A 57,671-nucleotide genomic window follows, 5' to 3' on the forward strand; every position below is an offset into this window, starting at 1 on the left:
GGAGGTTCATCAGGCGCGGAACTCATCAAGGCGCGGGAATAAAATCCCATTCAGACGCCGGATAGATTCAAGCAAGCCAACTTGTCGTCAAAATCGGTGTTGCAAAAACGGGAGTGACCATAGATTCCGTTTATATCGTTGTGCGTTAGTAAATGTAGCTTATGAATCAGTGACAAGGATTGGCGATTGCGGGGGATTGCCGTAGAATGTCCGCCCTCATTACGAGTCACCAAGGTGGTTACACACAAACCCCGCTTCAGTCTGCTGCCTGAGGCGTCTATATGGGACAGCGCAAAAATTGAATACACAATCCCGTTCACGTTCACCGCTGGTGCAACTGGAACGAATTCGTAAAAGTTTTGATGGCAAAGACGTCATTTCCGACCTCACTCTCACCATCAATGACGGTGAGTTTCTGACGCTGCTTGGCCCCTCCGGCTGTGGCAAAACCACCGTACTGCGCCTTATCGCCGGGCTGGAGAGCGTCGATAACGGCCATATCCATCTTGAAAACCAGGACATCACCCAGGTTCCCGCTGAAGACCGCCACGTCAACACTGTCTTTCAGAGCTATGCCCTCTTCCCGCACATGACCGTGTTTGAAAACGTGGCGTTTGGCCTGCGGATGCAAAAAACCCCGGCGAGTGAGATCGAACCGCGCGTCACCGAAGCCCTGCGCATGGTACAGCTCGAGACGTTTGCCCAGCGAAAACCGCATCAGCTTTCCGGCGGCCAGCAGCAGCGCGTGGCCATCGCCCGCGCCGTGGTCAACAAGCCGCGTCTGCTCCTGCTGGATGAATCCCTCTCCGCGCTGGATTACAAGCTGCGCAAGCAGATGCAGAACGAGCTTAAAGCCCTGCAGCGCAAGCTCGGCATTACCTTTGTCTTCGTCACCCACGACCAGGAAGAAGCCCTGACCATGTCCGACCGCATCGTGGTGATGCGCGACGGCAAAATTGAGCAGGACGGCACGCCGCGTGAAATCTACGAAGAGCCGAAAAATCTGTTTGTCGCCAGCTTCATTGGTGAGATCAATATCTTCGACGCCACGGTGATCGAGCGTCTGGACGACCAGCGCGTTCGCGCGTGCGTCGAAGGACGCGAGTGCGCCATCACGGTGAATTTCCCCGTCGAAAAGGGACAAAAGCTCAACGTTCTGCTGCGCCCGGAAGATCTGCGCGTCGATGAAATTCACGGCAATACCGAGGCCGAAGGGTTAATCGGCTATATCCGCGAGCGCAACTACAAAGGGATGACGCTGGAGTCTGTCGTCGAGCTGGAGAACGGCAAAACGGTGATGGTCAGCGAGTTCTTTAACGAGGACGACCCGGACTTCGACCACTCTCTCGACCAGAAAATGGTTATCAACTGGGTAGAAAGCTGGGAGGTTGTACTGGCTGATGAAGAACACAAGTAAGTTCCAGAATGTGGTGATTGCCACGATCGTCGGTTGGCTTGTGTTGTTTGTCTTTTTACCCAACCTGATGATCATCGCCACCAGCTTCCTGACCCGTGACGACGCAAACTTCGTTTCGCTGGTTTTTACGCTGGACAACTACGCGCGCCTGCTCGATCCGCTCTATTTTGACGTGCTGCTGCATTCGCTCAATATGGCGCTGATTGCCACCATTGCCTGCCTGGTGCTGGGTTATCCGTTCGCATGGTTCCTCGCGGGTCTGCCGCAAAAGGTGCGTCCGCTGCTGTTGTTTCTGCTGATTGTGCCGTTCTGGACCAACTCGCTGATTCGCATCTACGGGCTGAAAATCTTCCTCAGCACCAAAGGCTACCTCAATGAATTTCTGCTGTGGCTGGGGGTGATTGATACGCCGATCCGCATCATGTTTACCCCGAGCGCGGTAATTGTGGGTCTGGTCTATATCCTGCTGCCGTTTATGGTGATGCCGCTCTACTCCAGCATTGAGAAGCTGGATAAACCGCTGCTGGAAGCGGCAAAAGATCTGGGTGCCAACAGGTTCCAGACCTTTATCCGCATTATCATTCCGCTGACCATGCACGGCATTATCGCGGGCTGTCTGCTGGTCATGCTTCCGGCCATGGGTCTGTTCTACGTTTCGGACCTGATGGGTGGCGCGAAAAACCTGCTGATCGGGAATGTGATCAAGAGTCAGTTCCTCAACATTCGCGACTGGCCGTTCGGCTCCGCCACCAGCATTACGTTGACGGTGGTGATGGGTCTGATGCTGCTGGTTTACTGGCGCGCCTCACGGCTGCTGAACAAGAAGGTGGAACTCGAATGATCGGTCGACTGCTTCGCGGCGGTTTTATGACCGCCATTTACGCTTACCTGTATATCCCGATCATTATTTTGATCGTGAACTCGTTTAACAGCTCGCGCTTTGGGATTAACTGGCAGGGCTTTACCACCGACTGGTACAGCCTGCTGATGAACAATGACAGCCTGCTGCAGGCCGCGCAACACTCGCTGACGATGGCGATCTTCTCCGCCACCTTCGCCACGCTGATTGGATCCCTGACCGCCGTGGCGCTCTACCGCTATCGCTTTCGCGGTAAGCCGTTCGTCAGCGGCATGCTGTTTGTGGTGATGATGTCGCCGGACATCGTGATGGCGATTTCGCTACTGGTGCTGTTTATGCTGCTGGGCGTACAGCTTGGCTTCTGGTCGCTGCTGTTTTCCCATATCACCTTCTGCCTGCCGTTTGTGGTGGTGACCGTCTTTGCGCGCCTGAAAGGGTTCGACGTGCGCATGCTGGAGGCGGCGAAAGATCTGGGCGCCAGCGAAATGACCATCCTGCGCAAAATCATCCTGCCGCTGGCGATGCCCGCCGTGGCGGCCGGATGGCTGCTGAGCTTTACCCTGTCGATGGATGACGTGGTGGTCTCCTCCTTCGTGACCGGGCCGAGCTATGAAATTCTGCCGTTGAAAATTTATTCGATGGTGAAAGTCGGCGTTTCACCTGAGGTGAACGCGCTGGCGACCATTCTGCTGCTGTTTTCGCTGGTTCTGGTGATCGCCAGCCAGGTTATTGCTCGTGATAAAACAAAATCTCAGGGGACAATGAAATGAAAAAAATGCTCGCCGCTGCGGCGCTGGTGCTTGGTATGGGTGCCGCACACGCTGATGACAGCAAAACGCTCTACTTCTACAACTGGACCGAGTACGTGCCGCCGGGCCTGCTGGAGCAGTTCACCAAGGAGACGGGCATCAAGGTGATCTACTCGACCTACGAGTCGAATGAAACCATGTACGCCAAGCTCAAAACCTACAAAGATGGCGCGTACGATCTGGTGGTTCCTTCCACCTACTTTGTCGACAAAATGCGCAAAGAAGGCATGATCCAGAAGATCGACAAAACGAAGCTAACCCATTTTTCAAACCTCGATCCTGAGATGCTCAACAAGCCGTTTGACCCAAATAACGACTACTCCATTCCGTATATCTGGGGGGCAACCGCGATTGGCGTTAACAGCGAGGCCGTCGATCCGAAGTCGGTGACCAGCTGGGCCGATCTGTGGAAACCGCAATACAAAGGCAGCCTGCTGTTGACCGACGACGCGCGCGAAGTCTTCCAGGTGGCGCTGCGCAAGCTTGGCTACTCTGGCAACACGACGGATCCTAAAGAGATTGAAGCGGCATATGCCGAGCTGAAAAAGCTGATGCCTAACGTGGCGGCATTCAACTCTGATAACCCGGCAAACCCGTATATGGAAGGCGAAGTAAACCTGGGGATGGTGTGGAACGGCTCCGCGTATGTGGCCCGCCAGGCCGGTACGCCGCTTGAGGTAGTCTGGCCAAAAGAAGGCGGGATCTTCTGGATGGACAGCCTCTCCATTCCGGCTAACGCGAAAAATGTGGATGGGGCGCTGAAGCTGATTAACTTCCTGCTGCGCCCGGACGTGGCGAAACAGGTTGCCGAGACCATTGGCTACCCGACGCCAAACCTGGCCGCACGCAAGCTGCTGAAGCCTGAAGTGGCTAACGATAAGTCGCTCTACCCGGATGCGGAAACCATCAGCAAAGGTGAGTGGCAGAACGATGTCGGCGACGCCAGCCGGCTCTACGAAGAGTATTACCAGAAGTTAAAAGCGGGCCGCTAACCGGTATCGCGTTCTTCCTCACGCCGCCTGCGCGGCGTGAGGAAGGATTAACTGACCGTATTCTCTCCAGCCCAGAGCGTCGCTTTTCGCATCGCCTCAACCACCTCTTCATCTGACAGGCCCAGCGCCTGTCGAATCCGGGTCGCCTCGTCCCACCGCTGCTGTTCATAGTAACGGCAGAGGTTAATCATGTCGGCTAACCGTCCCTCCTGATGGCACAGCGCGTTGCTCACGCTCTGCGGCACCGCAATTTGCTTCATCAGCTCTGCCATCGGAAGCTCCAGGAGGGTATCGAGCAGAGAAAACAGGCCGCACATGAACGCATTTTCAGCCAGAGTAGGTTCGTTCATCGTCTCAGCCAGCAGTTCGCAGAATTTGCCGCGCATCATGCTCAGCGGGTAAAGCTCGCTGACGGTGTCATTGCCCGCACTGGCGAGGACCACGACGGCAACAAACCGTCGGAGCTGGTTTTCGCCAAGATACCTGAGCACCTCGCTCAGGGTTAACTTGCTGAAATTACAGGCGCCGACATGCTTAAACGCCGTATGCTTCATATAGCGCATGATTTTATAAGAGAGCGTGAGATCGGTTTTTATCAACGACTCGATGATTCGAAAATCAGGTTTATTGCGTCCGACCTCCATTTGCAGCCGAAAAATCGCCAGCTGATTTTGCGACAGCCGTTTATATTTAATGACCTCTGGACGGCAGAAAAAATAGCCCTGAAAAAGGGAAAATCCCTCGTCTCTGTATTGGTTGAATTCCTCTTTAGTCTCAATTTTTTCAGCAAGATATTTAATATGACCGGTCAGATGTTTACGTACTTTCAGATACGCTTTAATTTGCGCTAAGGTATAATTTCTGACGTCAAATTTCAGGATTGAAATATAGGGTAAAAAAACATCCCATTCTGGCGCAAGGGTGAAATCATCAAGCGCAAACTGATAGCCGTGCGCATTCATCTCCCTGACGGCCTGCAGCAGTTCGGCCCCCGGCACAGCATCTTCAAGGATTTCAATCACCACGCTCTCTTTATCAAGCGCTTCTCCACTGCGGTCAATAACCATCCTTGAAGGGAAATTAATAAACGACGTATGTGCCCCGGCAATGCGCTGGGACGGCACACATAAGAACTGATCTGATATCATCCTGGACGTGGCATATTCTGCCGACACATCCGGAAAACGATTTGTCATCCCGTCTCTGAAAAGCAGCTCATAGGCTACGGTATTCATTTCAGGGTTAAAAATGGGTTGTCGCGCGATAAATCCGTACATATCCCATCCTCCTCTACCACTTTATATTTATTAGCATCCTCTTTCTACACGACGATAACGAGTTTTATCGAGCACTATTTTGATTGAATGCACAAAATAAAAGCATCCACACTAATGAACGGGAATTAACCGTCTGGATTTAAATTAAATATATCCTTCGCTCTACAGAAAGGAGATGAAATATCCGATAAGTACTTTGTGCCTGCCCGACATGCACGACATTACGGGAGATGAGAATGAAAGACGCCATGGTCCGAAGACAAAAAATAAGAGTCAAGACGTTGATGCTATTGTCCATTTTCCTCACCGTGACGGTGGGCTTTACGGCAACGATCGGGTTTATGATGTGGCAATGGATGGCGCAGCAAGAGGTGCTGGCCAAAAACCATATTCGCCAGATAGCCGAGGTACACGCTTTACAGGTCAGCAAACAGCTGGATTCTGCCCTGACTGCCGCCCGGGATATGGGCAGCAGCGCCCTCGCGCTGCGCGAAGCGGGCATTTCCGACCGCCAGAGCCTGAACCAGCTGCTCGTCCACTTCCTCTCGGCTCACCCGTCGTTTCTCTCCATGTCGATGGCCTTTGAGCCCAATGCGTTTGACGATAAAGATGCCGTCTTTGCCGGTCAGAGCGGCGAAGATCCTGCCGGGCGCTACGCCCGCTACGTCGACCGCGATGCCACCGGCAAACCGGCGTTGCACCTGCTGACGGACATCGAAACGCCCGGCAGCGGCGATTACTATCTGTTGCCGAAACAGCGGCATAAAGATGTGATCATCGAACCCTATATTTACCCCTACAACGGCGTGGACGTGATGCTCACCTCAATTGCCGCCCCCATCATGCGTGACGGTCAGTTTCTGGGCTCAGTCACCTCTGACTTCTCGCTCGCCACGCTGCAGTCCATGATTGGCGCCATTAAACCGTGGAACGGCACAGGCTACGCCCTGCTCCTGTCTGCGGGCAATAACGTGGTGTCCAGCCCGGAAAAAGGTGCGGCAGGCAAGCCTTACGCGGGTCACATTGCAGGACATGACGTCACTCGGGTAAACGATCCGCTGCTGAAAGAAGAGGTGTTTATCACCTGGCAGGCGATCGCCGTCGGTAATAGCCAGACGCCGTGGAAACTCGCCATCATCACCCCGGTCAGCGAAGTGATGGCCGAAGCGCGCGCATTTTTACTGAAGGCCATCGTCATGATGGTGTTAAGCATCGTTGCGGTTAGCCTGGTGATGGCCCAGATTTTTACCCGCAAGGTTGATCGTCCGGTGGGGGGAGAACCTTCCGAGGCCGCCGGGATCGCCCTGGCCGTCGCCCGCGGGGATCTGAACAACACCATCCCGGTGCGATCCGGGGATACCCACAGCATTTTTTATGCCCTGCACACCATGCAGACGCAGCTCAAGCGCATCGTCGACAACATCAGCGAAGCCAGCCACTCCGTGCACGGCGGGACCAGCGAAATTTCGGCGGGCAACCTTGACCTCGCCTCGCGTACCGAGGAACAGGCGGCGGCGATTGTTGAAACCGCTGCCAGCATGGAAGAGATTTCGGTTACGGTGAAGAACAATGCCGATAACGCCCACAAGGCGACCACCCTGACCGATCGCGCCGCGAGCCTTGCCGGGCATGGCGAAACGCTGGTGAACGATGTGGTCGTGGTGATCGGCGAGATTGATGAGAGCGCGCGCAAGATCGGTGAGATTAACAGTATCGTCGACGGCATCGCCTTCCAGACCAATATCCTGGCGCTGAATGCGGCCGTTGAAGCGGCGCGCGCGGGCGAACAGGGACGCGGTTTCGCGGTAGTCGCAGGTGAAGTACGCAACCTTGCGCAGCGAAGCGCTAACGCGGCCAAAGAGATCTCTCAGCTGATTGCCGAGTCCTCAGGCCGCGTCAGCAAAGGCGTCGAGCTGGTCAATGAGACCGGCGTAATGATGAAACAGGTGATTGAGGCGGTGTCGCACGTGCATCTGGTCATCAACGACATTGTTCAGGCGCTGGACGAGCAGAATCGGGGGATTAGCCAGGTCAGTACCGCCGTCAACCAGATGGACAGCACCACCCAGCAGAATGCCTCTCTGGTTCAGCAGATCTCTGCGGCGGCGCTCTCGCTGGACGAGCAGGCTAAATCGCTGGAGAAGACGCTGGCCTTCTTTCATTCTTAAATAAAAAGGCACCCGTCCAGCGGGTGCCTTTTCACGCCATGAGCGTTACAGACCTTTCAGCAGCTTGTCGACAAACTCCGGAACAACCGTGCTTGCCAGACCGTAGTGTTTCTCTTCAAACTCGCTGCCCACCTGGCTTGGCTCAAGATTGAGTTCAACGGTATGCGCGCCGTGCAGTCGCGCTTCGTGGACAAACCCCGCCGCCGGGTAAACGTGGCCGGATGTGCCGATGGCGATAAACACGTCGGCCATCGCCAGCGCGCTGTAGATCTCATCCATTCCCAGCGGCATTTCGCCGAACCAGACCACGTGCGGACGCAGGCGAGACGGGAACTGGCAGCAGTGGCACTTATCCTCCGGCAGCACGTCCTCTTTCCAGTCCAGCACCTGACCGCTCCAGGCGCAGCGAACCTTGAGCAGCTCGCCGTGCATATGGATGATGTTCCTGTTACCGGCCCGCTCGTGAAGGTTGTCGATATTCTGCGTCACCAGCAGAAAACGATCGCCCAGCGCCTCTTCCAGCTTCGCCAGCGCCAGATGCGCGGCATTCGGCGCGACGTCAGGCTGCTGAAGCTGACGACGGCGGGCGTTGTAAAACGCCTGCACGAGATCCGGGTCGCGGGCAAAGCCTTCCGGCGTGGCGACATCCTCTACGCGGTGCTCTTCCCACAGCCCGTCCGCCGCGCGGAAGGTTCGAATCCCTGACTCGGCGGAGATCCCCGCCCCGGTCAGCACCACCACTCTGGGTTTATCCATCGCTTCTGGCATCATTCTGTCTCTGAAAAAGATCCGCTGGCGCAAGCGCTCACGCAAGCGGCGTTTATTTTTGCGAAAACGGCTGAGTCGACCCTGGCGACGCGACAGCATAGAAACCTCGTAAACTAATCGGTGAGATGAAGGAATGCGGCTCCGCGCATGCCTCCTGCGTCCCCGTGTCGCGCGCGTTCAATACGCGGCACGCGGGCAACCGGCAATAAATGTCGGGGCAAACGCCCGGACAACCGTTCCGTAATCGCGGTAAAGTTTGAGAGCCCTCCCCCAATCACCAGCAGATCCGGGTCGACGATGGTGAGAATATTGCCCAGACACACCGCCAGCAGATCCAGATAGCGCTCGACGTGCTCACGCGCCTGCGCATCCCCTTGCTCCCACAGGGTAATGATTTGAGGGGCCTCAAGTTTCTGATGATAGAAGTGTTCGTAAAGCCATGCAAACCCGCGGCCTGACAGGTAGTTCTCAATACAGCCGTGCTGCCCGCAGCCGCAGCGGGTCAGCGGGAAATCACGGCCGAAGACCTCCAGCGCATCCACCGGCAGGCGGATATGACCAAACTCGCCGGTGATGTAGCTGCGGCCGGTGATGGGCTTACCGTTGATGACGATTCCTCCGCCGACGCCGGTACCGAGGATCAGCCCCATCACCAGCGGATATTGACGGAACTCATCATCCCAGGCTTCGGAGAGCGCAAAGCAGTTGGCGTCGTTATCTAAACGCACGTCGCGTTCAAGGAGCGCGGAGAGATCGGCGCGCAGCGGTTTACCGCTGGCGGCAGGCACGTTGGCCGCGTAAAGCGTACCATTGTCGGTTTCCGGCATGCCCGGAATACCAATGCCGACGCTGCCTTTCACGCCAAAGCGTTCATCGGCCTGCGCCACCAGCGCGGCAATGGCGGTTAAAAATTCGTCGTAGCTGTCGCGCGGCGTGGGAACGCGGGTTTCCCACTGCAGTTTGAGGTCTTTATCAAACACGCCGAGCGCAATCTTGGTGCCGCCAATATCAAATCCATAATACATAACGCATTCCTCTTTCGATCTGGCGACACGAAAGCCGCTAGATCGTGACGTAATTACTGGCCACTTAATACCCTCGCCGGATCAATTCGGCTTGCGCGACGCGCCGGATACCAGCTTGCCAGCAGACTCAGTAAAAGTGCTGTAAGCAGCACATAAAAAACATCCAGCCAGTGCAGTTCTGACGGCAGGAAGTCAATAAAATAGATATCACCCGACAGGAACTGGTGACCAATAAGCTTTTCAATGCCGTTGATAATCGGCGTTAGCTGCAGGGAAACCACCACGCCAATCACCACGCCGCACAGGCTGCCGAACAGCCCCGCCAGCAAACCGTACCAGACGAAGATGGCGCGAATAAGACCGTCTTTTGCCCCAAGGGTACGCAGCACGGCGATGTCGCCGCTCTTGTCTTTGACCGCCATCACCAGCGTCGAGACGATATTAAAGCACGCGACACCGATCACCAGCACCATCGCCAGATACATAATGGCGCGGATCATCTGGATATCACGGTACATATAGCCGTAAGTGCCGATCCAGCTTTTGATGTAGACATAGTTATTGGTCACGCTGCCCGCGTCGCGCACCAGTTTGTTAGCGTTAAAGACGTCGTTCACCTTAACGGCAATGCCCGTCACGCTGTCGCCCATGTCGAGATACTGGCGTGCATCCTCCATCGGCACCATCGCAAAGCTGTGGTCAAGCTGACCGCTCAGCTGAAGAATACCGGTAACGTGCAGGCGCACGCGCTTTGGCTGCTGCAGTTTGTGATCGGCGCTGGCATTCGGGATCATGATTGACACCCAGTCGCCCTGCTTCACCTTCAGGGCATCAGCAACGCCTTTACCCATGATGATCTGCTGCTCGCCCGCCCTGAAGTTGGCCCACGCGCCGTTCTGCACGTAGTTCGGCAGCGCGCTGAGGCGCGCTTCCTGCGTCGGATTCACCCCTTTCACCTGGATAGCGCGCAGGTTTACCCCGCTCTCCACCAGCCCGGTAAAGTTAATGTAGGGCGCAGCCGCGGCGATGCCGGGCACTTTTTCCACTTTGTTCAGGGCGTCGCTCCAGTTCGTCCACGGCTGGTTAACCGGTTCGATCTCCCCGTGCGGCACGACCGCCAGAATACGGTTATTCAGCTCGCGCTCGAAGCCGTTCATGGCGCTTAAGCCGACGATCAGCACCGCCACACCCAGCGCAATACCGATGGTCGAGATAACGGAGATCAGCGACACCATGCCGCCGCGACGGCGGCCGCGGCTAAAACGTAAACCGATGAGTAACGATAACGGTGACGCCATTACTCTGCTCCCATCAGGGTCAGTTCCGCGTTCAGATGGCCGTCGCGCATCTCAAGCTGGCGCCCCATGCGTTTTGCCAGCTGCAGATCGTGGGTCACCACCAGAAACGCGGTGCCCTGCAAGGCGTTCAGCTCGCCCAGAAGCTGGAAAATACTGTCCGCGTTGCGCGCGTCCAGGTTACCGGTAGGCTCATCCGCCAGCACCAGACGCGGGTTGTTGACCAGCGCACGGGCAATCGCCACGCGCTGACGCTCGCCGCCGGACAGCTCCGACGGACGGTGGTTTCCGCGATGGCCCAGCCCTACCGCTTTCAGCATGTCGCTGGCGCGGGCGTTAATCTCAGCCGGTTTCTTTTTGCCAATCAGCAGCGGCATCGCCACGTTTTCCAGCGCCGTGAAATCCGGCAGCAGGTGGTGGAACTGGTAGATAAAGCCGAGCTCGCGGTTACGCAGCTCGGCCTTCGCCGCGGAGGACATTTTGCTCATCGGCTGGCCGGAGAAAATCACGTCGCCGTTGGTTGGGGTATCCAGCCCGCCCAGCAGATGCAGCAGTGTACTTTTGCCCGAGCCGGAGCTGCCGACAATCGCCATCATCTCGCCTTCGCCCACGCTAAAGCTCACATTGTGCAGCACGTCGGTTTGCACAGTGCCTTCCTGATAGCGTTTGGACAGGTTGTCGCATTGCAACAGGATCTTATTCATAACGTAAAGCCTCAGCGGGTTGAGTGGCGGCAGCGCGCCAGGAAGGATAAAGCGTAGAAAGCAGCGCAATGGCCATCGCGGCCAGCGCGATACCGACCACCTGCAGCGGCTCGATGGCCACCGGCAGCGCCGCGCCGTCAAGCAGCGCGCCGATGATCGGCATTAAATTGTTGAGCTGGCTGGCAAGCAGCGCACCCAGCACCGCCCCGAGCAGCGCGCCGATGATACCGGCGCTGGCCCCCTGCACCATAAACACGGCCATGATCTGCCGCGGCGTCAGCCCCTGGGTTTGCAGGATAGCGACCTCGCCCTGCTTCTCCATCACCATCAGCCCTAGCGAGGTGATGATGTTAAAAGCAGCCACGGCGACGATCAGGCTCAGCAGCAGCCCCATCATGTTTTTCTCCATCCGCACGGCCTGGAACAGCTCGCCTTTACGCTCGCGCCAGTCCTGCCATTTGGTGCCGTCCGGCAGTTTTTGCTGGCTGAGGGTATCGACCTTCAGCGGCGCGTCGAGCCACAGGCGCCAGCCGGTGATATTGCCGGCCGGGTAGCGCATCAGGCGTGACGCGTCCTGAATGTTAACCAGCATCTGGTAGCCATCGACTTCGCTGTTGGCAGCAAAAGTACCAATCACGTTAAACAGGCGCTGGCTTGGCAGGCGCCCCATCGGCGTAAACTGGCTGGCTGAAGGCACCATCACGCGGAGCTGGTCGCCGCGGTTGACGCCAAGCTGACCGGCAAGCTGCTCACCCAGAATCACGTTGTATTTTCCGGCTTCCAGGTCAGTCTGCTTCACGTTTACGAGATACGGCGTCAGCGGGTCTTTTTGCGCCGGGTCAATACCCAGCATCACACCGACCGCCACGCTGCGGGCGCTTTGCAGCACCACGTCACCAGTGGTCAACGGCGCAACGCGCGTGACGCCCTGTAACTTCGCCGCGCTTTCCGGCAGCTGTTGCGGGTTAACCGAACCGTTAGTGGATGAGAGTACGGCCTGCGGCATCAGCCCCAGGATGTTGTTTTGCAGCTCGCGCTCGAAGCCATTCATGACGGAAAGCACCGTCACCAGTGCCATCACGCCAAGCGTAATGCCAATAGTCGAAAGCCAGGAGACAAAGCGACCGAAGCGGTCCGCGGCGCGCCCACGCATGTAGCGTAAGCCTATGAAGAGTGCGACAGGTTGATACATGAAGTCCGTCTGTTTGCTGATAGCAGACCCACGAGTATATAAGCGAATCCGTTAAGCGTAAATGACTGAAACCGTAAGCTTTGATAATCATTTTTCCGAAAAATTCAGATAAATCAGGGTACTAATATCTGAAACCGCACCTCGTAACCTCCACCTTTTCCGAAAAACCTCCTGATACAGACTGTTACCCATTACAGCCCGGTTTCGTTTAACAACAATTGCTCGTTCGTCTATGGCAATAAGGTAGTTGCGAACAATGAAGCAAAAAGCATTATGGATTAACCAGATAAAAGGGCTGTGTATCTGCCTGGTGGTTATCTACCATTCAGTTATCACGTTTTATCCGCACCTGATCGGGCTGCAACACCCGCTCTCTGGCCTTCTCGCCAAATGCTGGATCTATTTTAATCTCTATCTCGCCCCCTTCCGTATGCCGGTCTTTTTCTTTATCTCCGGCTATCTGATCCGTCGTTATATTGACGAGGTGGACTGGCGAACCAGCCTCGACAAGCGAATCTGGAGCATTGTCTGGGTTCTGGCGCTGTGGGGGATTCTGCAATGGCAGGCGCTGACCCACCTGAACGCCTGGCTGGCGCCCGATCGCGAGGTTGCCACCTCGTCGAACGCGGCCTACGCCGATTCGCTCCTGGGATTTGTGCAAGGGATGCTCACCGCCAGCACCAGCCTGTGGTATCTGTATGCCCTGGTGGTCTACTTCACGTTGTGTAAACTGCTGAGCCGCTGGAAGCTGCCGATGCTGGGACTGCTGGCGCTGGCAAGCATCGCGATCAACTTCCTGCCGCTGCCGTGGTGGGGAATGAACAGCGTGGTACGCAACATGATCTACTACAGCCTCGGGGCGTGGTATGGCGCTGAGCTGATGGCATGGATGAAAAATCTAAACCTGCGCCGCACCTGGCTGGCAACGGGCGCTTTCGCCGCCGTCTCCGTGGTGCTGTGGTTTGCTAACGTTCCGCTGCTGCTCTCCTTGCTGTCGATTGTGCTGATCATGAAGCTGTTCTACAGCGTTGAACAGCGCTATGCCGTTCACCCTGACAACCTGCTGAACGTGATTGGCTCCAATACCATTGCGATTTATACCACCCACCGCATCCTCATTGAGGCCTTTAGCCTGTTCCTGATTGGCGAGATGAATGCCGCTTACTGGCCGGTCTGGGCTGAACTCACCTTAATTCTGGTCTACCCGTTTGCCAGCCTGCTTATCTGTACCCTGGCCGGACTCGGGGTGCGTAAGATCTCCACCGCGCTGTTCGGGGACATTTTCTTTTCTCCGCCTTCGACGCTTACGCTCTCGCCGACCACCCGTTAATGCCCTCTCCGCCCCCTTTCGGGGGCGTATAACCCCGCCGTGCGGTTACGATTTGCTTATGTAAAACGATCGAGGATAATAAAGACATTGCGTATCAGTGATATGCCCCAATACTGTTGGTATATCCATAAGAGACTCTGACATAGCCATGCCTGAACACTATCGTTATTCCTTGCCTGTCAAAGCGGGCGACCAGCGCCAGCTGGGTGAACTCACGGGCGCAGCGTGCGCCACGCTGGTGGCGGAAATTGCTGAGCGTCATCCTGGCCCGGTGATCCTGGTTGCCCCGGATATGCAAAACGCCCTGCGCCTGCACGATGAAATTCGCCAGTTCACCGATAATCTGGTGTTCAGCCTGGCCGACTGGGAAACGCTGCCCTATGACAGCTTCTCTCCGCACCAGGAGATCATCTCCTCGCGCCTGTCGACGCTGTATCAACTCCCGACCATGCAGCGCGGCGTGCTGATTGTGCCGGTGAATACCCTGATGCAGCGCGTCTGTCCGCACAGCTACCTGCACGGTCACGCGCTGGTAATGAAAAAAGGCCAGCGCCTGTCCCGTGATGCCCTGCGGGCGCAGCTTGACGGCGCCGGGTATCGCCACGTCGATCAGGTGATGGAGCACGGGGAATATGCGACCCGCGGCGCGCTGCTCGACCTTTACCCGATGGGCAGCGACCAGCCGTATCGTCTGGACTTTTTCGATGATGAAATCGACAGCCTGCGCGTCTTCGACGCCGATACGCAGCGCACGCTGGAGGAGGTCGAGTCCATCAATTTACTGCCCGCACATGAGTTCCCGACGGACAAAACTGCTATCGAACTGTTCCGCAGCCAGTGGCGCGATAAGTTCGAGGTGAAGCGCGACGCGGAACATATTTATCAACAGGTCAGCAAAGGCACGCTGCCTGCCGGGATTGAATACTGGCAGCCGCTGTTCTTCAGCGAGCCGTTGCCTGCCCTGTTCAGCTACTTCCCGGCGAATACGCTGATTGTTAACACCGGGGATATCGACGCCAGCGCCAGCCGCTTTGAAAGCGAAACCCGCGCTCGCTTCGAAAACCGGGGCGTTGACCCGATGCGTCCGCTGCTGCCGCCGGAGGCGCTGTGGCTGCGTACCGACGAGCTCAACGCCGAGCTGAAGCGCTGGCCGCGGATGCAGCTGAAAACCGATTCGCTTGCCGATAAGGCCGCTAACACCAACCTCGCCTTCCGGACGCTGCCGGACCTGGCCGTCCAGGCGCAGCAGAAATCCCCGCTGGATAATCTGCGCAAGTTTCTGGAGTCGTTTACCGGCCCGGTGGTGTTCTCCGTTGAGAGTGAAGGCCGTCGCGAAGCGTTAGGTGAGCTGCTGGGACGCATTAAGGTGGCGCCGAAGCGCATCCTGCGCCTGAGCGAAGCGACCGGAAACGGCCGTTACCTGATGATTGGCGCCGCCGAGCATGGGTTCATCGACACGCTCAACAACCTGGCGCTGATTTGCGAAAGCGACCTGCTGGGCGAGCGCGTCGCGCGCCGTCGTCAGGACAGCCGTCGAACCATCAACCCGGACACGCTGATCCGCAACCTGGCCGAGCTGCATCCGGGCCAGCCGATTGTGCACCTGGAGCATGGCGTTGGGCGCTATCAGGGCATGACCACGCTCGAGGCGGGCGGCATTAAAGGTGAATACCTGATGCTGACCTACGCGAACGACGCCAAACTCTATGTCCCGGTGTCGTCCCTGCATCTGATCAGCCGCTACGCGGGCGGGGCCGAAGAGAACGCGCCTCTGCACAAGCTGGGCGGCGACGCCTGGGCGCGCGCGCGCCAGAAGGCCGCGGAAAAAGTGCGCGACGTGGCCGCCGAGCTGCTGGATATCTACGCCCAGCGCGCGGCCAAAGAGGGCTTCGCCTTTAAGCATGATAAGGAACAGTATCAGCTCTTCTGCGACAGCTTCCCGTTTGAAACCACGCCGGATCAGGCTCAGGCTATTAACGCCGTGCTGAGCGACATGTGCCAGCCGCTGGCGATGGACCGTTTAGTGTGCGGCGACGTCGGCTTCGGCAAAACCGAAGTGGCGATGCGCGCCGCCTTCCTTGCGGTGGAAAACAACAAGCAGGTGGCGGTGCTGGTGCCAACCACCCTGCTCGCTCAGCAGCACTTCGACAACTTCCGCGACCGCTTCGCCAACTGGCCGGTACGCATCGAGATGCTGTCACGTTTTCGCAGCACCAAAGAGCAGACGCAGATCCTGGAGCAGGCAAGCGAAGGCAAAATTGACATTCTGATCGGTACCCACAAGCTCCTGCAAAGCGACGTGAAGTGGAAAGATCTGGGGCTGCTGATCGTCGACGAAGAGCACCGCTTCGGGGTGCGTCATAAGGAACGCATCAAAGCGATGCGCGCCGACGTCGATATCCTGACCCTGACCGCGACGCCAATCCCGCGAACCCTGAACATGGCGATGAGCGGCATGCGCGATCTGTCGATTATTGCCACGCCGCCGGCGCGCCGTCTGGCGGTAAAAACCTTCGTCCGCGAATACGATAATCTGGTGGTGCGTGAGGCCATTCTGCGTGAAGTGCTGCGCGGGGGTCAGGTCTATTACCTGTACAACGACGTGGAAAACATCCAGAAAGCGGCCGACAGGCTGGCGGAGCTGGTGCCGGAAGCGCGCATCGCTATCGGTCACGGGCAGATGCGCGAGCGCGAGCTTGAACGGGTGATGAACGACTTCCACCACCAGCGCTTTAACGTGCTGGTGTGTACCACCATCATCGAAACCGGGATCGACATTCCGACGGCGAACACCATCATCATTGAACGTGCGGATCACTTTGGCCTGGCGCAGCTTCACCAGCTGCGCGGCCGCGTCGGGCGTTCGCACCATCAGGCCTACGCCTGGCTGCTGACGCCGCATCCGAAAGCGATGACCACCGATGCGCAGAAGCGTCTGGAAGCCATCGCCTCGCTGGAAGACCTCGGCGCAGGCTTCGCGCTGGCCACGCACGATCTCGAGATCCGCGGTGCCGGTGAACTGCTGGGTGAGGACCAGAGCGGCTCGATGGAGACCATCGGCTTCTCGCTCTATATGGAACTGCTGGAAAACGCGGTTGATGCCCTGAAGGCCGGGCGCGAGCCGTCGCTGGAAGATCTCACCAGCCAGCAGACCGAGGTCGAGCTGCGTATGCCTTCCCTGCTGCCGGATGATTTCATTCCAGATGTAAATACCCGACTGTCGTTCTACAAGCGCATCGCCAGCGCGAAGACGGAAAGCGAGCTGGAAGAGATTAAGGTTGAGCTGATCGACCGCTTTGGCCTGCTGCCCGATGCGGCGCGAAATCTGCTGGATATCGCTCGCCTGCGCCAGCAGGCGCAGAAGCTGGGCATTCGCAAGCTTGAAGGCAACGAAAAAGGCGGCGTGATTGAGTTCGCCGAGAAGAACCACGTCAACCCGATGTGGCTCATCGGTCTGCTGCAAAAACAGCCGCAGCATTTCCGTCTGGATGGCCCAACGCGTCTGAAATTTACCCAGGAGCTGACGGAGCGCAAAACCCGCATGGACTGGGTGCGTAACTTTATGCGCCAGCTGGAAGAGAACGCGATCGCCTGACCCTCCTTCCCCCGTTAGCCCAGCGCTAACGGGGGACAATTTACAAACTCTTTGCACTTCACCCGATCTTCCCGACACACCCATTCGCCATAATTATCGTTAACGCCTTATAAAACAATAACCTTATCATTTGCATGGATTATGGTGATGATGACCTCTTCGCGTATGACTCGCTGGTTAACCCTGTTTGCGCTGGCAGCCACCGTTGCGGTTGCGCTTCCCGCTCGCGCAAATACCTGGCCCCTTCCTCCGCCCGGCAGCAAGGTGGTGGGGGAAAACCGCTTTCATGTGGTTGAAAATAATGGCGGTTCGCTGGAAGCCATTGCCAAAAAATATAACGTTGGTTTTCTGGCCCTGCTGCAGGCGAACCCTGGCGTCGACCCCTACGTCCCGCGCGCGGGCAGCGTATTGACTATCCCGTTACAGACTATCCTGCCGGAAGCTCCGCGTGAGGGGATCGTCATAAATCTGGCGGAGCTGCGTCTGTACTATTACCCGCCGGGTAAAAATGAGGTGACCGTCTACCCGATTGGTATTGGTCAGCTGGGCGGCGACACCCTGACGCCGACGATGGTCACGACCGTCTCGGATAAACGCGCGAATCCAACCTGGACACCAACGGCCAATATTCGTGCACGGTATAAAGCTCAGGGCATCGATCTTCCAGCCGTGGTGCCAGCAGGCCCGGATAACCCGATGGGTCACCACGCGATCCGTCTGGCGGCCTACGGCGGCGTTTACCTGCTGCACGGCACGAATGCGGACTTTGGCATCGGCATGCGCGTCAGCTCCGGCTGCATTCGTCTGCGCGATGACGATATCAAAACGCTGTTTAACGTCGTTACGCCGGGTACCAAAGTCAATATCATCAATACGCCGATCAAGGTTTCTGAGGAGCCGGACGGCGTGCGGCTGGTTGAAATTCATCAGCCGCTATCGAAAAACATTGGCGATGACCCGCAGACGCTGCCCATTAACCTGAATGCCGCGATGGTAAGCTTTAAAACGAATGCGAATACCAACAGCGAGGTGATGGAGCGCGCAATGGAGGCCCGCTCAGGCATGCCGACCGACGTCACCCGGCATCACGATGTCATCCAGCAACCGATGTAAATCATAAATAAAAAAACGCCCTGCTAAGCAGGGCGTTTTTTATTGCAGTGGCATAAATGAGGGTTTATGCCCGGCTTATTTGTAGATGACGGCGGTGCCGTGCAGGGTGTTAGGACCGGTCACAGAGGTGATGCGGTAAGATTTTGCACCCATCTCTTGCGCTTTTTGCGCCAGCTGATCTTCCAGTGAACCCAGGTTAGTCCCGGCAGAGGCAGAGATCGTCCCGACTTTATGCTGATCGACCGGGGTGGACTGTACCTGTACAGCCGCAAAGCTTGCGAAAGAGAGTGAACTCAGGACAGCAGCAGCGATGAGGGTTTTTACGTTTTTCATGATGTTTACCTTTAGCAGATGAATTTGGAGGTCGTTAGCTATTTAGTTAACGATCGATAGGTAAATAATAAATGTGATCCATCTCACACGTCAACATAATTTTATAATGGTCATTAACTTAATTTTAAAGTCGTTATTTTTCATACTCATATGATTAATTTATTTTTAAGCATTCAGCGCTGGTGGTGACTTGCGTTTATTTTTATAATGGTCATTCAACAAACCAACAGAGGACCAACGGCACATGACAACCGACGTCACGAGTTGTGCAAAGAAAAGCCGTGGCCGACCAAAAGTGTTTGACAGGGATGCAGCGCTTGATAAGGCCATGACTCTCTTCTGGCAACATGGGTATGAAGCAACCTCGCTTTCCGATCTGGTAGAAGCCACCGGCGCCAAAGCGCCGACGCTCTATGCCGAATTTACCAATAAAGAGGGGCTGTTCAGGGCGGTGCTGGACAGATACATTTCGCGCTTTGCGGCGAAACACGAAGCCCAGCTGTTTTGTGAAGAGAAAAGCGTCGAAAAGGCGCTTCGGGATTACTTCACCGCCGTCGCGACCTGCTTCACCAGTAAGGACACGCCTGCGGGCTGCTTTATGATTAACACCTCTGCCACCCTGGCGGCGTCCTCGAAAGAGATTGCCAATACGGTGAAATCGCGTCATGCCATGCAGGAGGAGACGCTGAGCGCCTTTCTGGCTCAGCGGCAGCAGCGCGGTGAAATCCCTGCACAGTGCAACCCTCAGCTGCTGGCGCAATACCTGAGCTGTATTTTGCAGGGGATGTCGATCAGCGCCCGTGAAGGGGCAACGCTGGAAAAACTGCAGAATATTAGCGACACCACGCTGCGGCTGTGGCCTGAGCTACTCAAAATCTGAAGCAAAAAAAAGCTCCTCAGCCTGAGCGCATGAGGAGCTAAATTCAGAGAACATCTTTTTTACACTTTGTTATTCAGAACCAGCTGGCCATTTCCATCGAGCGGAATTTGCGTGCCCGGGTCTTTATCCATGCGGATTTTGCCCTGCTGATCGCCAATTTTGTACGTCACGTCATAACCCAGCATTTTTTCCGACTTGTCATAGACGGTTTTGCAGCGTTGCTGAGTCGTGGTGTAGGTATCGTTATCCTGCATCGCGCCCTGCACCTGGTTACCGGCATAGCCGCCACCCAGCGCGCCGACCACGGTCGCTACATCTTTACCCCGGCCGCCGCCAAACTGGTGACCAATCACGCCACCCGCTACCGCACCCAGAACAGAACCGGCGATACGGTTTTCATCCTGCACCGGACGACGATGCGTCACGGAGACGTTACGGCACTCCTGACGAGGCGTTTTTACCGTTTCTTTAATCGGTGTAGCAGAAACCACCTGCGCATACTGCGGACCGCGGTCTAATACGTTGAGACTGGCAACGGCAGCCACACCTAACGCAGCCGCGACGCCAATCCCTATACCCGCCAACATTGATTTATTCACGGGACTTCCTCCTTTGTTGCTATTGGTAACAATTTTGCAATGGAGGCACGGCTTCGCCAATCAGATAAAGGATCAAAAAAGGGGCATAGCGAGGAGATATATTCTATTTAGGAGAACTCTTAAGCAGTCAAACTGTGATCTACAGCATGAAATGCTAAAAACTCCCTCCGGAGAGCCCGGAGGGAGTGAAAGATTAGTGCAGCTTCAGACGCGGACGGATCACGCGGTTGATTCTGCCCACCAGCATCATCAGCCCGGTTTTGAAGTAGCCGTGCAGCGCAATCTGGTGCATACGGTACAGGGAGATGTACACGAAGCGGGCAATGCGCCCTTCTACCATCATCGAGCCGCGCATCAGGTTGCCCATCAGGCTGCCGACGGTTGAGAAGTTTGACAGAGACACCAGAGAACCGTGGTCTTTGTAAACATAGGCCTTCATTGGCTTGCCTTTGTACTGCGCCAGAATGTTGTGCAGGACCAGGCTTGCCATCTGGTGTGCAGCCTGGGCGCGCGGCGGCACGAATCCACCTTCAGGACGGGCGCAGGAGGCGCAGTCACCGATAGCAAAGATTTCAGGGTCACGCGTGGTTTGCAGCGTTGGCTCCGTGACCAGCTGATTAATGCGGTTGGTTTCCAGGCCGCCGATATCTTTCATAAAGTCAGGCGCTTTGATACCTGCCGCCCAGACCATCAGATCCGCTTTGATATACTCGCCGTCTTTGGTGTGCAGGCCGCCTTCGTCGGCGCTGGTCACCATGGTCTGCGTCAGCACCCGCACGCCCAGCTTGGTGAGTTCATTGTGCGCCGCACCGGAAATACGCGGAGGCAGCGCAGGCAGAATGCGTTCACCGGCTTCGACCAGCGTGACGTTCAGCGCTTCGTTCGTTAACCCTTTGTAACCGTAGCTGTGCAGCTGCTTCACCGCATTGTGCAGCTCAGCGGACAGCTCAACACCCGTCGCACCGCCGCCGACAATGGCGATATTGACCTTACCGTTCGCACCCATATTGCTGGTGTACTTCAGGAACAGGTTCAGCATTTCCTGATGGAAACGACGCGCCTGGTGCGGGTTATCGAGGAAGATACAGTGCTCTTTCACGCCCGGCGTGTTGAAGTCGTTGGAGGTACTGCCCAGCGCCATGACCAGGGTGTCGTACGGCAGCTTGCGCTCAGGAACCAACAGCTCCCCTTTTTCATCACGCAGTTCTGCCAGAGTGATGGTTTTGCTTTCACGGTTGATGTCCACCACCGAGCCCAGCTGGAACTGGAAATGATGGTTGCGCGCGTGTGCCAGATAGCTGAGCGCGTCCACGCCCTCATCCAGAGAGCCGGTCGCCACTTCGTGCAGCAGCGGTTTCCACAGGTGGCTGTGGTTACGATCCACCAGCGTGATTTTGGCTTTTTTACCGCGCCCCAGCTTCTTACCCAACTGTGTCGCCAGCTCCAGCCCGCCAGCACCACCGCCTACAATCACTATCTTTTTCAATGGCGTAGTCAACGTGACCCCCTCAAATTATTAACCAATTGTTAATTAAAAGTTATAAAAATAACCCTTAATTAACAACAGGTTACAGCACTGAAACCATTCAGGTGCATTGAGAATACCACGTCAGGCGCATTGGTCATACCAAAATTGATATGCATCAAGTTTTGATGGCTTAAAAGTAGACAATTCTGGACAAAAAGAAACCCGGTGCGCGTTCGCGACCGGGTTTCTGAAGTGGCAGGCTGTGGTTTAGCCCAGCGTTTTAAAGGCTTTGATGCGCTGCAGATGCGGGGAGATATTCTTAAACTTGTGGGTCTGTTCTTCGTCCCAGACAATTTCATAGTAATGATGCAGCAGTTCTGCCGCCCGGTGGCTGTTGAGCGCCTCATCGTTACGCGACAGGATCACCAGGCAGCGGTCACGGTTTTTCTCCCGAAAATTGCTGACGCACTTGGTCGCAATATCGACATACTCTTCCGGGCGGTCAATCTTGCCTTCCATATTCTCGTTCGGGAAAAGGTTGGGATTGAATACGACCTGGCGGATGTCGCACAGGAAGCCAATCCGCTCCGCCCAGTAGCCGCCCAGCCCCACGCCGCAAATCAACGGCCGATCGTCGACGTTGAGCTGCAACATCTTATCCACCTCTTTGAGCAGGTGCTGCATATCATGCTTCGGATGGCGCGTGCTGTAGCTGATCAACCGGACATCCGGATCGATAAACTGCAGCTGCAGCACCTTCTCATGATTACCAGGACTGTTTGAGTCAAAACCGTGTAAATAGATGATCATCGTCTTCTCACCACGCTACGCCTTCCGGGAGGGTTTACAGGCTGGCTTTATGTGCCTGCCAGCGCTCATTCAGGTCTTCAAGCCGGGCGTTGACCGTCTTCCAGCGCGCCGAATCCATCAGCTCCTGACGGCTAAATGAACCTTTATGATACAATTGTGTAACACGCTCTGCATTGATCGGCGACAGGTTATCCAGCACGCTAACGGCACCTTTACGATTATTGCAGACCAGGATCATATCGCAACCTGCATCCAGCGACGCCTGACCGCGTTCAGCGTAGCTGCCCATAATCGCCGCCCCTTCCATTGATAGATCGTCAGAGAAAATCACGCCGTTGAAGCCCAGCTCCTGACGCAGAACGGTTTTCAGCCAGTGCGGAGAGCCGCTGGCAGGACGCGGATCAACGTCGCTGTAAATCACGTGCGCAGGCATGATGGCATCCAGCTTGTTGTCGGTGATAAGCGACCTGAACACCGACATATCTTTGGCGCGAATTTCTGCTTCCGGACGCGGATCGCGCGGGGTCTCTTTATGCGAGTCCGCCGTTACCGCCCCGTGGCCAGGGAAGTGTTTCCCGGTGGTTTTCATCCCGGCATCGTGCATGCCGTCAATGAAGCGGGTCGCCATGGCCAGCGCAATGCGCGGATCGTCATGGTACGAGCGCTCGCCAATGGCGGCGCTGATATGCCCCACGTCCAGAACCGGGGCAAAACTGATGTCGATATCCATGGCAATCATTTCACTGGCCATCAGCCAGCCGGCCTCCTGCGCCAGTATCCCGCCCTCTTCCGTGCCCAGCAGCGCGGCAAAAGACTGGGCTGCCGGCAGGCGGGTAAAACCTTCGCGAAAACGCTGCACGCGTCCGCCTTCCTGATCGACGGCGACCACCAGATGGTTGCGCGACGCGGCGCGGATCTGACGCACCAGCTCGCGCAGCTGCGCCGGATCGTGATAGTTGCGGGTAAACAGGATCAGGCCCCCCACCAGCGGATGCGCCAGAATTTCACGCTCCTCCGCATCCAGTTCAAACCCTTCTACATCCAACATGACTGGACCCACATCCACCTCTCTTATCCTTTCGTTTATAACTGACGCCAGGCATCGTCTGCCAGCGCAATAAAATGTTTGTCTCTTGACTGCTGATAGCGCATTTCAAACCAGCCAGCCATTAACATGACGACCCATGGCCGCCAGCGTTTGACCTGACGCCTGAGCGCGTCGGCGTCAATGTGCGCCACCTCGGCGTAGTTCCTGATAAGCGTCTGCCGCGCGTCGTCACTCTCCGTCCAGACTGCTGCCAGCTCCAGCGCCACATCGCCATCTCCGGCGTATTCCCAGTCGATGAGCCTGACGCCCCCCGGCGTATGCACAATATTTCCCGCATGAACGTCCATGTGCAGCGGCGAGAGCCGAATCGGCTGCGGCTCGCCTGCTTTACGCAACCGCTTGAGATGTGCCAGCCACACTGGAGTGCGTCTGTCAGGCGCGGCCTGCTGCCAGTAGCGTTCAAGCAGCGGGTATAGCGTGATTCGCCATCCCAGACGTGGCTGTCGGTGCAGATGATACAGCATTGCCGCGAGCGTCGGCGTGTCCGGCAGCGCGCTTTTCACGTCACCGTCCAGATAGTCGACGGCCATCCAGCCCTCTCTGAAAAAACGGGGGGCAGGCACGAGATCTGACGGAAGGCGCCTCAGGGCGCGAAACTGACGACGGAAATGGGAGGCAGGCGCATAGGGGTCGTGATGTTGCCGCAAGACCAGGCGTCGTTCCCCCTGCGCTATAATGCAACTCGCGCCGCCAAGCCCGGAGTGGGCCTGCGGCGCGATAAGGCGGTACTGGGGAAAATAGCGCGTCAGAATCTCTTCACGCGTGCTGTCATTGTTGCGTAACCGCACCTTTACCTGACCAGATAATTTCGCCTGTCTGAACCAGCATCAGCTGCATCTGCAGGGCCGGTGTATTCACGTTACCGGTGGCGTTAGAGTACAGCACATACTGTGCGCCAACGTTACGGGCAATGCCGATCGCCTTGCTGCGTGTGCCGAGGCTATCCTGCGGCGACAGGCCCAGCTGCTGTTTGGCTACCGCGAGTTGCTGAGCCGAGACCAGCGTAAACTTACCGTTGTTTGCCAGCGCATTGCGCAGCGTTTCTGTCGCTTCACCCGCGTTCAGCGAACCGTTGGTACGGTTGTTTACGCTATCAACCAGCAACACGCTACCTGCCGTCACGCCCTGTGCCTGCAGCATTTTGCCGACCATGGGCTGCATTGCGCCGTTCCAGTCGTAATGGCGCACGCGCGGCGTGGGCTGCGACGTCTGGTCCGGATGCTCAATCGGGCCAGGCTGTGACGGAATAGACGGCACAGACGGCACGGTTGGCTGCGGCTGCGTTGGCTGTGTCGGCTGTTCAGTGCCCGGTTTCGCCTCTTCCACAGGCGCTGGCTGTTCAGTTCGGGTCACACACCCCGCCAGGAACAGCGCGAAAGCTGTCACGAGCGCATAGCGGCTCAAGTTTTTAATCAAGGTTCACCCCTTAGAGATAAAGATAAAGTCTCACCTTATGCGCACCCAGATAGTTGGCGCTGCCATAGAGCGTTACCGACGATCTGGCCGGAATGGTGACGCTGCGCGGCGCCTCCAGCGGATGCATTTCAAGACCTCTTACGTCATACCAGAAAAAACGGTAGTGGACCGTCACGGGTTCATGTCTTTCATTAAAGAGCGTAGAGGAGGCAGAGGAATTGATTTCACTGATGGTCAGCACGGGTTGTTGCGCCGTGATGCCCGCGGCAAGCACGGAGGATTCCATCACCAGCGTCTGTTCATCATTCACGGGGATCGCCGGGCGCGAGCTGCACCCCACAATCATCATCGTCAATACCAGCGCTGCAATACGCCCTTTACGCATATCAAAGACCTTTATGTGCCAGCATCGGCCCCAGAGGACGTCCACCCAGCAGATGCATGTGAATATGATAAACTTCCTGACCACCATGACGGTTGCAGTTCATGATCAGACGGTAACCGTCTTCTGCAATGCCTTCCTGTTCAGCGATTTTCGCGGCCACCGTCAGCATACGACCTAACGCCACTTCATGCTCGGTTTTTACGTCGTTTACGGTCGGAATCAGAATATTGGGAATGATAAGGACGTGCGTCGGGGCCTGAGGGGAAATATCCCGGAAAGCCGTTACCAGTTCATCCTGATAGACGATATCCGACGGGATTTCGCGACGGATAATTTTACTGAAAATCGTTTCTTCAGCCATGACCTTTTCCTTTTTTGTTTAATCTGGCGCGAGCAATTGCTGTTAACACACGCTCTGGTTGAGTGCGTGACACAATTCAAGAGTATGAGCGAGTTTCTCCTGTCCTTTCAACCTCCTCCCTCGATTTCTTTCCTGAATGTTCATCAGCTGAACGAAGAGTGACCGTTAAAGCGTGCTGCTGCATTTTTTTAAGACAGAAATAAAAAAGGCAGCCATTCGGCTGCCTTAGTCTCCCCAGGTCACAGCTTAGTTGTTGCGGATGTATTCATCCATTTCGGTTTTCAGGTTATCGGATTTCGTACCGAAAATTGCCTGTACACCAGAACCTGCAACAACCACGCCCGCTGCGCCCAGTTTTTTCAGACCCGGCTGGTCTACTTTCGCGACGTCGGCAACGCTCACACGCAGACGAGTGATGCACGCGTCCAGGTTAGTGATGTTCTCTTTACCGCCGAAGGCGGCAACCAGTGCCGGAGCCATTTCGCTGGTCGCGCCCGCTTTGCTGTCTTCTGTCGCATCTTCACGGCCTGGGGTTTTCAGGTCCAGTGCTTTAATCAGCACGCGGAAGATGGTGTAGTAAACAACGGCGTAGCACGCACCCACGATTGGGAACAGCCACAGTTTGCTGCTGTTACCGGACAGAACGATGAAGTCGATCAGACCGTGAGAGAAGGACGTACCGTCACGCATACCCAGCAGAATACAGATTGGGAACGCCAGGCCCGCCAGAATCGCGTGGATAACGTACAGGATCGGCGCAACGAACATGAAGGAGAACTCGATCGGCTCGGTGATACCGGTCAGGAACGAGGTCAGCGCTGCGGAGATCATGATACCGCCCACTTTTGCACGGTTCTCTGGCTTAGCAGAGTGCCAGATAGCAATCGCCGCTGCTGGAAGACCGTACATTTTGAACAGGAAGCCACCAGACAGTTTACCTGCAGTTGGGTCACCCGCCATGTAACGTGGGATATCGCCGTGGAATACCTGGCCTGCTGCGTTGGTGAATTCACCAATCTGCATCTGGAATGGAACGTTCCAGATGTGGTGCAGACCGAATGGCACCAGGCAACGCTCGATGAAGCCGTAGATACCAAACGCCACAACCGGGTTCTGGTAAGCAGCCCACTGAGAGAAGGTCTGGATAGCGGAGCCGATTGGTGGCCAGATGAAGGACAGGATCACGCCAGTGAAAATCGCTGCCAGACCAGAGATGATCGGAACGAAACGCTTGCCCGCGAAGAAGCCCAGGTACTCAGGCAGCTTGATGCGATAGAAGCGGTTGAACATGTACGCTGCAATCGCACCGGAAATGATACCGCCCAGAACACCGGTGTCCGCCAGGTGTTTCGCGGCGATCTCTTCTGCCGGTAAATGCAGAACCAGCGGCGCAACCACAGCCATGGTTTTCACCATGATGCCGTAAGCAACCACTGCAGCCAGCGCAGATACGCCGTCGTTATTGGTGAAGCCCAGAGCCACACCGATCGCGAAGATCAGTGGCATGTTAGCAAAGACAGAACCGCCTGCTTCGGCCATCACATGGGACACTACGGCTGGCAGCCAGCTGAAGTTAGCAGAACCGACACCCAGCAGGATACCTGCGATAGGCAGTACGGATACTGGCAGCATCAGCGATTTACCGACCTTTTGCAGGTTAGCAAATGCATTCTTAAACATAATTGAGAGTGCTCCTGAGTATTTGTGCTTTTTTTACGCTTTCACGCATTGGCCCGGGGGGAGTACCGTGCCGTGGACAGGACATCTAAGCGCCCTTTATTTATTACACAGAGTAAAATAATTCCCTCTGAGTTTGTTTGACGGCTATCACGTTTCAGCTTAAGGCGGTCGAAAAACTTTCAGTTATTTACAAAAAGCATGTCCGGATGTGTCTAAAAACACCCTCACCGCCCCAAATGAGGCGGTGAACTTTACTCGTTTTATTTATTAATTACGAGCCTAAAAAAAACAGGTGTATCAGACAGATTGCAGGCGGGCGGGGTCGATATGGAACAGCGTTGAGAAGTTTTCCGTCGTCACGCGGGCCAGCTCTTCGATGCTGACGCCCTTCAGTACGGCCATGTACTCAGCCACGTCTCGCGTCATCGCCGGTTGGTTCTCTTTACCGCGATGCGGTACCGGGGCCAGATACGGAGAGTCTGTCTCCACCAGAATGCGATCGAGCGGAACATAACGCGCGGCATCCCGGAGCTGCTCAGCGTTACGGAACGTCACGATCCCGGAAAACGAAATATAAAACCCTAAATCAAGCAGTTTACCCGCCGTTTCTCTGTCTTCTGTGAAACAGTGTAGTACGCCACCGCAATCCGTCACGTTTTCTTCCCGAAGGATCGCCAGGGTGTCGGCACGCGCATCGCGGGTATGCACAATGACCGGCTTGTTCAGTTCGCGGCCAATGCGGATATGATGGCGGAAGGACTCCTGCTGCCGCGGTTTCGTTTCCGGCGTGTAAAAATAGTCCAGGCCGGTCTCCCCCATCGCCACCACGCCCTCTTCTGCTGCCAGTCGGCGCAGTTCCTCAACGTCATACGCCTCGTCCTGATTCAGCGGATGCACGCCGCAGGAGAACACCACGTTGTCGCGAACGCCCACCAGCTCACGCATGGTGCGATAACCCGGCAGCGTCGTCGCCACCGCAAGGCAGAATTTCACATCGCGGGCAGCGGCTTTTTCCAGCACGTCATCCACGTTTTTATGCAGGGATTGATAATCCAGGCCATCAAGATGGCAGTGTGAGTCGACTAAAAACATAATGTCTCTCTCAGAGATGGGAAACTGGCGGTGTGACGCCGGGTTGCAGGTAATGTTCAATACGCAGTAACTGGTCGGTCAGTAAAAGCTCGCGATTAAGCCCCGTCACGGTTAAAAGCTGTTCGCGGCTCTGGCAAACTTCATGAAGCATCGCGTGAAGAATCGCGCCGGAGAGGCGGTTCGCCAGCGTACTCACCAGTGGCCACGCGTCAGGGTTAGTCAGCAGCGTTGCCCCTTGCTGAATTTTAAGGGCATCCAGCAGCAACGCGGCCAGCCAGTGCAGACGCTCAACGGCACTATCGCTGTTAAGTGTCGGGAGTAAGCTTAGCCAGTCGTTGTTATTCAGCGCCGCTTCAACGGCCCGGCAGAGCGCTTCTCGCTGTGACCAGACGTCAGGTTGCAGCAAGGCCAGCGCCGCCGCGGGCGCGCCGCTACTCAGGCGCAAGGCGGACAGCGCACTTTCTGGTGACGTTGTCACCTCTCGCTCCAGCCAGCTCAGCGCCCATGATTCCTGAGGCACCGCAAGGTGATGAAGACGGCAGCGGCTGCGCAACGTCGCCAGCAATCGTCCCGGATCGCGGCACGAGAGGAAAAACCACGTTTTTTCCGGCGGCTCTTCAAGAGTCTTAAGCAGGGCGTTAGCCGCCGCCTCGGTCAGCAGGGTGGCGTCTTTGAGCAAGACGACCTTAGCGCCACCCAGACGCGCATGTTCGTACAATTTTTCACTGACCTCACGCACGGCATCAATACCCAGCGCGCTCTTGCCCTTCTCAGGCTCAAGGGTGTAGTAGTCAGGATGTGTGCCCGCCTGCATCAGCTGGCAGCCGCGGCACTTACCACAGCTTTTGTGCCCTTCCGGCTGCTGGCACATCAGAAAACGGGTGAGGGCATAAATTAACGCCTCATCCCCCATCCCTGGCAATGCCTGAATCAGTAACGCATGATGCCCCCGCCCCGCCTGATAGCTGCCGATCAGCTGCTCAAAGTGCGGACGCAACCATGGATACCATTTCATGCCTGCTGCTCCTGTACCCACTGCGTAACGGTCTGCTGGATGTTGTGCGTGACGTCATCCAGCGACTGCGTCGCATCGATGGTACGAATAGCGCTATCCTGTGCCGCCAGCTCAAGATAGCGCGCACGGGTGCGGTTAAAGAAATCAAAGGACTCTTGTTCAATGCGGTCCAGCTCGCCGCGCGCGCGGGCGCGTTTGAGGCCCACTTCCGGCGTAACATCCAGATAGAGGGTCAGGTCGGGGCGAAAATCACCCAGTACGGCATCGCGCAGCGTTGCCAGCATCGTCTGGTCAATACCGCGTCCCCCGCCCTGGTAGGCCTGAGTCGACAGATCGTGGCGATCGCCGATCACCCATTTACCCTCGGCCAACGCGGGTTTGATCACCGTCTCAACCAGCTGTACGCGCGCCGCGTAGAACATCAACACTTCGGCTTTGTCAGTGATAACTTCGTCGCCAACGGATTTAATATCCAGCACCAGGCTGCGCAGTTTCTCCGCAAGTTGTGTACCGCCCGGCTCGCGGGTGAAGACCATGTCGGCGACGCCAAGCGATTTCAGCGTATCCACCACTACGTTGCGGGCAGTGGTTTTACCCGCCCCTTCGAGTCCCTCAATGACAATGTATTTACTGCGCATTTTTTTCCTTAAGTGCCTTCAGATAGTCCTGAACAGAGCGATTGTGGCTGGCAAGGTTGGTGTTAAAGGTATGCCCCCCTTTTCCATCAGCCACAAAATAGAGATACGGTGTTTTCGCCGGGTGCGCGGCGGCTTTGAGAGAAGCCTCGCTCGGCGTGGCAATCGGGCCAGGCGGTAAACCGCTAATCACGTAGGTATTATACGCCGTTGGCGTTTCCAGATCTTTTCTGGAAATCTTGCCCGTATAGTTCTCTCCCATGCCGTAGATGACGGTAGGGTCGGTTTGCAGGCGCATACCAATGCGCAGACGATTGATAAATACTGACGCCACCCGATCGCGCTCGGCGGCAACGGCGGTCTCTTTCTCGATAATCGAGGCCATGGTAACAAACTGATTTTGATCTTTATAAGGTAAACCATCCATTCGCCCTTCCCAGGCGGCATCCACGGCGGCGACCATTTTTTTGTGCGCACGCTTCAGAATCGCCACATCGGTCGTGCCTGCGGTATACATCCAGGTATCTGGCCAGAACCAGCCTTCCACCCATTCAGGATGCTCAAACTTGAGCACGTCGGCCACCGTCTGGTAGCTGTCGTCCTTCAGGGTATGTTTGATATACGGCGCATCGCGCAGCTGTTTGAGGTAATCGCTCAGGCGCATCCCTTCGACAAAACGCAGCGGGAACTGGGCTTCTTTACCGCTTTCCAGCAGTTGCAGCATCTCTCTGACTGTCATGCCGGGCGTAAAGCGGTAGGTACCGGCCTTGAAGTGAGATAGGTCAGGCTCAATACGCAATAACCACTGGAACACACGAGGACGGTTAATGATTTTATCCCCGTAAAGCTGCTCGCCCAGCGCCATCCGCCCGGTACCGGCTTTCAGGGTAAAAATCGTCTCGTCTTTAATCAAGATTTTACTGTTCGCCAGCTGGCGGACTTTCCATACTCCCGCTCCGCCAGCAATGCCCAGCGCAATAATAAGGAGAAGGACAAAACGCAACATTTTCTTCATGACTATCTGGTTTGCTCACATATCGGGGCTAAAAACTGGAACAGCTCGCGCGAAGACCAGCGTTGTTGGTCATACGCACGGACGGCGATAACAGGCATCAACGCATTGCAGATCACAACTTCATCGGCGGACAGCAGCGCCTCTTCCTTCGCGTTTACTTCGACAACGCGAAAGCCTGCATGTGCCAGCTGTTGCAAACAAAACTGGCGCATGATGCCGTTAACGCCAGCCTGCGCCAGCGAAGGGGTGAAGACCTCACGGCCCTTCCGCCAGAGTAAATTAGCCGCACAGCATTCCGTAATGAACCCTTCGCTGTCAAGGACTAGCGCCTCATCGGCGTCCGTCTGTTCAAGATGAGTACGAATAAGCACCTGTTCAAGGCGGTTAAGATGTTTTAGTCCGGCAAGCATCGGGTTTCGCCCCAGCCGCACCGGGCTCAGCGTCAACGTCACGCCCTCTTCACGCCAGCGCGCATAGTGAGCAGGATAAGCTGAAACAGAGAGAATACGTGTTGGATGCTGACAGGCGGCACCGCTGTACCCCCGCCCACCGCTGCCTCGGCTAATGATAACTTTTAAGACACCGCTGGTTTTACCTGACGCCAGCTGACGCATCTCATGTTCAAGAATTTCCCACTGCGTAAAAGGGATCAGTAACGTCTGGCAGGCGTCTTGTAAACGGCGGAGGTGTGCATCAAGCAAGCATACGTCGCCTTCCAGAATACGCGCAGTCGTAAAGCAGCCATCGCCAAACTGCGTCGCCCTGTCGCTTGCTGGCAGCGTGTCTTGCTCAAGGCCATTAATTAAAAACATGGTGGCTCCTTATGCGTGGGCGTTTAGTCTGGCAGGATGCCATGCAACCGACAAGAAGATTAGGCTTAATAAAAAAGGCCCGGCAAGCGGACCTTTTTTTATAGCTTTCGGGCCGTCAGGCTCAGACCTTTTTGAAGATCAGAGAACCATTCGTGCCGCCAAAGCCGAAGGAGTTACACAGGGTGTACTCCATACCGCTAACCTGGCGCGCTTCATGAGGAACGAAGTCCAGATCGCAACCTTCATCCGGGTTATCCAGGTTGATGGTTGGCGGAACAGCCTGATCGCGCAGCGCAAGGATAGAGTAGATGGACTCTACTGCACCCGCAGCACCCAGCAGGTGACCGGTCATAGATTTCGTGGAGCTAACCAGTACGCGGCTGGCAGACTCGCCGAAGATAGACTTCACAGCCTGCGCTTCAGCTTTGTCGCCTGCTGGCGTAGAGGTACCGTGAGCGTTAACGTAGCCAATCTGCGCTGGGGTAATACCCGCATCACGGATCGCGTTTTCCATCGCCAGCGCAGCACCCGCACCGTTCTCCGGAGGAGAGGTCATGTGATAAGCATCGCTGCTCATACCAAAGCCAACGACTTCAGCATAAATTTTCGCACCGCGTTTTTTCGCATGTTCGTACTCTTCCAGCACGAGCATACCTGCGCCGTCACCCAACACGAAACCATCGCGGTCTTTATCCCACGGACGGCTCGCCGCCTGAGGATTATCGTTACGGGTAGAAAGCGCACGCGCTGCACCAAAGCCACCAACACCCAATGGGGTACTGGCTTTTTCAGCACCGCCCGCAACCATAGCATCTGCATCGCCGTACGCAATGATACGCGCGGCCTGGCCGATGTTATGCACGCCAGACGTACACGCGGTAGCGATAGAAATGCTTGGCCCACGCAGGCCGAACATAATGGTCAGGTGACCTGCCACCATGTTAACAATCGTGGACGGAACGAAGAACGGGCTGATCTTACGCGGTCCGCCATTCATCAGCGATGTATGGTTTTCCTCGATCAGGCCAAGACCGCCAATCCCGGAGCCGATAGCAGCGCCGATACGGGTTGCGTTCTCTTCCGTAATCTCAAGGCCAGAATCCTGCATGGCCTGAACGCCAGCGACAATTCCATATTGAATGAAGGCATCCATCTTGCGCTGTTCTTTGCGCGAGATGATCTCTTCACAGTTAAAATCCTTTACTAAGCCAGCAAATTTCGTTGCATAGGCGCTAGTATCGAAATGGTCGATTAGGCTGATGCCGCTCTGACCGGCAAGGAGAGCTTTCCAGGTGGACTCTACGGTATTGCCGACAGGAGACAACATGCCAAGTCCGGTCACAACTACACGACGCTTAGACACGTTTGTCCTCCAGGGAGGGATAAAAAAAGAGATTCGTGGGACTAAAAAAGATAAAACTCAGGCGGTCGAATGACCGCCTGGAGATGTTCACTTACGCCTGGTGGCCGTTGATGTAATCAATGGCAGCCTGAACGGTGGTGATTTTCTCAGCTTCTTCGTCCGGAATCTCAGTATCAAACTCTTCTTCCAGAGCCATTACCAGCTCAACGGTGTCAAGAGAATCTGCGCCCAGGTCTTCAACGAAGGAAGCGGAGTTCACAACTTCTTCCTGCTTAACGCCCAGCTGTTCGCCGATAATTTTCTTAACGCGTTCTTCGATAGTGCTCATACTCTTAAATTTCCTATCAAAACTCGCTTTCGCGATGGTTTTCGTAGTGTATAAAATGTTGAAAAATTTGCAACTAAATCCCGGCAGGTCTTACCACGATTTTACGTTATTTTGAGGCCATTTGCCCTAATAACGCAAATATTTTCGATCGTGATTAAACCATGTACATCCCGCCGTTGACGTGGAGGGTCTCACCAGTGATGTAACCCGCTTCGTCAGAGGCTAAAAATGCAACCGCACTGGCGATTTCTTTAGGATCGCCAAGACGACCCGCCGGAACTGCCGCCAGTGTACCCGCACGCTGCTCATCGGTCAGCGCACGCGTCATGTCCGTTTCAATAAAGCCCGGAGCAACAACGTTTACAGTAATCCCGCGGGACGCGACTTCACGCGCCAGCGATTTACTGAAACCGATCAGACCTGCTTTCGCCGCAGCGTAGTTAGCCTGACCAGCATTTCCCATGGTACCAACCACAGAACCAACAGTGATAATACGACCATGACGCTTTTTCATCATAGCGCGCATTACCGCTTTTGACAGACGGAATACAGATGACAGGTTGGTTTCGATAATATCGTTCCACTCGTCATCTTTCATTCGCATCAGCAGGTTGTCGCGAGTGATCCCGGCATTATTGACCAGAATATCCACTTCACCAAACTCTGCGCGAATATTTTCCAGAACAGATTCGATAGATGCTGGTTCGGTCACATTCAGTACCAGACCTTTACCGTTCGCACCCAGATACTCGCTGATGGCCTGCGCGCCATTCTCGCTGGTTGCTGTACCAATCACCTTCGCGCCGCGCGCAACCAGTGTTTCAGCAATTGCACGCCCGATACCGCGGCTTGCGCCAGTCACCAGGGCGATTTTTCCTTCAAAACTCATGGTATTCCTCTTTTATTGCGAGAGTGCCGCTGACATCGCTTCCGGCTCGTTAATCGCCGAGGCTGTCAGGGTGTCAACAATACGTTTCGTCAGACCGGTGAGGACTTTCCCTGGGCCGACTTCATACAGATGCTCAACGCCCTGAGCGGCCATAAACTCAACGGTTTTGGTCCACTGTACCGGGCTGTAGAGCTGGCGAACCAGTGCGTCGCGGATAGCTTCCGGCGCGGTTTCGCATTTCACATCGACGTTGTTCACAACGGCAATCGTCGGTGCGTTAAACGTAATTTTTTCCAGCTCAACCGCCAGTTTCTCGGCGGCTGGCTTCATTAACGCACAGTGGGACGGCACGCTGACCGGCAGCGGCAGCGCGCGTTTCGCGCCAGCAGCTTTACAGGCAGCACCGGCACGCTCAACCGCTTCTTTATGACCAGCGATAACCACCTGGCCCGGCGAGTTGAAGTTAACCGGTGAAACCACCTGCCCTTCAGCAGATTCTTCACACGCTTTTGCAATCGCAGCATCATCCAGACCGATGATAGCAGACATGCCACCTGTGCCTTCTGGCACCGCTTCCTGCATGAATTTACCGCGCAGTTCCACCAGACGTACGGCGTCAGCAAACGCGATCACACCGGCACAGACCAGCGCTGAGTATTCACCCAGACTATGGCCCGCGAGCAGCGCTGGCGCTTTACCGCCCTGCTGCTGCCAGACACGCCACAGCGCAACGGACGCTGTCAGCAGCGCTGGCTGTGTCTGCCAGGTTTTGTTCAGTTCTTCGGCCGGGCCCTGCTGGGTCAGCGCCCATAAATCATAACCCAGTGCATCAGAAGCTTCACGGAAAGTCTCTTCAATGACCGGATAGTGTGCTGCCATTTCAGACAACATCCCAACGGTTTGAGAGCCCTGCCCCGGGAACACAAAAGCAAATTGCGTCATTTTTTATTCCTTATCCTAGAAACGAACCAGCGCGGAACCCCAGGTGAACCCGCCACCGAAGGCTTCAAGCAAGACCAGCTGGCCCCGTTTGATTCGCCCGTCGCGTACCGCTTCATCAAATGCGCACGGTACTGACGCCGCAGAGGTGTTGCCGTGGCGATCCAGCGTCACCACAACGTTATCCATCGACATGCCCAGCTTTTTCGCGGTCGCGCTGATGATACGCAGGTTCGCCTGATGCGGCACCAGCCAGTCGAGCGCGGAGCGCTCAAGGTTATTCGCTTCCAGCGTTTCATCAACAATGTGCGCAAGCTCAGTCACCGCCACCTTGAACACCTCGTTCCCTGCCATGGTCAGGTAAATCGAGTTGTCCGGATTAACGCGATCGGCGTTAGGCAGGGTCAAAAGCTCACCGTAGCTGCCATCAGCATGCAGATGCGTAGAGATGATACCCGGCTCTTCGGACTGCCCCAGCAGCACCGCGCCCGCACCATCACCAAAAATAATGATCGTTCCGCGATCGGTTGGATCGCAGGTACGCGCCAGCACGTCAGCACCGATCACCAGCGCATATTTGACGGCTCCGGACTTCACGTACTGATCGGCAACGCTCAGCGCATAGGTAAAACCTGCGCACGCAGCGGCAACGTCAAACGCCGGGCAACCTTTAATGCCGAGCATATTCTGCACCTGGCATGCCGCGCTTGGGAAAGCATGCGTGGCAGACGTCGTGGCCACCACGATCAAACCGATCTGTTCTTTATCAATGCCCGCCATCTCGATAGCACGCTGTGCGGCTTCGTAACCCATGGTGGACACGGTTTCGTCTGGCGCGGCGATACGACGTTCACGGATACCTGTGCGCGTGACAATCCACTCGTCAGACGTATCTACCATTTTTTCCAGATCGGCGTTGGTACGCACTTGTTTTGGCAGGTAGCTGCCGGTACCTAAAATCTTCGTATACATGTACGCTCAGTCACTTTTAGCTAATACAGATTCCAGGCGAGCGGCAATCCGCTGAGGGACTTGTCGCTGCACCGCCTGCACTGCCTGTTCAATGGCGACAGAAAATGCTCGCTGATTGGCGGCGCCATGACTCTTAATCACGATGCCGCGCAATCCTAACAGACAGGCGCCATTATACTGGTCGGGGTTGAGGTGACTGAATCGCCGCGTCAGGCTCTTTTGTAACCAACGCTTCAATAAAATCAGCCACCAGGCGCTTTTTTTGCCCTCTCCCTGTGATTTCAGCAGAGAAAGAAACATCCGCACGACCCCTTCCATGGTCTTCAACGTTACGTTTCCGGTGAAGCCATCGCAGACCAGAACATCCGTTTTACCCGTCAACAACTCATTGGCTTCGAGATAACCAATATAGTTGATGGAGGGAACCTGTTTGAGCAATTCAGCTGCTTCGCGAATGCTGTCCAGGCCTTTGGTCTCTTCTTCACCAATGTTCAGTAACGCAACACGGGGAGTATTGATCCCGACCACTTCTTCTGCCAGCACCGATCCCATTACGGCAAACTGAGCCAGCATTGTACTATCACAATCGACATTCGCGCCCAAATCGAGCACCACCGTCTTGCCCTTCTGCTGATGCGGCAACACCGTCACCAGCGCCGGGCGCTCAATACCGTCAATCGGTTTGAGCAACAATTTCGCCAGTCCCATCAGCGCGCCGGTATTACCCGCGCTGACGCAAGCCTGGGCTCGTCCTTCTTTCACCAGCTCCAGCGCTATCCGCATCGAGCTGCCGCGGCTATTGCGAATCGCCTGCGAGGGTCGGGCATCACTGGCAATAACTGACTGCGCAGGAATAATCTGCAGACGTGAACGTTGTTCAAAGTCAGCTTTTGCAAGTAATGGCGTGATTGCGTCGGGATTGCCGACTAAAAGAAGAGTGAGTTGCGAATTAGAATTCAGTGCCTGCAATGCTGCAGGCACTGTCACGGAAGGGCCAAAATCTCCCCCCATGACATCTAACGCCAGGGTTAGACGTGTCAAGGTATCGTCGCAGCCTGGTTCGGTAAGTTCCCCGTTTGCACGGGGAGCTCCTCACTAAGCCTAATCACGCTGACGCGTGATTACTTAGTGATAACCTTGCGGCCGCGGTAGAAACCGTCAGCGGTGATGTGGTGACGCAGGTGTTTCTCACCAGAAGTCTTGTCTACAGACAGGCTGGTAACTGCAGTCAGCGCGTCATGGGAACGACGCATGCCACGTTTGGAACGGGTTGGTTTATTCTGTTGTACGGCCATGGACCTTACTCCTCAATTACTTACGCTTTAAGCTGGCTAATACGGCAAATGGGTTTGGTTTTTGCGCTTCATCAGGCAGTTCCCCAAAGACCATGTCCGCCTCGGACACTTCACAGTGTTCAGAATCATGCACCGGAACGACTGGCAAGGTGAGGATGATTTCATCTTCAACCAGAGCCAGAAGATCGATTTCACCGAATTCGTTAACCTCAATCGGCTCATACGCTTCCGGGAGTGCTTCAGCCTGTTCGTCAGAACGAACCGGACTGAAACAATACGTTGTGTGAACATGCTGTACAAACGGTTTCCCGCAACGCTGACACTCGAGCGTTACCGTCACCTTTGCATCACCGGTTAAAACGGCGAGGCGCTGGTTGTCGATAGCGAACGACATGGAGCATTCTACATCACTGTCCACACTGACTACGGATTCGGCAATACGCTCAGCCTGATCGGAAGTATAGATACCTTCGTAATCGAGGCGTTTTTGAGCCGTACGTACCGGATCAAGAGTCAGGGGTAATTTTACCTTTTGCATAGGGCGCGCATATTAACTTTGTAACGTCATAGAGTCAAAGAAAAAGGCAACCAGAGCTGCCTTTTGCCAATTATTCGCACACATTGCGGCCTGTAGTTTAAAATGGCTGGCATCGATACGCTATATCTGGTGATAAAAATATGCCAAATCTCGTCCTTGCTTCCACGTCTCCCTACCGCCGAATGCTGCTGGAAAAGCTTGGGATCCCGTTTGAATGCGCTGCACCAGACGTGGATGAGACGCCACTGCCGGGCGAGTCACCGCGCCATCTGGTGACGCGTCTTGCTAAGGAGAAGGCGCAGTCGCTGGCCGCACGCTATCCTTCGCATTTGATTATAGGCTCGGATCAGGTTTGCGTACTGGACGGCGAAATCACCGGCAAGCCGCATACAGAGGAAAATGCCTGCCAGCAGCTTCTGCGCGCGCGCGGTACTATCGTGACCTTCTATACGGGCCTCGCCCTCTATAACGCCGCGTCAGGCCATCTGCAAACCGAGTGTGAGCCGTTCGACGTACACTTCCGTCATCTCAGCGAGCAGGAGATTATGGATTATGTGCGTCGTGAGCGTCCGCTGAACTGCGCGGGGAGCTTTAAAAGTGAGGGGCTGGGGATTGCGCTGTTCGACAAGCTGGACGGTCGGGATCCGAACACCCTGGTGGGGTTACCGCTGATTGCCTTGTGTCAGATGTTACGGCGAGAAGAGTGTAATCCGCTGACGATGTGACCTTCGCCGGGTGGCGCTGCGCTGACCCGGCCTACAAAACCGTAGGCCCGTGCAAGCGCAGCGCCGCCGGGCAAAATCAGCCGCGCAGAACCTTCAGGCAGCGTTTCAACTGCTCATCCAGCGGCGCTTCAATACGGATGACTTCACCGGTATTTGGGTGGGTAAACTTCAGCGCTGCCGCATGCAGGAACAGACGCGATAGCCCCGTTCCCGCCAGCTGCTTATCAAACTCGCGGTCGCCATAGCGGTCATCAAACGCGATGGGGTGCCCTGCAAACTGCGTATGTACGCGGATCTGGTGGGTACGACCGGTCACCGGACTGCAGCGCACCAGCGTGGCAAACTCATAGCGCTCTTCAACCTTAAAGCGCGTCTCAGACGGTTTCCCTTCCTGGCTGACGCGGACAATACGCTCGCCGCTTTGCAGAATGTTCTTCAGCAGCGGCGCCTGCACCACTTTTACATGGGGCTGCCATTGGCCGCGCACCAGCGCCAGGTAGTCTTTCTGCATCCCTTTTTCACGCAGCTGTTCATGCAGGGAACGCAGCGCAGAACGTTTTTTCGCTACCAGCAGCACGCCAGAGGTGTCACGGTCAAGACGGTGCACCAGCTCAAGGAAACGCGCTTCCGGGCGCAGGGCGCGGAGCCCTTCAATCACACCGAAGCTCAGGCCGCTACCGCCATGGACTGCCGTTCCTGACGGTTTATTCAGCACCAGAATGTGGTCATCTTCGTAAAGGATGACATCGCTCAGGGCCGCCACTTTCTGTAGCTTCGGTGAAACGGTCTCTTCTTCACGCTCTGCCACGCGCACCGGCGGAATACGCACTTCATCCCCCGCCTCGAGTTTGTACTCGGGCTTCACGCGTTTTTTGTTCACCCGCACTTCGCCCTTACGCAGGATGCGGTAAATCATGCTCTTTGGCACCCCTTTCAACTGGGTGCGCAAAAAGTTATCGATACGTTGCCCCGCTTCATCTTCGGCGATGGCAACCATTTTTACGGCTGGAGTCTCTGTTTTCATGGTTGGCGATTCTAAATATCGTCAGCCATTAGCGCCACTCATTTTTCTATGCTTATATTTACTTTTATCCGGCCTGCGCCCCGTTTCACGCAATCGATTTGGTGGTTATTAAACCAATCACCACCTTGAGGTGAAGAAACTGTGAGTAACCGGGTGATAATTGGTAAAAGTCATCTTGCTATAACCCGGCGAGCAGTGGAATAATGAGGTCGTTTTCCGCGTTAAATCCGGGTTTTGTAAGGATGTCGACGGAATGACCAATTTTGTCTGACCGATCATCCACGCAGCAATGGCGTAAGACGTATTGATCTTTCAGGCAGTTAGCGGGCTGCGGGTTGCAGTACTTCCCGGTATAAGGATTGTTCTCTGGAGAGTTCTACCCAGGCAATTCCCCTGATAATTGCGCTGTGTTTCCGTATGAAACACAGGCAACCGACACTCTGCGCCTCTTAAGCGAGCGACAACCGTGAGGTTGGCGACGTGAACAGACACGAGGCCATCGGTTCATACCCCGGAAAGCGTCACCTTGCCCGCAGCTTTGTCGTCAATGTAAGAATAACGAGTAAGTTACGATGAAAAGAATGTTAATCAACGCAACTCAGCAAGAAGAGTTGCGTGTCGCCCTTGTGGATGGGCAGCGCCTGTACGATCTGGATATCGAAAGTCCTGGACACGAACAGAAAAAAGCGAACATTTACAAAGGCAAAATCACCCGCATTGAACCAAGCCTTGAAGCTGCATTTGTCGATTACGGTGCTGAGCGTCATGGTTTCCTCCCTCTGAAAGAAATCGCCCGCGAATATTTCCCTGCAAACTACAACGCCCATGGCCGCCCAAACATCAAAGATGTTCTGCGTGAAGGTCAGGAAGTTATCGTTCAGATTGATAAAGAAGAGCGTGGCAACAAAGGTGCCGCACTGACAACCTTTATCAGCCTGGCGGGGAGCTATCTGGTGCTGATGCCAAACAACCCGCGTGCGGGTGGTATCTCTCGCCGTATCGAAGGTGATGACCGTACCGAGCTGAAAGAAGCGCTGGCAAGCCTTGAACTGCCTGACGGCATGGGGCTTATCGTGCGTACCGCAGGCGTCGGGAAATCCGCCGAAGCGCTGCAGTGGGACCTCAGCTTCCGTCTGAAGCACTGGGAAGCCATCCAGAAAGCAGCGGAAAGCCGCCCTGCTCCGTTCCTGATCCACCAGGAAAGCAACGTGATCGTGCGTGCCTTCCGTGACTACCTGCGTCAGGACATCGGTGAGATTCTGATCGATAACCCGAAAGTGCTTGAGCTGGCGCGCCAGCACATCGCCGCGCTGGGCCGTCCGGATTTCACCAGCAAAATTAAGCTGTATACCGGTGAAATCCCGCTGTTCAGCCACTATCAGATCGAATCCCAGATTGAGTCCGCCTTCCAGCGTGAAGTGCGTCTGCCATCCGGCGGTTCTATCGTTATCGATACCACTGAAGCGCTGACCGCTATCGACATCAACTCCGCGCGTGCAACCCGCGGCGGCGACATCGAAGAGACCGCCTTCAACACCAACCTTGAAGCCGCTGATGAAATCGCCCGCCAGCTCCGCCTGCGCGACCTGGGTGGTCTGATTGTTATCGACTTCATCGACATGACCCCTGTTCGTCACCAGCGTGCGGTAGAAAACCGTCTGCGCGAAGCGGTGCGTCAGGATCGTGCGCGTATTCAGATTAGCCATATCTCACGCTTTGGCCTGCTGGAGATGTCCCGTCAGCGTCTGAGCCCATCGCTGGGTGAGTCCAGCCATCACGTCTGCCCACGCTGCTCCGGCACCGGTACCGTGCGTGATAACGAATCGCTGTCCCTCTCTATCCTGCGTCTGATTGAAGAAGAAGCGCTGAAAGAGAATACCAAAGAGGTTCACGCGATTGTGCCTGTGCCAATTGCGTCCTACCTGTTGAACGAAAAACGTGCTGCGGTCAGTGCCATTGAAGCACGTCAGGGTGGTGTTCGCTGCATCATCGTGCCAAACGATCAGATGGAAACCCCGCACTACCACGTGCTGCGTGTCCGTAAAGGCGAAGAGACGTCAACGCTCAGCTACCTGCTGCCGAAGCTGCACGAAGAAGAGATGGCCCTGCCATCTGATGACGAGCCAGCAGAGCGTAAGCTGCCAGAGCAGCCTGCGTTAGCGACCTTCATCATGCCAGAAGCCCCACCGGAAGCCGCCCTGGAAAAACCAGCGGCCAAACCTGCGGCGCAGAAACCAGAAGCGACGGCAGCGAAAGCACAGCCAGCGCAGCCGGGTCTGCTGAGCCGCTTCTTCGGCGCGCTGAAGAAGATGTTTGCCGGTGAGGAAGTTCAGCCAGAGCAGCCGAAAGAAGAGCCAAAAGCGGCCAAGCCTGAACGTCAGCAGGACCGCCGTAAGCGTCAGAACAACCGCCGCGACCGTAATGACCGTAGCGATCGTAATGAGCGCAACGAGCGTCGTGACAACCGTGACAACCGCTCTGACAATAACGAAGGCCGTGAGCAACGCGAAGACAACCGTCGCAACCGTCGCGAGAAACAGCAGCAGAATGTTGAAGATCGTGAAATTCGCCAGCAGGCGGGCGATGAGTCTGAGAAGAGCAAACAGCGTGACGACCAGCAGCCGCGCCGTGAACGCAACCGTCGCCGTAACGACGAGAAACGTCAGGCACAGCAGGAAGTCAAAAACCTGAACCGCGAAGAGCCTGTTGAACAGCAGGACGGCGAGCAGGAAGAACGTACTCAGGTCATGCCGCGCCGTAAGCAGCGCCAGCTTGCTCAGAAAGTCCGCTTCGCCTCTGAAGCAACCGAAGAGACAGCAAACGTTGCGGTTGAAACTCGCGAGAGCGCAACCGGTACGCAGCTGGCAAAAGTTGACCTGCCAGCGGTCGTTGATAACAACATTGAGCAGGATGAAAACGGTGAAAACCGTGATAACGCCGGTATGCCGCGCCGTTCACGTCGTTCCCCACGTCATCTGCGCGTCAGCGGTCAGCGCCGTCGTCGCTATCGTGACGAGCGGTACCCGACTCAGTCTCCAATGCCGCTGACCGTTGCCTGTGCTTCACCAGAAATGGCTTCCGGCAAAGTCTGGATCCGCTACCCTGTTGCTCGCCCGGAGCAGGTTGTTGAAGAACAGCCGGTAACGGAAGAGGTCATTGCACCTGTAGCAGCGGTAGAAGAGGTCGTGACTGAAACGGCAACCGTGGTTGAACCTCAGGTTGTTGAAACTGAAGCACCTCAGGCCGCGGACGTCGAAACCACGCATCCGGAAGTGATTGCCGCGCCGGTTGATGCCGCACCGCAGCTTATTGCTGAAGAAGATGTCGTGGTGGCTGAGGAAATCGCTGAAGAGGCTGAACCTGTAGCCGCGGTAGAAGAAGCCGCTGAAACCCTCGTCGAAACCACCGCTGAAGAGGTCGTTCAGGATGTTGAGATTCAGGTTGAACCGGTTGTTGAAGAGCCGAAAGAGCCAGAAGTGAAGCCTGAGCCGGTTGTTTCTGCGCCAGCCGCTGCCCACGTGGCAACAGCACCGATGACCCGCGCCCCGGCGCCGGATTACGTGCCTGAAGCGCCGCGTCACAGCGACTGGGTTCGCCCGGCCTTCAGCTTCGAAGGTAAAGGCGCAGCCGGTGGTCACAGTGCAACGCATCAGGCGACTGCACCGGCAACGCGTCCACAGTCTGTCGAATAACGACAAACGACACTGAAGTAAAAAGCCGACCCTTGGGTCGGCTTTTTTATGGCTGCTGAACAGGCTTTCTCATCCCGGTCACCTCCGGCATGACCTGCCGCATCAACTCCAGAAATCGCCGCAAGCGTGCCGGATAATAACGGGACCAGGGATAAACCAGATGTACCGGTAGCGCCGCGGGCTGCCACTCGGGCAGCAAATGCACCAGCCGCCCTTCCCGAATATCGTCCTGTACCGTCCAGCTGGATACCACGGCCACGCCAAGGCCGGTAAGTGCCGTATTGCGTGCGACATACAGGCTGTCGGTGCTGAGCCGTGGCGTAATAGCAATCCGCGCGGTGGCGGACGCGGCATCGTGAAAAAGCTCCACGTGGCGCTGGTAGAAAGAGCTGATGGCTATCCAGGGAAACTGCTGCAAATCCTCCGGCGTATTCACCGCCGGGAAGCGGGCCAGCAGTGCCGGAGAAGCCACCACCGAGCGCGGCACCTCCGCCAGCAGTACGGATACGGTTGCCGGATCGACCTCCACGCCCACCCGAATAGCACAGTCAAGGTTGTCGCCGAGGAAATCCGCCGACCGATCGTTGAGCATCCACTCAATCGAAAGCTGCGGATAGCGTTGCAAAAATTCGGTTACGGGTTTCAGAAGCTGATCCTGACCAAACGCGTGCGGCGCCCGCACCCGCAGCACGCCTACAGGCTCATCTTCCGTCTGCCCCACCTCATCCTCCAGCGCCAGCCAGCTGTCAATCACCCGACGGGCGTGCTGATAGCAGCGCTCGCCGTCATCCGTTAGCCGCGTCGTGTGGGTGGTACGCAACAACAGGCGCACGCCCAGCATGGTTTCAAGCGACTGCAGCCGTCGGCTTACCGTGGCCTGGGTCGTTGCCAGCTGCCGCGCCGCCGCAGAGAGCGAACCCGCCTCAACAATGCGGACAAACGTCCGCATTAGCTCAACCCTGTCTATACGCTCAGCTCTTTTCATCGCATTTTCACTTATACGTTCAACGTATAAGCGTTTTACCACCGGGCCCGCTACCGTCGCAAGGCGTGCTGATAAAAAATAGCCGCACACGATGAATGAGGAACAAATTATGAACACAACAACGACTTCCCATGCTGTAAGCCGCTGGGTGATCTTTATGCTGGCTCTGGGGGCTGGCTTCAGCGTGGCATCAATCTATTACGCGCAGCCCCTGCTGCCGCTGATGGGTGCCGACCTGCATTTGAGTATTGAAGGTATGGGCCTGGTGCCAACATTAACGCAGGCAGGCTACGCGCTTGGCATCCTGTTCCTGCTTCCTCTGGGCGATCGCCACGACCGCAGGACGTTAATTTTGATCAAAAGCGCGGCGCTGGCGCTGTTTCTTCTCGGCTGTAGCCGGACCGGGCAGATCCACTCTCTGCTGCTGGCAAGCCTGCTTATCGGCATGGCCGCCACCATGGCACAGGATATCGTCCCTGCCGCGGCCATTCTTGCGCCGGAAGGCAAACAGGGGAAAACCGTGGGCACGGTAATGACCGGGCTGCTGATGGGTATCTTATTATCAAGAACCGTAAGCGGCGTAGTGGGCGAAGCGTTTGGCTGGCGCGTCATGTACCAGCTGGCAGCGGCGAGCATTGCGTTCATCGGGGTAATGATGTGGTTTGTACTTCCCCGTTTTGCCATTCACTCCACGCTGAGCTACCCCGCGCTGATGCGCTCGATGGAACACCTGTGGCGTCGCTACCCGGCGCTGCGCCGCGCGGCGCTGGCTCAGGGTTTCCTGTCGATTGCCTTTAGCGCCTTCTGGTCAACGCTTGCGGTCATGCTGCTGGAACGCTATCACCTGGGTAGTGCCGTCGCAGGTGGTTTTGGTATTGCCGGTGCCGCGGGTGCGTTAGCTGCCCCACTGGCGGGGGGTCTGGCGGACAAACTGGGGGCAGGAAAAGTCACGCAGCTTGGTGCCGTTCTTGTGACCGTCTCTTTCGCCCTGATGTTCCTGATGCCCGCGCTGGGCGTTCATGGACAGCTGATGCTGATCGCCATCTCTGCCGTCGGGTTCGACCTGGGCCTGCAGTCCAGCCTGGTCGCCCATCAGAACCTGGTGTACAGCCTTGAACCGCAGGCGCGTGGTCGTCTCAACGCCCTGCTCTTTACGGTCGTCTTTATCGGGATGGCGCTGGGGTCCGCGTTAGGCAGCAATATCTACTCGCTGGCTGGCTGGACGGGTGTGGTCGCACTGGCCACCGTCTGTGGCGTCATTGCGCTGGTCATCCGTCTGATAGAAAGCGCGCGTGTCGCCTCAGTAACGGCAGAAGTCGCATAAAAAAAATGCCCAATCCAGACGGATTGGGCAGCAAAACATGCCCAGTTTCAAGACATGTTCTAAGAGGTCAAGATGTTATTTGTTCAGCTGGAACAGAGACATGCCCTGCATATCGCTAAACGCTTTATAAGACGCCTGCAAGGCCGCCTGCTGCATGGTGTAAGAGGAAATCGCTTCGTTCCAGTCGACATCAACCAGGTCGCTCATCTGCTTGGTCTGGCCCAGCGCGCGGTCATTACCCAGCGTATCGAGTTTTTCCAGCTCGTTCATCTTGGTGCCCACATCCGCAACGACTGTCAGAATATTGTTCTCGGTGTTCTGAATACCGATTTGCGCATTTGCAATCACCTGGTTCTGGACTGCAGCTGCAGCCGGATCGTTCTCAATCGGCGTCTTCAGCGCAGCGACGGCAGAATCCAGGATTTTGAACATGTTTGTCTCGCCATAACCACCACCCGGCAATTGCTCCGCATTACTGGTAATGCTTTCGAAAATCTGCTGGCCGGTATGACTAATCGCCATATTTCGCGCCGTATCAACCTGCTGGGTGATGGCTTCAGCGCCGCCCCTGTACTCGCCGGTTACGGAATCAAACGGTGCGCTCTCGGTTTTGTATCCCGCAAAGATAAAGCGACCATTACCGTCCGTCGTGTTGGCCAGGTTCATAAGCTGATCGCGGATCCCCTGAATATCGGTCGCCAGAGCAAGACGATCGTCATCGTTTAGTGTGCCGTTTGACGCGTAGACCAGTTTCTCCCGCACGCTTGAGATCGCGCTATTCACCTGTGCCAATACGTTATCTTCCAGTGAGACCTTTTGCGTGGCAAAGGTTCGCGCCAGAGCAAATTGGCTGTTTTGTGACTGAGATTGTGACAAAACAATAGCCTGCGAAGCCGCGATCGGATCATCGGACGGACGATTGACGCGCTTGCCGGTGGACATTTGTTCACCATAACTCAGCCATCTGCTTTGGGAGTCGGTGATCCCACGCATGTTCTGCTCATACATCATCTGGGTGCTAATACGCATTGTTCACCTCAACCTTAACGGATGTTGATAATTGCATCGAAGAGCGTACTGGCAGTCTGGAGAACCTGGGCGTTTGCCAGGTAATACTGCTGATAACGCTGCAAATTGCCATACTCTTCGTCGAGGTTTACCCCAGAGATGGTCTGCTGCTGTCTGATCAGCTGCGTTTCTACATCGGCTTTCGTCTGGCTGCTTACTTTCAGTGAGGCCGTAGAACTCCCGACAGTACTTACCAGCGAGGCATACGCATCGTTGAAGCTTTTGTTCCCGCCTACCACTTTGCTGTTTTGCAATTCGAGCATTTTCTGGCCATTGCGGTTGTCGCTCTCACCGCCGGTCTGCACGGACGCCATCGCCAGTTTGGACTCGTCGCTGATCGCCAGATCCATGTTCATGATGACGTCGGAAACCGGCTTCACGGTAAAGCTGTCTTTGGTATTTGCCGTGCCGCTCACGTTGACGTTAAGACCATCAAACGACAGGTTGCCGCTGGCATCCGGGCTCATCGTAAAGCTGGTTTTGTCTGATGTACGGGTGATCGTCCAGTCAGTGCCGTTGAACTGCAGCTTATAGTCTGTCGCCTGGACCTGTTTGCTGTCCGCCACAGAGGCCGTAACAACCGCCGACCCGCCGTTCTTGCTGTTGGACAGCACCGCCGGAGAACCAAAGTTGAACAGCTTACCGCCCGCATCACCGTTAGCGTCAAAGCCGGCTTCATGCTGCGTGTTCATCGAATCGGCAAAGGCCAGCGCCATCTGGTTCAGGGTGTTACGAGCTTTATCCAGATCTTCCGTGCGGAAGGTCAGTAAACCACCCAAAGAACCGGTGGTGATCATCTTTTCCGGGATCTCTACGTTCCCGGCCACGTCATCGACATAGGCCACGGTGGTACGGGACGGATCGGCGCTGGACTTCACGGCCGCCAGCTGGTTAGCTTTGCTGCCCTGCACCAGGCTGTAACCGTTGCCGAAAGAGATGTTATACGTGCCGCTATCCTGCACAGACACTTCCACGCCGACGATTTTGTTCAGCTCAGTGACGAGCTGATCGCGCTGGTCAAGCAGATCGTTAGGCGATGCGCCCGCACCGACGCCGGTCAGACGGGAAATCTGATCGTTCAGGTTGGCAATCTGTTTGGCATAGTTGTTGATCTGAGAAACGCTGGTGCTAATCGCGGTGTTCACCTGCGTATCCTGGTCACGAAGATACTGATCGTTGGTTTTGAACTGATTGACCAGACCGCCCGCTTTACCCAGCACCGTCTGACGCGCCGCCGGATCTTCCGCGTTGCTCACCAGCGTTTGCAGGCTTTTGAAAAAGTCCTGCAGCGTGGTGGAGAGCGAGTTGGTGGTATCGGAGAGCACATCGTCGATTTTTGACATCTGCTGATAGCGCGTCGTCAGGCCGCTGCTCTGCGTCTGCGCGGCGCGCAGCTGATTGGTGATGAAGGCGTCATACTCACGCTGGACACCGGAGACATACACCCCGTTACCCACCCAGCCACCGCCGGTCAGCGTGCTGTTAGATGCGCCCAGCACCGTGGTCTGGCGGGTATAGCCTGCCACGTTATAGCTTGAAATATTATTACTGACGGTATTGAGTGCCGACTGCGCGGCACTGAGGCCACTCATGGCGCTGTTAATCAAACTGGACATGGGGGTTCCTTTTATACGTTCAGACACGAGTCCTGATGAAGGTTATCGGCAACCTCCACCGGGACTTGAGAACTTTCAGAACAGATTTTCAATATCTGTGCTATAGGCTTTGCTGACCTTCTCGCCCATGGATTTCAGCTGCTGGATCATGCTGGTGAGCTTACGCGCATAGTTCGGGTCGGTCGCGTAGCCCGCGTTTTGCAGCGCCTGAGCGCCCTGCTCCGCCGTCGCCGCCTGCGTCACGGCGGTATAGCGCGGATTTCGTCTCAGCAGGCCAACATAATCGGACAAGGCTTCCAGATACGAGCTGTAGACGCGGAATTTGGCTTTGACCTTCACCGCCGCACCGTTCTCGTATTCGGTGGTTGTGATCTCCGTGGTTGGCCCCTTCCAGCTGGAGGTGGCTTTCACGCCGAAGATGTTGAAGCTCGGTTCGCCGTTTTCCTTGCGGATCTGGCGCTGACCCCAGCCCGACTCCAGCGCGGCCTGCGCCAGAATCAGGTGATGCGGCACGCCGCTCTGTTCGCTGGCAAGGCGCGCAGGCAGAGAAAGCTGCGCCAGGAAGTCTTTGCTGTCACCGGAGAGCGGCTCATCGCCGCTGCCCGTGGCTTTCGGCATGGCTTTACGCACCATTTGCGTCAGAGCCTGGTTCTGATAGCTGGTCACCGTTTCCAGGTCGAACTTCATCGGTACCTGCTGCGGCTGATCCTGAGGCTGAATGCCCTGCGCGGCTTCGGTCTGCTTGACAATCATGTCAGCCAGACCGAGGCCTTTCCCGGCGGTCATCTGCTGCGCAATCTGCTGGTCATACATGCTGGTGTAGAGACGCGTTGAATCGCTGCTGAACATCCCGTCTTTCGGCAGGGTTTCGCGCATGCTCTTCAGCATCATCTGTACAAACATTCCTTCCACCTGGCGGGCGACCGGGCGGATATTCGCCGCCGGGTCTTTGCCTGCTTTGGTTTTCAGTTCGTTGAGCGACTGGGCGTCCCAGGCTGCACTGGTCAACAGTTTGCTATCGGTCAGCATTAGATGATTTCCAGTTTGGCGCGCAGGCAGCCCGCGCTTTGCATCGATTGCAGAATGGACATCAGATCCATCGGCGTTGCGCCCAGGGCGTTCAGGGCGCGCACCACGCTGTTCAGGTTGGCGCTTGATCGCACGCTCTGTAAAGACCCACCGCTCTGACGTAAATCAATCTGCGTTTGCGGGGTTACCACCGTCTGACCACCGCCAAACGGCGTGTCCGGCTGGCTGACGTTAGCGGAGCGGTTCACCGTCACCGACAGGTTCCCCTGCGCCACGGCACAGCTGTCGAGCGACACTTCCCGGTTCATCACCACCGAGCCGGTACGGGAGTTGATGATCACCTTCGCATCCTGGACCGGAACGTTCACTTCCATATTCTGGATATCGGCCAGCATGCGCACCTGGTTGCTGCTGCCGGTGGAGGTACGGATCTGCACGGTACGCGCATCGAGTGCCGTGGCATTACCGTAGCCGCGGCTGCGGTTGATGGTATCGGCAATCTGCTGCGCCATCGTGAAGTCTTCATTATTGAGCTGCAGGTTAATGGTGTTGCCCGCGCCAAACTGGGTCGGCAGTTCACGCTCAATGATCGCCCCGTTGGTAATCCGTCCGCCGTTGAGCTGGTTCACCTGCACGCTGCTTCCGCCTGCGGATGCACCCGCACCGCCGACCAGAATGTTCCCCTGCGCCAGCGCATAAACCTGGCTGTCGACGCCTTTCAGCGGAGTCATCAGCAGCGTACCGCCGCGCAGGCTTTTGGCGTTACCCATTGAGGAGACTACCACGTCAATGGTCTGTCCCTGACGCGCAAACGCCGGGTAGGACGCGGTGACCATTACTGCCGCCACGTTTTTCAGCTGCATGTTAGTTCCCGCCGGCACGGTAATGCCGAGCTGGGAAAGCATGTTGTTCAGACTTTGGGTGGTAAAGGGGGTCTGGGTCGTCTGGTCACCGGTACCGTCCAGCCCCACCACCAGGCCATAGCCAATCAGCGAGTTTTCACGCACGCCCTGAACGCTGGTGAGATCGCGAATACGGTCAGCATGGGCAAACGTTGCCACCAGCGCGAGCGCCACGGCGAAGATCGATTTAAACATGGGTCACCTCGCTTACATCGGCGATAAGTTAAGGAAGAAGCGCTGCAGCCAACCCATATTTTGCGCTTCATTAATGTAGCCGTTACCGACGTACTCAATGCGCGCATCCGCCACCTGGGTGGACGGAACGGTGTTGGTGCCGCTGATGGTGCGAGGGTTAACCACGCCCGAGAAGCGAATGAATTCAGTGCCCTGGTTGATGGCGATCTGTTTTTCACCCACCACGTGTAAGTTGCCGTTAACCAGTACCTGGTCAACCGTGACCGTCAGCGTGCCGCTGAAGGTGTTGCTGGCGTTCGCGCCACCTTTACCGTTAAAGGTGTTGCCGCCAGAGGCATCGACATCAGCACGCGCGTTGCCGAACAGTCCCTGCAGGTAGCGCGGGACGGTATCGAAGCCAAAATTCGTTTTGCCATCACGGCTGGCGTTCGCCGACGAGCTCTTGCTCGCGCTGACGTTTTCCTGCAGCACAATGGTCAATGTATCGCCGACGTTACGCGGGCGGCGATCTTCAAACAGCGGCTGATAGCCGTAATTAATCGGCTGCGCGGTCTGGAAAATGGAGCCGTTGACTACTGGCGCAGGGCCAGGAACGGGTTGGGCAGTCGTCGCACCCTGGACCAAAGGTTTAGACGGGATCCAGGCACACCCGCTGAGGGTGACGGCCAGAACAGTCAGTATCGGATAACGAAACGCCGCGTTTTTTTGCATTGCCTTCATCTTCGAAAACAGGGAGCCGGCGCGGCGTTTACCGCACCGGGCTACACCTTAGAGTTGCGTCAGTTTCTGCAGCATCTGGTCGGTCGTCGACACTGCTTTACTGTTAATTTCATACGCGCGCTGAACCTGGATCATATTCACCAGCTCTTCCGCCACGTTCACGTTGGAGGTTTCAACATAGCCCTGATACAGCAGGCCCGCGCCGTTCAGGCCCGGGGTGCTCTCATTTGGCGTACCGGAGGATTGCGTCTCGGTGTAGAGGTTCTCACCAATGCTTTCCAGACCGGTATCGTTCATGAAGGTGGTCAGGTTGAGCTGCCCAACCTGAACCGGCGCGGCCTGCCCCTGCTGGGTTACGCTGACCACACCGTCACGTCCGATGGTAATGCTCAGGGCGTTCGCCGGGATGGTAATCGCAGGCTGAACCTGGAAACCGCCCGCCGTCACCAGCTGGCCGTTCTGATCGACCTGGAACGAGCCGTCGCGGGTGTAGGCAGAAGTCCCGTCAGGCAGCTGCACCTGGAAGAAGCCCTGGCCTTTGATCGCCACGTCTTTGCTGTTGTTGGTCTGAGACAGGTTGCCCTGGCTGTGCAGACGCTCGGTCGCCACCGGACGAACACCGGTACCGATCTGCAGGCCCGATGGCAGCGTCGTCTGTTCAGAAGACTGCGCGCCCGGCTGGCGGATGGTTTGATAAAGCAAATCTTCGAAAACGGCGCGTTGACGCTTGAAACCATTGGTGCTCACGTTTGCCAGGTTGTTGGCAATCACGTCCATATTGGTTTGCTGGGCGTCCAGGCCAGTTTTCGCGATCCATAAAGAACTGATCATAAGGAATCCTGTTAACTCATAGCCAGAAGTTGGTTAGCCTTGCCCGCGTTTTCATCGACGCTGCTGATGATCTTCATCTGCATTTCAAAACGACGGGCGCTGGCGATCATGTCGGTCATGGCTTCGACCGGCTTGACGTTACTGCCTTCCAGAACACCAGACATCACGCGGATGCTCGGATCGGCCTGTAAGGTGGCACCCCGCGTCGCCTGCGCCGCCTGGGTCAGACGGAACATGCCGTCGTCGCCACGCTGCACCTCTTTGCCTTCCGCCTTGACCAGCTTCAGACGACCGACGGGCGCAACGGTATTGGCCGGGTCGCCCGGGTTGAGCGCCGAAATGGTGCCGTCCGCAGCGATAGTCAGCTCAGAGCCTTCCGGTACGGTCAGCGGACCCGCTTCCCCCATCACCGGATGCCCCTGAATCGTCAGCTGGCCCGTCGCGCTCACCTGGATGTTCCCGTTACGGGTATAGCCTTCGCTACCGTCCGCCGTTTGCACCGCCAGCCAGCCGTCCTGCTGCAGAGCCACGTCCAGCGGGCGTGAGGTGTAATCCATCTGCCCTGGCGTCATATCGGCACCAGGGGTTGATGCCGTCACCAGCGTACGGGTCGGCAGGGAAAGCCCTTCTACCGGCACCGCGCGCAGCGCATTAAGCTGCGCGCGAAAGCCCGGCGTTGAGGCGTTTGCCAGGTTGCTGGCGGTAACGGCCTGCTGATTGAGCGTCTGACTTGCCGCGCCCATCGCGGTATATATTGCGTGATCCATTGCGCTTTCCTGTTAGCCGCTTAACGCAGGTTAACCAGCGTGTTGAGGATCTGATCCTGGGTTTTGATGGTCTGCGCGTTCGACTGATAGTTACGCTGCGCGACGATCATGTTCACCAGCTCTTTACTCAGATCGACGTTAGAGGCTTCCAGCGCACCGTTGGTCAGCGTGCCGAAGTTACCGCTTCCGGCAGTACCCAGCAGCGCCACGCCGGAGGACTGGGTGGCAGACCAGACGTTGTCGCCTTCCGATTTCAGACCTTCGTTGTTGGCGAAGTTTGCCAGCACGATCTGGCCCAGAACCTGGGTCTGCTCATTGGAATAGTTACCGACCACAGTGCCGTCGTCATTGATTTGGTAGCTCACCAGGTCGCCTGGTTTAAAACCATTCTGGCTGGTCGCGACGATATTGTTCGCACCGGTGTTCTGCTGCATGGAGTTAGCAAAACTCATGGCGAAGGTCGCTGGCGTCGCACCTGGGATGGTCGCGGTAGTGATGTTGATATTTCCACCACCGGTCAGCGTACCGTTATTATCGAAGGTCAGCGTGGTGGCGAGTGCCGCCGTGCTGCCTGCGACGCTACCGTCCTGGGCATACACTTTCCAGGAGTTAGCTGGGGTCGCATCTTTGACATAAAACAGGTTCATGTTGTGCGCATTACCCTGGCTATCAAAGACGGTCACCGTACCTTTTTTGTTGTACGTGTCCGGATTAGCCGGATCAAAGGCGGTGGTCGGCGCGGTATCGGTGGAATTCAGGTTAATCTGCTGGGAAGCCGTGGTGGTGGACTTCGCGGCCATCAGCGTGGTTGGGATATTAATGACCTGCGGGTTCGCACCGGTCTGAACCGTTGATGGCGTCCCGGCAACCGGATAACCGGTTAACTGCATCCCCTGCATGTTCACCAGGTTACGGTTTTCATCCAGCTTGAACTGGCCGTTACGGCTGTAGAACACAGAGCCGTTGGGGTCGACCATACGGAAGAAACCGTTCTGGCTGATGGCAACGTCCAGGCCACGACCGGTGTTGGTGGTGGTGCCGTCGCTAAAGTCCTGCGTGATGCCCGCAACTTTCACGCCCAGGCCGACTTTGGAGCCGGCAAACATGTCTGCAAAGGAAGCAGAACCGGATTTAAAACCATAGGTCGCGGAGTTGGCGATGTTGTTGCCAATGACGTCCAGGTTGGTGGCCGCAGCATTCAGGCCGCTGACCGCTTGAGAAAAGGCCATGACTTACTCCTGATAAGTGTTAAGGCTTAGATAATCTGCCGAACTTCGTCGAGTGTGGTGGAACCAGAGGTTCCCAAATCCAGTTTGTTGCCGTCGCTTCCTTTAATCACGCCCTGGACCAGCGCGAACTGCAGCGGCTGCGCCACCAGCTGGGTCGTCCCGTTGCTGGCGCTGATCGCGACTTTGTAAGCACCGTTTGGTGCTTTCGTGCCGTCGGTCAGGCTGCCGTCCCATGTAAAGGTGTGAACGCCCGCCTTCAGCTCGCCGATGTCGATGGTGCGAACCACGGCGCCGGTTGAGTCGGTGATCGTCGCCGTCACTTTGTCAGCCGCCTGCTGCAATTCAACGCCGAACGGCGTAGTGGTGGTGGTCGATGTACCGTCGGTGGTGCTGGTGCCCGCAAGAATCGTGGTTCCCGGGATCATCACCCCGTGGCCAATCAGGCTTGCCGCCTGCAGAGACTGGGCGCTATTAATCTGTCCAGAGACGGAACCAAGGGTGGTGTTGAGTTTCTCAATGCCGCTAACGGTGCTGATCTGCGCAAGCTGCGTGGTCAGTTCGTTGTTCTGCATCGGGTTAGTGGGATCCTGGTTCTTAAGCTGCGCCACCAGCAGCGTCAGAAAGCTGCCCTGAAGATCGGCGGCGTTACTCCCCGTCAGGGAGTTAGAACCCGTCGTACTCTTTGTGTTGTTAACACCCGAGTTCGTCGGATCATTCACATTTACGGCGATGGACATGCATGTCTCCTTTACTGGCCGAGAGTGAGTGTTTTGAGCATCATGCTCTTCACGGTATTAAGCACTTCGACGTTGGCCTGGTAGCTACGGGAAGCCGACATGGAGTTCACCATCTCACCCACCACATCCACGTTTGGCATCTTCACGTATCCGCTGGCATCCGCCAGTGGGTTACCCGGCTCATATACCAGTCTGTCCGGGGCCTGGCTCTCCACTACATCCGAGACCTTCACGCCGCCCGTCGCCGCGCCTGGCGCAGCATCGACCTGAAAGACAACCTGTTTGGCGCGATAGGGCTGGCCGTCGGGTCCGGTGACGCTGTCGGCGTTCGCCAGGTTACTGGCGGCCACGTTCAGGCGCTTGGACTGTGCGGTTAACGCCGAACCGGCGATATCAAAAATATTCAGCAAGGCCATCTATCAGTTCCCCCCCTGCAGGACGTTCATCATGCCTTTGATTTGTCCGCCAAGTACGGTCAGGCCCGTCTGGTATTTCAGGCTGTTGTCGGCAAACTGGGTACGCTCCCGGTCCATATCCACGGTGTTACCGTCGAGTGAGGGCTGATCGGGAATGCGATAAAGTAAATCGGTCGCTGGCGCGGTCATCGCCTGAGCAGGAATATGGCGAGAGGATGTCATGGCAAGTGCAACACCCGTTCCTTCGGCACGTCCACGCTCCATCACCTTTTTGAGTTCACTGGAAAAATCAATATCGCGCGCCTGATACCCCGGGGTATCGGCGTTAGCGATATTGGCGGCTAAAATCTCCTGCCGCTGGGCGCGTAAGTTGAGCGCTTCCTGCTGAAAACGTAACGCGGCGTCGAGTTTATCGAGCATGTCTCCTCCGCTGATGGCAAAATTTCAGTTCACAGCTTAAATCTCACCCGGTCTCCCCTATCGACGGAATAAGCGCAAAATGCGTCGCTATTTATTCCGTTGATGCAAAACCACTGCAGGTAGAATTCGTTCAACTCTGGAAACGGTGGAACTTGCGATGCAAACGTTAAAACGTGGTCTGGTGGCGACTCTCTTGCTGTTAAGCCCTCTGGCGCAGGCTGAAGGGATACAGGATAGGCTAACGGCTTTTTTTGCTGAAAAACTGGCAGGCTTTAGCGATGACGTGACCGTTACCGTGCGCACGCCACCGAATCTGTACCCGACGTGCGACCAGCCGTCCTTCAGCGTGGTAGGGTTCACAAAGCTCTGGGGGAATGTGAACGTGCTGGCACGCTGCGCCAACGAAAAACGCTATTTACAGGTTGCCGTTCAGGCGACGGGCAATTATGTTGTCGCCGCCGTGCCCATTGCGCGCGGCAGCGTACTGCAGACAAACAGCGTGACCTTGAAGCGCGGCCGTCTGGATCAGCTGCCGCCACGCACCATGCTGGATATTAACCAGGCACAGGACGCCGTCAGCCTGCGCGACGTCGCGCCAGGCCAGCCGATACAGATCTCCATGCTGCGTCAGGCATGGCGGGTAAAAGCAGGCCAACAGGTGATGGTGGTGGCCAACGGAGATGGCTTTAGCATCAACAGTGAAGGGAAAGCGTTGAACAATGCCGCGGTGGCGCAAAACGCCCGCGTCAGAATGTCCTCAGGCCAGGTGGTGAGCGGAACCGTCGATGCTGATGGGAAAATTCTGATTAACCTATAATCTTTTTAAAGATTTCGCGGCGCGTGCCGATAAATATTCCACTAATGATGATGTCAGGCGCAAACGCCGCGAACCCTCGATGAGGACAACACTATGAGCATTGATCGTACATCAGCCCTGAAGCCGGTAAGCGCTGTACAACCTCGCGAAACGAATGACGCAACGGCGCAGAAAACGCGTCTGGAAAAACCGTCAACGTCCAACAGCACCAGCGTGACCCTGAGCGACGCGCAGGCAAAACTGATGCAGCCGGGCAGCAACGATATCAATATGGAACGTGTTGAAGCGCTGAAAACGGCTATTCGTAACGGTGAGCTGAAAATGGATACCAGCAAGATCGCTGATGCCCTGATTCAGGAAGCACAGAGTTTCTTACAGAGTAACTAACCGTATGAGTCGACTGTCAGAAATACTGGATCAAATGACGGTTGTCCTGAACGACCTGAAAACGGTAATGGACGCTGAACAGCAGCATCTCTCTTCCGGTCACATCAACGGCAGCGCGCTGCAGCGTATTACTGAAGACAAAAGTTCGCTTCTGGCAACGCTGGATTATCTGGAGCAGCAGCGACGCGCTGAGCAAGATCCTAAGCGCAGCGCCAATGACGATATTATTGAGCGCTGGCAGACCATTACTGAAAAAACCCAGCACCTGCGCGATCTTAACCAGCATAACGGCTGGCTACTGGAAGGGCAG

Annotated in this window: 57 protein-coding genes (1 of these 57 running past the window's edge); 15 read left to right on the top strand and 42 right to left on the bottom strand. The window is 56.2% G+C overall.

Annotation, left to right across the window (positions count from 1 at the left end):
• Positions 1-268 precede the first annotated feature (268 nt).
• The 4 genes from potA to potD are packed head-to-tail and all read left to right on the top strand — an operon-like array spanning position 269 to position 4,077.
• Positions 269-1,417 carry a spermidine/putrescine ABC transporter ATP-binding protein PotA gene (potA, locus tag LLF79_RS06310; protein ID WP_192850813.1) on the top strand — a complete coding sequence of 383 codons (1,149 nt, stop codon included), beginning with the start codon at positions 269-271 and terminating at the stop codon, positions 1,415-1,417.
• Positions 1,401-2,258 carry a spermidine/putrescine ABC transporter permease PotB gene (gene potB / locus LLF79_RS06315; protein WP_227879276.1) on the top strand — a complete coding sequence of 286 codons (858 nt, stop codon included), beginning with the start codon at positions 1,401-1,403 and terminating at the stop codon, positions 2,256-2,258. Before potA ends, potB begins: the two co-directional genes overlap by 17 nt.
• Entirely contained in the window at positions 2,255-3,046 is a 792-nt protein-coding gene (gene potC, locus LLF79_RS06320) for a spermidine/putrescine ABC transporter permease PotC (protein ID WP_032663766.1), read from the top strand. Before potB ends, potC begins: the two co-directional genes overlap by 4 nt.
• On the top strand, positions 3,043-4,077 hold the full coding sequence (gene potD, locus LLF79_RS06325; RefSeq protein ID WP_008500766.1) for a spermidine/putrescine ABC transporter substrate-binding protein PotD: 1,035 nt from the start codon (positions 3,043-3,045) through the stop codon (positions 4,075-4,077). The genes potC and potD overlap by 4 nt, the downstream gene beginning before the upstream one ends.
• Positions 4,078-4,124: 47 nt before the next feature.
• Here the strand turns inward: potD and LLF79_RS06330 are convergent, their stop codons facing one another.
• A complete protein-coding gene (locus tag LLF79_RS06330; protein ID WP_227879277.1) occupies positions 4,125-5,354 on the bottom strand; it encodes an EAL and HDOD domain-containing protein in 1,230 nt (409 codons plus the stop codon).
• Positions 5,355-5,590: 236 nt separating this feature from the next.
• On the opposite strand from LLF79_RS06330, the gene LLF79_RS06335 reads away from it, so the two are divergent.
• Complete coding sequence (locus LLF79_RS06335; RefSeq protein WP_059364129.1) at positions 5,591-7,522, top strand: methyl-accepting chemotaxis protein; 1,932 nt, start codon at positions 5,591-5,593, stop codon at positions 7,520-7,522.
• Between the two features lie 45 nt (positions 7,523-7,567).
• On the opposite strand, the gene cobB is transcribed toward LLF79_RS06335, so the two are convergent.
• From cobB to lolC, 5 genes are read right to left on the bottom strand one after another with little or no spacing between them, the layout of a single operon-like run.
• Positions 7,568-8,389 carry a Sir2 family NAD+-dependent deacetylase gene (gene cobB / locus LLF79_RS06340; protein ID WP_008500769.1) on the bottom strand — a complete coding sequence of 274 codons (822 nt, stop codon included), beginning with the start codon at positions 8,387-8,389 and terminating at the stop codon, positions 7,568-7,570.
• A gap of 14 nt (positions 8,390-8,403) precedes the next feature.
• On the bottom strand, positions 8,404-9,315 hold the full coding sequence (nagK, locus tag LLF79_RS06345) for an N-acetylglucosamine kinase (protein ID WP_227879278.1): 912 nt from the start codon (positions 9,313-9,315) through the stop codon (positions 8,404-8,406).
• A gap of 53 nt (positions 9,316-9,368) precedes the next feature.
• Entirely contained in the window at positions 9,369-10,613 is a 1,245-nt protein-coding gene (lolE, locus tag LLF79_RS06350) for a lipoprotein-releasing ABC transporter permease subunit LolE (protein WP_227879279.1), read from the bottom strand.
• Positions 10,613-11,314, bottom strand: a complete 702-nt coding sequence (gene lolD, locus LLF79_RS06355) for a lipoprotein-releasing ABC transporter ATP-binding protein LolD (RefSeq protein ID WP_227879280.1) — start codon at positions 11,312-11,314, stop codon at positions 10,613-10,615. Before lolD ends, lolE begins: the two co-directional genes overlap by 1 nt.
• Positions 11,307-12,506, bottom strand: coding sequence for a lipoprotein-releasing ABC transporter permease subunit LolC (gene lolC, locus LLF79_RS06360; protein ID WP_045372942.1), 1,200 nt, complete (start codon positions 12,504-12,506; stop codon positions 11,307-11,309). Before lolC ends, lolD begins: the two co-directional genes overlap by 8 nt.
• Before the next feature lie 256 nt (positions 12,507-12,762).
• Between lolC and LLF79_RS06365 the strand changes: the two genes are divergently transcribed.
• The 3 genes from LLF79_RS06365 (at position 12,763) to LLF79_RS06375 (ending at position 18,544) form a co-directional block, all read left to right on the top strand.
• Positions 12,763-13,836: an acyltransferase family protein gene (locus tag LLF79_RS06365; protein ID WP_227879281.1), complete on the top strand. Its 1,074-nt coding sequence runs from the start codon at positions 12,763-12,765 to the stop codon at positions 13,834-13,836.
• Positions 13,837-13,984: 148 nt separating this feature from the next.
• Entirely contained in the window at positions 13,985-17,431 is a 3,447-nt protein-coding gene (gene mfd / locus LLF79_RS06370; RefSeq protein WP_039024706.1) for a transcription-repair coupling factor, read from the top strand.
• A 147-nt stretch (positions 17,432-17,578) separates the two neighbouring features.
• Positions 17,579-18,544, top strand: a complete 966-nt coding sequence (locus LLF79_RS06375; RefSeq protein ID WP_227879282.1) for a L,D-transpeptidase family protein — start codon at positions 17,579-17,581, stop codon at positions 18,542-18,544.
• Between the two features lie 75 nt (positions 18,545-18,619).
• Here the strand turns inward: LLF79_RS06375 and bhsA are convergent, their stop codons facing one another.
• Positions 18,620-18,877: a multiple stress resistance protein BhsA gene (gene bhsA / locus LLF79_RS06380; protein WP_008500777.1), complete on the bottom strand. Its 258-nt coding sequence runs from the start codon at positions 18,875-18,877 to the stop codon at positions 18,620-18,622.
• Between the two features lie 244 nt (positions 18,878-19,121).
• On the opposite strand from bhsA, the gene comR reads away from it, so the two are divergent.
• Entirely contained in the window at positions 19,122-19,757 is a 636-nt protein-coding gene (gene comR / locus LLF79_RS06385) for a TetR family copper-responsive transcriptional repressor ComR (RefSeq protein ID WP_227879283.1), read from the top strand.
• 59 nt (positions 19,758-19,816) lie between these two features.
• On the opposite strand, the gene LLF79_RS06390 is transcribed toward comR, so the two are convergent.
• From LLF79_RS06390 to yceD, 22 genes are all read right to left on the bottom strand, one after another.
• Entirely contained in the window at positions 19,817-20,356 is a 540-nt protein-coding gene (locus tag LLF79_RS06390) for a glycine zipper 2TM domain-containing protein (protein WP_008500779.1), read from the bottom strand.
• Between the two features lie 193 nt (positions 20,357-20,549).
• Positions 20,550-21,854, bottom strand: coding sequence for an NAD(P)/FAD-dependent oxidoreductase (locus tag LLF79_RS06395; protein ID WP_008500780.1), 1,305 nt, complete (start codon positions 21,852-21,854; stop codon positions 20,550-20,552).
• Positions 21,855-22,091: 237 nt separating this feature from the next.
• Positions 22,092-22,634, bottom strand: a complete 543-nt coding sequence (gene ycfP / locus LLF79_RS06400) for an alpha/beta hydrolase YcfP (protein ID WP_008500781.1) — start codon at positions 22,632-22,634, stop codon at positions 22,092-22,094.
• Between the two features lie 34 nt (positions 22,635-22,668).
• Positions 22,669-23,694, bottom strand: coding sequence for a beta-N-acetylhexosaminidase (gene nagZ, locus LLF79_RS06405; protein ID WP_045910608.1), 1,026 nt, complete (start codon positions 23,692-23,694; stop codon positions 22,669-22,671).
• Between the two features lie 23 nt (positions 23,695-23,717).
• Entirely contained in the window at positions 23,718-24,530 is an 813-nt protein-coding gene (gene thiK, locus LLF79_RS06410) for a thiamine kinase (protein ID WP_227879284.1), read from the bottom strand.
• Positions 24,511-25,158 (bottom strand): penicillin-binding protein activator LpoB, encoded by a 648-nt coding sequence (gene lpoB, locus LLF79_RS06415; protein ID WP_008500784.1) that lies wholly within the window; start codon positions 25,156-25,158, stop codon positions 24,511-24,513. The genes thiK and lpoB overlap by 20 nt, the downstream gene beginning before the upstream one ends.
• A gap of 10 nt (positions 25,159-25,168) precedes the next feature.
• A complete protein-coding gene (locus LLF79_RS06420) occupies positions 25,169-25,543 on the bottom strand; it encodes a YcfL family protein (protein WP_008500785.1) in 375 nt (124 codons plus the stop codon).
• A gap of 1 nt (position 25,544) precedes the next feature.
• Complete coding sequence (gene hinT, locus LLF79_RS06425) at positions 25,545-25,904, bottom strand: purine nucleoside phosphoramidase (RefSeq protein WP_008500786.1); 360 nt, start codon at positions 25,902-25,904, stop codon at positions 25,545-25,547.
• Between the two features lie 246 nt (positions 25,905-26,150).
• Positions 26,151-27,584 (bottom strand): PTS glucose transporter subunit IIBC, encoded by a 1,434-nt coding sequence (gene ptsG / locus LLF79_RS06430; RefSeq protein ID WP_008500788.1) that lies wholly within the window; start codon positions 27,582-27,584, stop codon positions 26,151-26,153.
• A 297-nt stretch (positions 27,585-27,881) separates the two neighbouring features.
• Entirely contained in the window at positions 27,882-28,676 is a 795-nt protein-coding gene (locus LLF79_RS06435) for a metal-dependent hydrolase (protein WP_008500789.1), read from the bottom strand.
• Positions 28,677-28,686: 10 nt separating this feature from the next.
• On the bottom strand, positions 28,687-29,691 hold the full coding sequence (gene holB / locus LLF79_RS06440; RefSeq protein ID WP_008500790.1) for a DNA polymerase III subunit delta': 1,005 nt from the start codon (positions 29,689-29,691) through the stop codon (positions 28,687-28,689).
• Entirely contained in the window at positions 29,688-30,329 is a 642-nt protein-coding gene (gene tmk / locus LLF79_RS06445) for a dTMP kinase (protein ID WP_008500791.1), read from the bottom strand. The genes holB and tmk overlap by 4 nt, the downstream gene beginning before the upstream one ends.
• Positions 30,319-31,341, bottom strand: a complete 1,023-nt coding sequence (gene yceG, locus LLF79_RS06450; RefSeq protein ID WP_025911808.1) for a cell division protein YceG — start codon at positions 31,339-31,341, stop codon at positions 30,319-30,321. Before yceG ends, tmk begins: the two co-directional genes overlap by 11 nt.
• A 2-nt stretch (positions 31,342-31,343) precedes the next feature.
• Entirely contained in the window at positions 31,344-32,153 is an 810-nt protein-coding gene (gene pabC, locus LLF79_RS06455) for an aminodeoxychorismate lyase (RefSeq protein WP_045352899.1), read from the bottom strand.
• A gap of 121 nt (positions 32,154-32,274) precedes the next feature.
• Entirely contained in the window at positions 32,275-33,516 is a 1,242-nt protein-coding gene (gene fabF, locus LLF79_RS06460; RefSeq protein ID WP_008500794.1) for a beta-ketoacyl-ACP synthase II, read from the bottom strand.
• Between the two features lie 91 nt (positions 33,517-33,607).
• Positions 33,608-33,844, bottom strand: coding sequence for an acyl carrier protein (gene acpP / locus LLF79_RS06465; protein WP_003857954.1), 237 nt, complete (start codon positions 33,842-33,844; stop codon positions 33,608-33,610).
• Between the two features lie 154 nt (positions 33,845-33,998).
• On the bottom strand, positions 33,999-34,733 hold the full coding sequence (fabG, locus tag LLF79_RS06470; RefSeq protein WP_008500795.1) for a 3-oxoacyl-ACP reductase FabG: 735 nt from the start codon (positions 34,731-34,733) through the stop codon (positions 33,999-34,001).
• 12 nt (positions 34,734-34,745) lie between these two features.
• The gene (gene fabD, locus LLF79_RS06475) at positions 34,746-35,675 is read right to left on the bottom strand and encodes an ACP S-malonyltransferase (RefSeq protein ID WP_008500796.1); all 930 of its coding nucleotides are present in this window, start codon (positions 35,673-35,675) and stop codon (positions 34,746-34,748) included.
• Between the two features lie 15 nt (positions 35,676-35,690).
• On the bottom strand, positions 35,691-36,644 hold the full coding sequence (locus LLF79_RS06480; RefSeq protein ID WP_008500797.1) for a beta-ketoacyl-ACP synthase III: 954 nt from the start codon (positions 36,642-36,644) through the stop codon (positions 35,691-35,693).
• Positions 36,645-36,650: 6 nt separating this feature from the next.
• Entirely contained in the window at positions 36,651-37,685 is a 1,035-nt protein-coding gene (gene plsX / locus LLF79_RS06485) for a phosphate acyltransferase PlsX (protein WP_021240758.1), read from the bottom strand.
• An 80-nt stretch (positions 37,686-37,765) separates the two neighbouring features.
• Entirely contained in the window at positions 37,766-37,939 is a 174-nt protein-coding gene (gene rpmF / locus LLF79_RS06490; RefSeq protein ID WP_003857964.1) for a 50S ribosomal protein L32, read from the bottom strand.
• A gap of 16 nt (positions 37,940-37,955) precedes the next feature.
• Positions 37,956-38,477 (bottom strand): 23S rRNA accumulation protein YceD, encoded by a 522-nt coding sequence (gene yceD, locus LLF79_RS06495; protein WP_014883375.1) that lies wholly within the window; start codon positions 38,475-38,477, stop codon positions 37,956-37,958.
• A 140-nt stretch (positions 38,478-38,617) separates the two neighbouring features.
• On the opposite strand from yceD, the gene LLF79_RS06500 reads away from it, so the two are divergent.
• A complete protein-coding gene (locus LLF79_RS06500) occupies positions 38,618-39,202 on the top strand; it encodes a nucleoside triphosphate pyrophosphatase (protein WP_032676812.1) in 585 nt (194 codons plus the stop codon).
• Between the two features lie 76 nt (positions 39,203-39,278).
• Here the strand turns inward: LLF79_RS06500 and rluC are convergent, their stop codons facing one another.
• A complete protein-coding gene (gene rluC / locus LLF79_RS06505) occupies positions 39,279-40,226 on the bottom strand; it encodes a 23S rRNA pseudouridine(955/2504/2580) synthase RluC (RefSeq protein WP_227879285.1) in 948 nt (315 codons plus the stop codon).
• A 572-nt stretch (positions 40,227-40,798) separates the two neighbouring features.
• Between rluC and rne the strand changes: the two genes are divergently transcribed.
• Complete coding sequence (gene rne / locus LLF79_RS06510; protein WP_227879286.1) at positions 40,799-43,918, top strand: ribonuclease E; 3,120 nt, start codon at positions 40,799-40,801, stop codon at positions 43,916-43,918.
• A 46-nt stretch (positions 43,919-43,964) separates the two neighbouring features.
• On the opposite strand, the gene LLF79_RS06515 is transcribed toward rne, so the two are convergent.
• Positions 43,965-44,867 carry a LysR family transcriptional regulator gene (locus LLF79_RS06515; RefSeq protein ID WP_375542341.1) on the bottom strand — a complete coding sequence of 301 codons (903 nt, stop codon included), beginning with the start codon at positions 44,865-44,867 and terminating at the stop codon, positions 43,965-43,967.
• Positions 44,868-45,012: 145 nt separating this feature from the next.
• Between LLF79_RS06515 and LLF79_RS06520 the strand changes: the two genes are divergently transcribed.
• Positions 45,013-46,227, top strand: a complete 1,215-nt coding sequence (locus LLF79_RS06520; RefSeq protein ID WP_227879288.1) for an MFS transporter — start codon at positions 45,013-45,015, stop codon at positions 46,225-46,227.
• A 75-nt stretch (positions 46,228-46,302) separates the two neighbouring features.
• Here LLF79_RS06520 and flgL read toward each other — a convergent pair whose 3' ends face one another.
• The 11 genes from flgL to flgB form a co-directional block, all read right to left on the bottom strand.
• Positions 46,303-47,256 (bottom strand): flagellar hook-associated protein FlgL, encoded by a 954-nt coding sequence (flgL, locus tag LLF79_RS06525; RefSeq protein ID WP_023618175.1) that lies wholly within the window; start codon positions 47,254-47,256, stop codon positions 46,303-46,305.
• Between the two features lie 14 nt (positions 47,257-47,270).
• Positions 47,271-48,911 carry a flagellar hook-associated protein FlgK gene (gene flgK / locus LLF79_RS06530; RefSeq protein ID WP_032651317.1) on the bottom strand — a complete coding sequence of 547 codons (1,641 nt, stop codon included), beginning with the start codon at positions 48,909-48,911 and terminating at the stop codon, positions 47,271-47,273.
• Between the two features lie 75 nt (positions 48,912-48,986).
• Positions 48,987-49,940: a flagellar assembly peptidoglycan hydrolase FlgJ gene (gene flgJ, locus LLF79_RS06535; protein ID WP_032651315.1), complete on the bottom strand. Its 954-nt coding sequence runs from the start codon at positions 49,938-49,940 to the stop codon at positions 48,987-48,989.
• Positions 49,940-51,037, bottom strand: a complete 1,098-nt coding sequence (locus LLF79_RS06540) for a flagellar basal body P-ring protein FlgI (RefSeq protein WP_213373908.1) — start codon at positions 51,035-51,037, stop codon at positions 49,940-49,942. The genes flgJ and LLF79_RS06540 overlap by 1 nt, the downstream gene beginning before the upstream one ends.
• Positions 51,038-51,049: 12 nt before the next feature.
• Entirely contained in the window at positions 51,050-51,748 is a 699-nt protein-coding gene (flgH, locus tag LLF79_RS06545) for a flagellar basal body L-ring protein FlgH (protein ID WP_008500809.1), read from the bottom strand.
• A 57-nt stretch (positions 51,749-51,805) separates the two neighbouring features.
• Positions 51,806-52,588: a flagellar basal-body rod protein FlgG gene (flgG, locus tag LLF79_RS06550; protein ID WP_008500810.1), complete on the bottom strand. Its 783-nt coding sequence runs from the start codon at positions 52,586-52,588 to the stop codon at positions 51,806-51,808.
• An 11-nt stretch (positions 52,589-52,599) separates the two neighbouring features.
• The gene (locus LLF79_RS06555) at positions 52,600-53,355 is read right to left on the bottom strand and encodes a flagellar basal body rod protein FlgF (protein WP_008500811.1); all 756 of its coding nucleotides are present in this window, start codon (positions 53,353-53,355) and stop codon (positions 52,600-52,602) included.
• 20 nt (positions 53,356-53,375) lie between these two features.
• A complete protein-coding gene (flgE, locus tag LLF79_RS06560) occupies positions 53,376-54,584 on the bottom strand; it encodes a flagellar hook protein FlgE (RefSeq protein ID WP_227879289.1) in 1,209 nt (402 codons plus the stop codon).
• A 26-nt stretch (positions 54,585-54,610) separates the two neighbouring features.
• Complete coding sequence (gene flgD, locus LLF79_RS06565) at positions 54,611-55,321, bottom strand: flagellar hook assembly protein FlgD (protein WP_023343755.1); 711 nt, start codon at positions 55,319-55,321, stop codon at positions 54,611-54,613.
• Between the two features lie 11 nt (positions 55,322-55,332).
• Complete coding sequence (gene flgC, locus LLF79_RS06570) at positions 55,333-55,737, bottom strand: flagellar basal body rod protein FlgC (RefSeq protein ID WP_008500814.1); 405 nt, start codon at positions 55,735-55,737, stop codon at positions 55,333-55,335.
• A 3-nt stretch (positions 55,738-55,740) separates the two neighbouring features.
• On the bottom strand, positions 55,741-56,157 hold the full coding sequence (flgB, locus tag LLF79_RS06575) for a flagellar basal body rod protein FlgB (RefSeq protein ID WP_008500815.1): 417 nt from the start codon (positions 56,155-56,157) through the stop codon (positions 55,741-55,743).
• A 157-nt stretch (positions 56,158-56,314) separates the two neighbouring features.
• On the opposite strand from flgB, the gene flgA reads away from it, so the two are divergent.
• The 3 genes from flgA to flgN all read left to right on the top strand — a co-directional run.
• A complete protein-coding gene (flgA, locus tag LLF79_RS06580) occupies positions 56,315-56,974 on the top strand; it encodes a flagellar basal body P-ring formation chaperone FlgA (RefSeq protein ID WP_135346081.1) in 660 nt (219 codons plus the stop codon).
• Positions 56,975-57,067: 93 nt separating this feature from the next.
• Positions 57,068-57,361, top strand: a complete 294-nt coding sequence (gene flgM, locus LLF79_RS06585; protein ID WP_008500817.1) for a flagellar biosynthesis anti-sigma factor FlgM — start codon at positions 57,068-57,070, stop codon at positions 57,359-57,361.
• A gap of 4 nt (positions 57,362-57,365) precedes the next feature.
• Positions 57,366-57,671, top strand: partial view of a flagella biosynthesis chaperone FlgN gene (flgN, locus tag LLF79_RS06590; RefSeq protein WP_008500818.1) — the 5' portion only. The gene runs 120 nt beyond the window's last position; the window shows 306 of its 426 coding nt (coding positions 1-306); it begins with the start codon at positions 57,366-57,368; its stop codon lies off the right edge, out of view.

It is taken from the genome of Enterobacter cloacae complex sp. 2021EL-01169 (genome assembly GCF_020733125.1).
Classification (GTDB): Bacteria; Pseudomonadota; Gammaproteobacteria; order Enterobacterales; family Enterobacteriaceae; genus Enterobacter; species Enterobacter roggenkampii.

Bases quoted from the DNA above. Each gene is read 5' to 3' on its own strand.
- potB (WP_227879276.1), top strand. From the start codon at position 1,401: ATGAAGAACACAAGTAAGTTCCAGAATGTGGTGATTGCCACGATCGTC.
- potC (WP_032663766.1), top strand. From the start codon at position 2,255: ATGATCGGTCGACTGCTTCGCGGCGGTTTTATGACCGCCATTTACGCT.
- potD (WP_008500766.1), top strand. From the start codon at position 3,043: ATGAAAAAAATGCTCGCCGCTGCGGCGCTGGTGCTTGGTATGGGTGCC.
- LLF79_RS06330 (WP_227879277.1), bottom strand. From the start codon at position 5,354: ATGTACGGATTTATCGCGCGACAACCCATTTTTAACCCTGAAATGAAT.
- LLF79_RS06335 (WP_059364129.1), top strand. From the start codon at position 5,591: ATGAAAGACGCCATGGTCCGAAGACAAAAAATAAGAGTCAAGACGTTG.
- cobB (WP_008500769.1), bottom strand. From the start codon at position 8,389: ATGCTGTCGCGTCGCCAGGGTCGACTCAGCCGTTTTCGCAAAAATAAA.
- nagK (WP_227879278.1), bottom strand. From the start codon at position 9,315: ATGTATTATGGATTTGATATTGGCGGCACCAAGATTGCGCTCGGCGTG.
- lolE (WP_227879279.1), bottom strand. From the start codon at position 10,613: ATGGCGTCACCGTTATCGTTACTCATCGGTTTACGTTTTAGCCGCGGC.
- lolD (WP_227879280.1), bottom strand. From the start codon at position 11,314: ATGAATAAGATCCTGTTGCAATGCGACAACCTGTCCAAACGCTATCAG.
- lolC (WP_045372942.1), bottom strand. From the start codon at position 12,506: ATGTATCAACCTGTCGCACTCTTCATAGGCTTACGCTACATGCGTGGG.
- LLF79_RS06365 (WP_227879281.1), top strand. From the start codon at position 12,763: ATGAAGCAAAAAGCATTATGGATTAACCAGATAAAAGGGCTGTGTATC.
- mfd (WP_039024706.1), top strand. From the start codon at position 13,985: ATGCCTGAACACTATCGTTATTCCTTGCCTGTCAAAGCGGGCGACCAG.
- LLF79_RS06375 (WP_227879282.1), top strand. From the start codon at position 17,579: ATGATGACCTCTTCGCGTATGACTCGCTGGTTAACCCTGTTTGCGCTG.
- bhsA (WP_008500777.1), bottom strand. From the start codon at position 18,877: ATGAAAAACGTAAAAACCCTCATCGCTGCTGCTGTCCTGAGTTCACTC.
- comR (WP_227879283.1), top strand. From the start codon at position 19,122: ATGACAACCGACGTCACGAGTTGTGCAAAGAAAAGCCGTGGCCGACCA.
- ycfP (WP_008500781.1), bottom strand. From the start codon at position 22,634: ATGATCATCTATTTACACGGTTTTGACTCAAACAGTCCTGGTAATCAT.
- LLF79_RS06420 (WP_008500785.1), bottom strand. From the start codon at position 25,543: ATGCGTAAAGGGCGTATTGCAGCGCTGGTATTGACGATGATGATTGTG.
- hinT (WP_008500786.1), bottom strand. From the start codon at position 25,904: ATGGCTGAAGAAACGATTTTCAGTAAAATTATCCGTCGCGAAATCCCG.
- ptsG (WP_008500788.1), bottom strand. From the start codon at position 27,584: ATGTTTAAGAATGCATTTGCTAACCTGCAAAAGGTCGGTAAATCGCTG.
- LLF79_RS06435 (WP_008500789.1), bottom strand. From the start codon at position 28,676: ATGTTTTTAGTCGACTCACACTGCCATCTTGATGGCCTGGATTATCAA.
- holB (WP_008500790.1), bottom strand. From the start codon at position 29,691: ATGAAATGGTATCCATGGTTGCGTCCGCACTTTGAGCAGCTGATCGGC.
- tmk (WP_008500791.1), bottom strand. From the start codon at position 30,329: ATGCGCAGTAAATACATTGTCATTGAGGGACTCGAAGGGGCGGGTAAA.
- yceG (WP_025911808.1), bottom strand. From the start codon at position 31,341: ATGAAGAAAATGTTGCGTTTTGTCCTTCTCCTTATTATTGCGCTGGGC.
- pabC (WP_045352899.1), bottom strand. From the start codon at position 32,153: ATGTTTTTAATTAATGGCCTTGAGCAAGACACGCTGCCAGCAAGCGAC.
- acpP (WP_003857954.1), bottom strand. From the start codon at position 33,844: ATGAGCACTATCGAAGAACGCGTTAAGAAAATTATCGGCGAACAGCTG.
- fabG (WP_008500795.1), bottom strand. From the start codon at position 34,733: ATGAGTTTTGAAGGAAAAATCGCCCTGGTGACTGGCGCAAGCCGCGGT.
- fabD (WP_008500796.1), bottom strand. From the start codon at position 35,675: ATGACGCAATTTGCTTTTGTGTTCCCGGGGCAGGGCTCTCAAACCGTT.
- LLF79_RS06480 (WP_008500797.1), bottom strand. From the start codon at position 36,644: ATGTATACGAAGATTTTAGGTACCGGCAGCTACCTGCCAAAACAAGTG.
- rpmF (WP_003857964.1), bottom strand. From the start codon at position 37,939: ATGGCCGTACAACAGAATAAACCAACCCGTTCCAAACGTGGCATGCGT.
- yceD (WP_014883375.1), bottom strand. From the start codon at position 38,477: ATGCAAAAGGTAAAATTACCCCTGACTCTTGATCCGGTACGTACGGCT.
- LLF79_RS06500 (WP_032676812.1), top strand. From the start codon at position 38,618: ATGCCAAATCTCGTCCTTGCTTCCACGTCTCCCTACCGCCGAATGCTG.
- rluC (WP_227879285.1), bottom strand. From the start codon at position 40,226: ATGAAAACAGAGACTCCAGCCGTAAAAATGGTTGCCATCGCCGAAGAT.
- rne (WP_227879286.1), top strand. From the start codon at position 40,799: ATGAAAAGAATGTTAATCAACGCAACTCAGCAAGAAGAGTTGCGTGTC.
- LLF79_RS06515 (WP_375542341.1), bottom strand. From the start codon at position 44,867: ATGCGGACGTTTGTCCGCATTGTTGAGGCGGGTTCGCTCTCTGCGGCG.
- LLF79_RS06520 (WP_227879288.1), top strand. From the start codon at position 45,013: ATGAACACAACAACGACTTCCCATGCTGTAAGCCGCTGGGTGATCTTT.
- flgL (WP_023618175.1), bottom strand. From the start codon at position 47,256: ATGCGTATTAGCACCCAGATGATGTATGAGCAGAACATGCGTGGGATC.
- flgK (WP_032651317.1), bottom strand. From the start codon at position 48,911: ATGTCCAGTTTGATTAACAGCGCCATGAGTGGCCTCAGTGCCGCGCAG.
- flgJ (WP_032651315.1), bottom strand. From the start codon at position 49,940: ATGCTGACCGATAGCAAACTGTTGACCAGTGCAGCCTGGGACGCCCAG.
- LLF79_RS06540 (WP_213373908.1), bottom strand. From the start codon at position 51,037: ATGTTTAAATCGATCTTCGCCGTGGCGCTCGCGCTGGTGGCAACGTTT.
- flgH (WP_008500809.1), bottom strand. From the start codon at position 51,748: ATGCAAAAAAACGCGGCGTTTCGTTATCCGATACTGACTGTTCTGGCC.
- flgG (WP_008500810.1), bottom strand. From the start codon at position 52,588: ATGATCAGTTCTTTATGGATCGCGAAAACTGGCCTGGACGCCCAGCAA.
- LLF79_RS06555 (WP_008500811.1), bottom strand. From the start codon at position 53,355: ATGGATCACGCAATATATACCGCGATGGGCGCGGCAAGTCAGACGCTC.
- flgE (WP_227879289.1), bottom strand. From the start codon at position 54,584: ATGGCCTTTTCTCAAGCGGTCAGCGGCCTGAATGCTGCGGCCACCAAC.
- flgD (WP_023343755.1), bottom strand. From the start codon at position 55,321: ATGTCCATCGCCGTAAATGTGAATGATCCGACGAACTCGGGTGTTAAC.
- flgC (WP_008500814.1), bottom strand. From the start codon at position 55,737: ATGGCCTTGCTGAATATTTTTGATATCGCCGGTTCGGCGTTAACCGCA.
- flgB (WP_008500815.1), bottom strand. From the start codon at position 56,157: ATGCTCGATAAACTCGACGCCGCGTTACGTTTTCAGCAGGAAGCGCTC.
- flgA (WP_135346081.1), top strand. From the start codon at position 56,315: ATGCAAACGTTAAAACGTGGTCTGGTGGCGACTCTCTTGCTGTTAAGC.
- flgM (WP_008500817.1), top strand. From the start codon at position 57,068: ATGAGCATTGATCGTACATCAGCCCTGAAGCCGGTAAGCGCTGTACAA.